Origin of the sequence: Pseudomonas sp. S3E17 (assembly GCF_024168685.1) — a bacterium.
GTDB lineage: Bacteria > Pseudomonadota > Gammaproteobacteria > Pseudomonadales > Pseudomonadaceae > Aquipseudomonas > Aquipseudomonas marginalis.
Map to the genome: position 1 here is coordinate 229,819 of NZ_JALJWE010000001.1, position 56,574 is coordinate 286,392.

51 protein-coding genes (2 of these 51 cut by a window edge) are annotated in these 56,574 nt (G+C 63.1%); 28 read left to right on the forward strand and 23 right to left on the reverse strand.

The features are described 5' to 3' along the window. The 3 genes from J3D60_RS00870 to J3D60_RS00880 all read left to right on the forward strand — a co-directional run. On the forward strand, window positions 1-387 hold the end of the coding sequence (locus tag J3D60_RS00870; protein WP_253488765.1) for a 1-aminocyclopropane-1-carboxylate deaminase. The gene continues 630 nt to the left of window position 1, outside the view; 387 of the gene's 1,017 nt are visible here — the last part of the coding sequence; its start codon lies off the left edge, out of view; its stop codon occupies window positions 385-387. Between the two features lie 126 nt (window positions 388-513). Continuing rightward, entirely contained in the window at window positions 514-978 is a 465-nt protein-coding gene (locus tag J3D60_RS00875; protein ID WP_065939598.1) for a transketolase, read from the forward strand. 47 nt (window positions 979-1,025) lie between these two features. Next, entirely contained in the window at window positions 1,026-1,448 is a 423-nt protein-coding gene (locus J3D60_RS00880) for a hypothetical protein (RefSeq protein ID WP_253488768.1), read from the forward strand. Window positions 1,449-1,482: 34 nt separating this feature from the next. Here J3D60_RS00880 and J3D60_RS00885 read toward each other — a convergent pair whose 3' ends face one another. From J3D60_RS00885 to J3D60_RS00915, 7 genes are all read right to left on the reverse strand, one after another. After that, the gene (locus J3D60_RS00885) at window positions 1,483-2,637 is read right to left on the reverse strand and encodes a M20 family metallopeptidase (protein WP_253488771.1); all 1,155 of its coding nucleotides are present in this window, start codon (window positions 2,635-2,637) and stop codon (window positions 1,483-1,485) included. After that, window positions 2,634-4,058 (reverse strand): M20 family metallopeptidase, encoded by a 1,425-nt coding sequence (locus J3D60_RS00890; protein ID WP_065939601.1) that lies wholly within the window; start codon window positions 4,056-4,058, stop codon window positions 2,634-2,636. The genes J3D60_RS00885 and J3D60_RS00890 overlap by 4 nt, the downstream gene beginning before the upstream one ends. Beyond that, complete coding sequence (locus J3D60_RS00895) at window positions 4,055-5,044, reverse strand: ABC transporter ATP-binding protein (protein ID WP_027603426.1); 990 nt, start codon at window positions 5,042-5,044, stop codon at window positions 4,055-4,057. The genes J3D60_RS00890 and J3D60_RS00895 overlap by 4 nt, the downstream gene beginning before the upstream one ends. Continuing rightward, window positions 5,041-6,057, reverse strand: coding sequence for an ABC transporter ATP-binding protein (locus J3D60_RS00900; RefSeq protein ID WP_027603427.1), 1,017 nt, complete (start codon window positions 6,055-6,057; stop codon window positions 5,041-5,043). The genes J3D60_RS00895 and J3D60_RS00900 overlap by 4 nt, the downstream gene beginning before the upstream one ends. 32 nt (window positions 6,058-6,089) lie before the next feature. Continuing rightward, window positions 6,090-6,992, reverse strand: coding sequence for an ABC transporter permease (locus tag J3D60_RS00905; protein WP_253488774.1), 903 nt, complete (start codon window positions 6,990-6,992; stop codon window positions 6,090-6,092). A gap of 9 nt (window positions 6,993-7,001) precedes the next feature. Continuing rightward, window positions 7,002-7,919, reverse strand: coding sequence for an ABC transporter permease (locus J3D60_RS00910; protein ID WP_027603429.1), 918 nt, complete (start codon window positions 7,917-7,919; stop codon window positions 7,002-7,004). Window positions 7,920-8,000: 81 nt separating this feature from the next. Continuing rightward, a complete protein-coding gene (locus tag J3D60_RS00915; RefSeq protein WP_027603430.1) occupies window positions 8,001-9,521 on the reverse strand; it encodes an ABC transporter substrate-binding protein in 1,521 nt (506 codons plus the stop codon). 187 nt (window positions 9,522-9,708) lie between these two features. Between J3D60_RS00915 and J3D60_RS00920 the strand changes: the two genes are divergently transcribed. After that, window positions 9,709-10,626, forward strand: coding sequence for a LysR substrate-binding domain-containing protein (locus J3D60_RS00920; protein WP_027603431.1), 918 nt, complete (start codon window positions 9,709-9,711; stop codon window positions 10,624-10,626). Between the two features lie 10 nt (window positions 10,627-10,636). Here J3D60_RS00920 and gspJ read toward each other — a convergent pair whose 3' ends face one another. Beyond that, complete coding sequence (gene gspJ, locus J3D60_RS00925; protein ID WP_253488777.1) at window positions 10,637-11,242, reverse strand: type II secretion system minor pseudopilin GspJ; 606 nt, start codon at window positions 11,240-11,242, stop codon at window positions 10,637-10,639. After that, entirely contained in the window at window positions 11,239-11,700 is a 462-nt protein-coding gene (gspH, locus tag J3D60_RS00930) for a type II secretion system minor pseudopilin GspH (protein ID WP_253488779.1), read from the reverse strand. The genes gspJ and gspH overlap by 4 nt, the downstream gene beginning before the upstream one ends. Before the next feature lie 68 nt (window positions 11,701-11,768). Here gspH and J3D60_RS00935 point away from each other — a divergent pair, with 68 nt between their 5' ends. Further along, complete coding sequence (locus tag J3D60_RS00935; RefSeq protein WP_253488781.1) at window positions 11,769-12,200, forward strand: type II secretion system protein N; 432 nt, start codon at window positions 11,769-11,771, stop codon at window positions 12,198-12,200. Between the two features lie 4 nt (window positions 12,201-12,204). Here J3D60_RS00935 and gspI read toward each other — a convergent pair whose 3' ends face one another. Then, the gene (gene gspI, locus J3D60_RS00940) at window positions 12,205-12,591 is read right to left on the reverse strand and encodes a type II secretion system minor pseudopilin GspI (protein ID WP_065939614.1); all 387 of its coding nucleotides are present in this window, start codon (window positions 12,589-12,591) and stop codon (window positions 12,205-12,207) included. A gap of 137 nt (window positions 12,592-12,728) precedes the next feature. Between gspI and gspG the strand changes: the two genes are divergently transcribed. Genes gspG through gspF form a run of 7 tightly spaced genes read left to right on the forward strand, consistent with a single transcriptional unit; the run spans window position 12,729 to window position 20,751 of the window. Next, window positions 12,729-13,178: a type II secretion system major pseudopilin GspG gene (gene gspG, locus J3D60_RS00945; protein WP_027603442.1), complete on the forward strand. Its 450-nt coding sequence runs from the start codon at window positions 12,729-12,731 to the stop codon at window positions 13,176-13,178. Window positions 13,179-13,186: 8 nt separating this feature from the next. After that, the gene (gspK, locus tag J3D60_RS00950; RefSeq protein ID WP_065939615.1) at window positions 13,187-14,110 is read left to right on the forward strand and encodes a type II secretion system minor pseudopilin GspK; all 924 of its coding nucleotides are present in this window, start codon (window positions 13,187-13,189) and stop codon (window positions 14,108-14,110) included. Then, window positions 14,107-15,246 (forward strand): type II secretion system protein GspL, encoded by a 1,140-nt coding sequence (gspL, locus tag J3D60_RS00955; protein WP_253488784.1) that lies wholly within the window; start codon window positions 14,107-14,109, stop codon window positions 15,244-15,246. The genes gspK and gspL overlap by 4 nt, the downstream gene beginning before the upstream one ends. Beyond that, entirely contained in the window at window positions 15,239-15,748 is a 510-nt protein-coding gene (gene gspM, locus J3D60_RS00960; RefSeq protein ID WP_253488788.1) for a type II secretion system protein GspM, read from the forward strand. Before gspL ends, gspM begins: the two co-directional genes overlap by 8 nt. After that, window positions 15,745-18,075 carry a type II secretion system secretin GspD gene (gene gspD / locus J3D60_RS00965; RefSeq protein ID WP_253488792.1) on the forward strand — a complete coding sequence of 777 codons (2,331 nt, stop codon included), beginning with the start codon at window positions 15,745-15,747 and terminating at the stop codon, window positions 18,073-18,075. Before gspM ends, gspD begins: the two co-directional genes overlap by 4 nt. Before the next feature lie 46 nt (window positions 18,076-18,121). Beyond that, window positions 18,122-19,540, forward strand: a complete 1,419-nt coding sequence (gspE, locus tag J3D60_RS00970; protein ID WP_253488799.1) for a type II secretion system ATPase GspE — start codon at window positions 18,122-18,124, stop codon at window positions 19,538-19,540. Next, a complete protein-coding gene (gspF, locus tag J3D60_RS00975) occupies window positions 19,540-20,751 on the forward strand; it encodes a type II secretion system inner membrane protein GspF (protein ID WP_253488801.1) in 1,212 nt (403 codons plus the stop codon). Before gspE ends, gspF begins: the two co-directional genes overlap by 1 nt. 59 nt (window positions 20,752-20,810) lie before the next feature. Here gspF and J3D60_RS00980 read toward each other — a convergent pair whose 3' ends face one another. Continuing rightward, complete coding sequence (locus J3D60_RS00980) at window positions 20,811-21,953, reverse strand: polysaccharide lyase family 1 protein (protein WP_253488804.1); 1,143 nt, start codon at window positions 21,951-21,953, stop codon at window positions 20,811-20,813. A gap of 252 nt (window positions 21,954-22,205) precedes the next feature. Here J3D60_RS00980 and J3D60_RS00985 point away from each other — a divergent pair, with 252 nt between their 5' ends. The 3 genes from J3D60_RS00985 to J3D60_RS00995 all read left to right on the forward strand — a co-directional run bounded on the left by J3D60_RS00985 (window position 22,206) and on the right by J3D60_RS00995 (window position 26,066). Next, window positions 22,206-23,468, forward strand: a complete 1,263-nt coding sequence (locus J3D60_RS00985) for a serine hydrolase (RefSeq protein WP_253488821.1) — start codon at window positions 22,206-22,208, stop codon at window positions 23,466-23,468. A 116-nt stretch (window positions 23,469-23,584) separates the two neighbouring features. Then, window positions 23,585-24,922, forward strand: a complete 1,338-nt coding sequence (locus J3D60_RS00990) for an alginate export family protein (protein ID WP_253488824.1) — start codon at window positions 23,585-23,587, stop codon at window positions 24,920-24,922. 40 nt (window positions 24,923-24,962) lie between these two features. After that, window positions 24,963-26,066, forward strand: a complete 1,104-nt coding sequence (locus J3D60_RS00995; RefSeq protein WP_253488826.1) for a polyamine ABC transporter substrate-binding protein — start codon at window positions 24,963-24,965, stop codon at window positions 26,064-26,066. A 26-nt stretch (window positions 26,067-26,092) separates the two neighbouring features. On the opposite strand, the gene J3D60_RS01000 is transcribed toward J3D60_RS00995, so the two are convergent. Together J3D60_RS01000 and J3D60_RS01005 are read right to left on the reverse strand one after the other, a co-directional pair. Further along, the gene (locus tag J3D60_RS01000) at window positions 26,093-26,704 is read right to left on the reverse strand and encodes a TetR/AcrR family transcriptional regulator (RefSeq protein ID WP_253488828.1); all 612 of its coding nucleotides are present in this window, start codon (window positions 26,702-26,704) and stop codon (window positions 26,093-26,095) included. 98 nt (window positions 26,705-26,802) lie between these two features. Beyond that, window positions 26,803-28,557: a sigma-54-dependent Fis family transcriptional regulator gene (locus J3D60_RS01005; protein WP_253488839.1), complete on the reverse strand. Its 1,755-nt coding sequence runs from the start codon at window positions 28,555-28,557 to the stop codon at window positions 26,803-26,805. A 270-nt stretch (window positions 28,558-28,827) separates the two neighbouring features. Here J3D60_RS01005 and J3D60_RS01010 point away from each other — a divergent pair, with 270 nt between their 5' ends. From J3D60_RS01010 to J3D60_RS01020, 3 genes are all read left to right on the forward strand, one after another. Next, a complete protein-coding gene (locus J3D60_RS01010; RefSeq protein WP_027603456.1) occupies window positions 28,828-30,303 on the forward strand; it encodes a benzaldehyde dehydrogenase in 1,476 nt (491 codons plus the stop codon). A gap of 37 nt (window positions 30,304-30,340) precedes the next feature. Then, a complete protein-coding gene (locus tag J3D60_RS01015) occupies window positions 30,341-31,108 on the forward strand; it encodes a coniferyl-alcohol dehydrogenase (protein ID WP_253488842.1) in 768 nt (255 codons plus the stop codon). An 81-nt stretch (window positions 31,109-31,189) separates the two neighbouring features. Next, on the forward strand, window positions 31,190-32,137 hold the full coding sequence (locus tag J3D60_RS01020) for a transporter (protein ID WP_253488845.1): 948 nt from the start codon (window positions 31,190-31,192) through the stop codon (window positions 32,135-32,137). Here J3D60_RS01020 and mhpT read toward each other — a convergent pair. Beyond that, a complete protein-coding gene (mhpT, locus tag J3D60_RS01025) occupies window positions 32,115-33,323 on the reverse strand; it encodes a 3-(3-hydroxy-phenyl)propionate transporter MhpT (RefSeq protein WP_027603459.1) in 1,209 nt (402 codons plus the stop codon). The two genes, J3D60_RS01020 and mhpT, sit on opposite strands and share 23 nt — an antisense overlap. A gap of 308 nt (window positions 33,324-33,631) precedes the next feature. On the opposite strand from mhpT, the gene J3D60_RS01030 reads away from it, so the two are divergent. After that, window positions 33,632-34,957, forward strand: coding sequence for an OprD family porin (locus J3D60_RS01030; protein WP_253488848.1), 1,326 nt, complete (start codon window positions 33,632-33,634; stop codon window positions 34,955-34,957). A 5-nt stretch (window positions 34,958-34,962) separates the two neighbouring features. Here the strand turns inward: J3D60_RS01030 and J3D60_RS01035 are convergent, their stop codons facing one another. Continuing rightward, a complete protein-coding gene (locus J3D60_RS01035; protein ID WP_065939631.1) occupies window positions 34,963-35,451 on the reverse strand; it encodes a MarR family winged helix-turn-helix transcriptional regulator in 489 nt (162 codons plus the stop codon). Between the two features lie 213 nt (window positions 35,452-35,664). On the opposite strand from J3D60_RS01035, the gene J3D60_RS01040 reads away from it, so the two are divergent. The 6 genes from J3D60_RS01040 (at window position 35,665) to J3D60_RS01065 (ending at window position 43,754) form a co-directional block, all read left to right on the forward strand. After that, a complete protein-coding gene (locus J3D60_RS01040) occupies window positions 35,665-36,495 on the forward strand; it encodes a p-hydroxycinnamoyl CoA hydratase/lyase (RefSeq protein WP_010567568.1) in 831 nt (276 codons plus the stop codon). A 76-nt stretch (window positions 36,496-36,571) separates the two neighbouring features. Beyond that, entirely contained in the window at window positions 36,572-38,020 is a 1,449-nt protein-coding gene (locus J3D60_RS01045; RefSeq protein WP_253488851.1) for an aldehyde dehydrogenase, read from the forward strand. Between the two features lie 62 nt (window positions 38,021-38,082). Continuing rightward, window positions 38,083-39,957 carry a feruloyl-CoA synthase gene (locus tag J3D60_RS01050; protein ID WP_253488854.1) on the forward strand — a complete coding sequence of 625 codons (1,875 nt, stop codon included), beginning with the start codon at window positions 38,083-38,085 and terminating at the stop codon, window positions 39,955-39,957. Next, on the forward strand, window positions 39,954-41,195 hold the full coding sequence (locus J3D60_RS01055) for a thiolase family protein (RefSeq protein ID WP_253488858.1): 1,242 nt from the start codon (window positions 39,954-39,956) through the stop codon (window positions 41,193-41,195). The genes J3D60_RS01050 and J3D60_RS01055 overlap by 4 nt, the downstream gene beginning before the upstream one ends. Before the next feature lie 35 nt (window positions 41,196-41,230). Continuing rightward, the gene (locus J3D60_RS01060) at window positions 41,231-42,973 is read left to right on the forward strand and encodes an acyl-CoA dehydrogenase (protein ID WP_253488861.1); all 1,743 of its coding nucleotides are present in this window, start codon (window positions 41,231-41,233) and stop codon (window positions 42,971-42,973) included. Between the two features lie 67 nt (window positions 42,974-43,040). Then, window positions 43,041-43,754: a GntR family transcriptional regulator gene (locus J3D60_RS01065; protein ID WP_065923936.1), complete on the forward strand. Its 714-nt coding sequence runs from the start codon at window positions 43,041-43,043 to the stop codon at window positions 43,752-43,754. Window positions 43,755-43,760: 6 nt separating this feature from the next. On the opposite strand, the gene J3D60_RS01070 is transcribed toward J3D60_RS01065, so the two are convergent. The 3 genes from J3D60_RS01070 to J3D60_RS01080 all read right to left on the reverse strand — a co-directional run bounded on the left by J3D60_RS01070 (window position 43,761) and on the right by J3D60_RS01080 (window position 47,427). Further along, window positions 43,761-44,711, reverse strand: a complete 951-nt coding sequence (locus J3D60_RS01070) for a PDR/VanB family oxidoreductase (protein WP_253488865.1) — start codon at window positions 44,709-44,711, stop codon at window positions 43,761-43,763. A gap of 29 nt (window positions 44,712-44,740) precedes the next feature. Further along, complete coding sequence (locus tag J3D60_RS01075; protein ID WP_027603468.1) at window positions 44,741-45,802, reverse strand: aromatic ring-hydroxylating dioxygenase subunit alpha; 1,062 nt, start codon at window positions 45,800-45,802, stop codon at window positions 44,741-44,743. A gap of 137 nt (window positions 45,803-45,939) precedes the next feature. Beyond that, window positions 45,940-47,427: an aldehyde dehydrogenase family protein gene (locus tag J3D60_RS01080; protein WP_253488868.1), complete on the reverse strand. Its 1,488-nt coding sequence runs from the start codon at window positions 47,425-47,427 to the stop codon at window positions 45,940-45,942. 263 nt (window positions 47,428-47,690) lie between these two features. Between J3D60_RS01080 and J3D60_RS01085 the strand changes: the two genes are divergently transcribed. Both J3D60_RS01085 and J3D60_RS01090 read left to right on the forward strand, forming a co-directional pair. Beyond that, entirely contained in the window at window positions 47,691-48,860 is a 1,170-nt protein-coding gene (locus J3D60_RS01085; RefSeq protein ID WP_253488871.1) for a p-hydroxyphenylacetate 3-hydroxylase oxygenase component, read from the forward strand. Between the two features lie 56 nt (window positions 48,861-48,916). Continuing rightward, entirely contained in the window at window positions 48,917-49,849 is a 933-nt protein-coding gene (locus tag J3D60_RS01090) for a p-hydroxyphenylacetate 3-hydroxylase reductase component (protein WP_065939640.1), read from the forward strand. A gap of 50 nt (window positions 49,850-49,899) precedes the next feature. On the opposite strand, the gene J3D60_RS01095 is transcribed toward J3D60_RS01090, so the two are convergent. From J3D60_RS01095 to J3D60_RS01110, 4 genes are all read right to left on the reverse strand, one after another. Continuing rightward, a complete protein-coding gene (locus J3D60_RS01095; RefSeq protein WP_253488874.1) occupies window positions 49,900-51,006 on the reverse strand; it encodes a class II histone deacetylase in 1,107 nt (368 codons plus the stop codon). Window positions 51,007-51,040: 34 nt separating this feature from the next. Continuing rightward, window positions 51,041-52,204 carry a nitrate/nitrite transporter gene (locus J3D60_RS01100; RefSeq protein WP_169899637.1) on the reverse strand — a complete coding sequence of 388 codons (1,164 nt, stop codon included), beginning with the start codon at window positions 52,202-52,204 and terminating at the stop codon, window positions 51,041-51,043. Window positions 52,205-52,226: 22 nt separating this feature from the next. Then, on the reverse strand, window positions 52,227-53,108 hold the full coding sequence (locus J3D60_RS01105; RefSeq protein ID WP_141696544.1) for a transporter: 882 nt from the start codon (window positions 53,106-53,108) through the stop codon (window positions 52,227-52,229). Between the two features lie 132 nt (window positions 53,109-53,240). Next, window positions 53,241-54,218: a helix-turn-helix transcriptional regulator gene (locus tag J3D60_RS01110; protein WP_065939643.1), complete on the reverse strand. Its 978-nt coding sequence runs from the start codon at window positions 54,216-54,218 to the stop codon at window positions 53,241-53,243. 264 nt (window positions 54,219-54,482) lie between these two features. Here J3D60_RS01110 and J3D60_RS31225 point away from each other — a divergent pair, with 264 nt between their 5' ends. Then, window positions 54,483-55,454, forward strand: a complete 972-nt coding sequence (locus J3D60_RS31225) for a methyl-accepting chemotaxis protein (RefSeq protein ID WP_301294436.1) — start codon at window positions 54,483-54,485, stop codon at window positions 55,452-55,454. Window positions 55,455-55,488: 34 nt separating this feature from the next. Here the strand turns inward: J3D60_RS31225 and J3D60_RS01125 are convergent, their stop codons facing one another. After that, window positions 55,489-56,574, reverse strand: the 3' portion of a protein-coding gene (locus tag J3D60_RS01125; protein WP_253488877.1) for an alginate export family protein. The gene runs 243 nt beyond the window's last position; only the last 1,086 of its 1,329 coding nucleotides appear in the window; its start codon lies beyond the right edge, outside the window; its stop codon occupies window positions 55,489-55,491.

The following is a 56,574-nucleotide window of genomic DNA, read 5'->3' on the forward strand; positions in this document are numbered from 1 at the left end:
GCCGCGGACGGCCGTTCGAAGAACGTTATCGGCATTGATGCCTCGGCCAAGCCGGAGCAAACCAAGGCGCAGATCCTGCGTATCGCCCGGCACACCGCAGAGTTGGTGGAACTGGGCCGTGAGATCACCGAAGACGACGTGGTGCTCGATACACGTTTTGCCTACCCGGAATACGGTTTGCCCAACGAAGGCACGCTGGAAGCCATTCGTTTGTGCGGGAGCCTGGAAGGTGTGCTGACCGATCCGGTGTACGAGGGCAAATCCATGCACGGGATGATTGAAATGGTCCGCCGTGGTGAGTTCCCCGAAGGCTCCAAAGTGCTGTATGCGCACTTGGGTGGGGTGCCTGCGCTGAATGCCTACAGCTTCCTGTTTCGCAACGGTTGATTAACGCCAAAACCAGGGAGCTCACGAAGCGATGGGTGAGTCGGCATCAATATTGAATGTCACGATCCCATCGTCGAATCGTCACCCGGAGCACGTTGCTCCTATCCAACCGCCGGGAGTACCGCCATGCATGCGATAACGCAATCCGCAGTCTGGATCAAGGAGCCTTCGGCGGATGCCGGAGTGGTGATCGTTACCAGCGCCGCGTTGCCCCCGTACATGATCGACAAGCTGCATGTGGCGATAGATGAGTGGGACCAGGTGGCTTATCTAGCCATCAAACAGTCCGAGGCGTTGAGGCTCGATTGGTTGCAGGTCGGGTCCAGCCCGGAGCCGTCCGACGGGGCCTACGCGTGCCATGCCAGTCAACTGTTGCGCGGCGTCTCCCACGGCAGCTTTTTACTGGATGTCGAAACTGGCACGGATTCCGGCATGACGTGGCTGGGGTCCGTCTTTGGTCATCCGCTGCGCGTGGTCGAGCTTGGAAAAGCAGCCTCCACCACTGCACAGATGGATCAACAGGTGGAGGCGGTGTTAGCGGCGACCCGAAGCCTGGCGAAAAGCGTGTTGCAGGCACGCGGCGTCATTTAACCAATGACCTGGTCCATTCGCCGGTTGGAACCATAAAGGCATCGCTTATGAGCCAAACTGTCGATTGTCGTCCCAACGCAATGAGGTGGATGCGCGAGCCATCAAGTTGCACGCGCATCGTGGTCATCGTGTGCGGACTTGATAGCGCTCATATTGACTTGATTCATCAAGGGTTCAGCTGTTTTGACAATGTTGCGCTGCTCCATGTCGATGATGTGGACACCGTGCCTGGCAAGCGCGTTGATGTGCAAGTGACCAGGAGTGACTGTTCTTTTGTCGTGCTCGGTGAACTGGATGAACGTGTATTGCATAGCCTTTCCATGGGTAAGCGATGCCTTTACTCCATAGCGCCAGACGGGTCGGCCGAATGTTCGGTGATTGCAGCAGTAGAACAGGTCAAAAACTTCGCCCGAGTGAGCCATTCCCGTCACCTTGAAACGATACCCGACAGCGCCAGGCGCTGCCTGTGAACCTGTCGGAGACCTCACGTAGAAAACCATGACCTCAAACGCTGTCGCCGACCGCCAGAATGGTCGCCACCAGGGCCAGGGCGCGAGGCACCAGGGTGTCCAGCTCCAGGTATTCACGATCGGTGTGGACCTTGCCGCCCACCGGGCCGAGCCCGCACAGGGTTGGAACGCCCAGGCTGGCGGTAAAGCCGGAGTCGGCGCAACCGCCGGTGAATTCGCCTTCGACGCTGAAACCCAATGCCAGTGCTTTTTGTTGGTAGAGGTGCAGCAGTCGTTCGCTGTGGAGTGCTTCCATCGGTAGAAAGGTCGTCGCTTCCTTGAGGACGGCGCGGGTGCCGATCAGTTCTTCTTCGGCGACGATGGCCTGGATTGCGCTGAAGATCCGATCCCAGTGCTTGAGTTCGATGAAGCGCACGTCCAGCCGCGCGCAGGCGCTGGGCGCGACGGTGTTGCTCGACGTACCACCGGATATCAGCCCAACGTTAGTGGTGATGCCGGCCGGGTAATCGGTCAAGGCATGCAGCTTGACGATCTTGCGTGCCAGGGCCTCGATGGCGCTGGCCCCGTCGGCATGGTTGACCCCGGCATGCGCCGCGCGGCCGCTGACTTCGATGATCAGCGTAGCCCCGCCTTTGCGTGCGCTGACCACGTTGCCGCTGGCCCGGCCAGGTTCGGTGTTGAGCACGGCGCGGGCGGCACGGGCGGCGTTTTCGATATGGGGCCTGGCGCTGCCGGAGCCGATTTCTTCGTCGCCGGTGTACAGGACCTGCACCGGATAGGGCAACCGGCCGGCGCGCTTGAGTGCTTTGAGCGCGAAGCAATTGAGCACCAGGCCGCCTTTCATGTCGGCGACGCCGGGGCCGTAGGCGAGGTTGGCGTCGCGGCTGTAGCCGCGAGTCGTGGTGGTGCCCCTGGGGAAGACCGTGTCGCGATGGCCCAGCAGCAACACCGGCTTTCCAGAATCGCCTGGCACTTCGGCGAGCAGCACGTCACCAAAACCCTCGACCGGTATGCGCTTGAGCAGGATGCCGTCGGCCTCCAGTTCAGCCGCGAGCAGGGCGCCCACGGCGTCGACACCCGCCTTGTCATAGCTGTTGGAGTCGGTGTCGACGATGCGCCGCAGCAACGCTTCCATGGCTTGGCGCTGGTCGGCAAGCCAGTCCAGGGCCTGTTGTGGCGTGGCGCTCATTGCGCCTGCTCCCGTAACTGATGTTCCCGGGTCAGGCGTGCCGCGTCGTTGCCCAGGTCCCAGAACAGCCCGGCCATGATTTGCAGGCTTTCCTTGACCACCGGCGCCAGCAAGTGCTCGTTCGGCGCATGTTGTGAACAGGCCGGGTACGAGTGCGGCACCCACAATGTCGGCAGGCCGAGCACGTCCGCGAACACGTCGTTGGGCAGCGAACCACCGAGGTTTGGCAGCAGCGCAGGTTTTTTGCCGGTGGTCTGTGCCAGGGAGCCGAGCGCCCAATCGACCCAAGGGCTCTGCGGGTCCAGCCGAGTGGCATGCATCACATCGATGCGGCTTTGCTTGACCTCGACATTGCTGAAGCCATGCGCATCCAGGTGGGTACGTACCGCCGGGATAAAGGTCGTGTAGTCGCTGTCGACCACGAAACGGATATGGCAGTGGGCGTTAGCCTTGCCAGGAATCGCATGCACCGGGGCGTCTGGGTTGCCGGTCTTGAAGGCGATGACGTCGAGGGTGTTCCAGCCGAACACCTTTTCGCTCAGCGAAAGCGCCGGGTTACCCCAGTTGGCGTCGATGTCCGGATCGCCCGGTCCGCCACCCACGGCAATATCGGCCAGCGCCTGCCGAACCGGCTCCGGCAGTGTCTCGGGCATCAGGCCCGCCACTTTCACCCGACCGTGTTCATCGACCATGCTCGCGATGGCATTGGCCAGGATGATGCCGGGATTGGCCAGCAACCCGCCCCAGTTGCCGGAGTGGTGGGCGCCTTCACGTAAATTGACCACCAGCTCGAAGTTGAAGACCCCGCGCGAGCCGAGAAAAATCGTCGGGCGTGATGCCGCCAGGCGCGGGCCGTCCGAGGCGATGAAGATATCCGCCGCAAGCTCTTTACTGTGGGCGGCACAGAATGCGTTCAAGCCCGGCGAGCCTTCTTCTTCGCCCATTTCCAGTAGCAGCTTGACGTTGAAACCCAGTTGGCCATCGCGCGCCTTGAGCGTTTGTTCCAGGGCGGTCAGGTTGATCAGGTGCTGGCCTTTGTTATCCGCCGTGCCGCGGCCGTACCAGCGATCGCCTTCGGCAATGACGTGCCACGGCGACAGGCCTTCGCGCCATTGCGCCTCATAGCCGCGCACCACATCACCGTGGCCGTAGCTGAGCACGGTCGGCAGGTCCGGGTGTTCAATGCGCGTGGCGATCATGAAGGGGCCGCGCTCGGCCACCGGGTTGTCATAGATCTTGACGCTGAAACCCATCGCCTCGACATGCGGGGTGATGAACTCATTGAGGTAGCGATACAGCTCGGGCTGGCTGTCCGCTGCCTGGCTTTCGGTGTGCAGGGCGACGCTGCGTTGGAGCAGATTGAAGAATTCGCCGTTGTCGAATTGCGCTGTGGTGTTGCTGATAGCCAGTGAACGACTCATGAGTGGACAAGCTCCAGTGTTTGGGCAGAAGTATCGTGAAGGTGGCAACGCACGTTGCCGCCGATAAGCGGACCATTGGCCGGGTAGGCCGTTTTGCAGGGGGCGAAGCAGCTCGGGCAGCGCGGATGGAAAGCGCAGCCGGACGGCGGTGACATGGGGTTGGGGAAGGTGCCGTGCAGGCCGATCTCGGGAATGCCCAGGCGCGGATCGGGCGTGAGCACCGAATCCAGCAAGGCGCGGGTATATGGGTGACCGGGTTGAGCGAACAACGATTCGCGCGTGCGTTCTTCGACGATGCGCCCCAGGTACATCACGGCGACCCGGTCGGCGAGGTGTTCGATGACCGCCAGGTTATGGCTGATCAGCAGATAGGTCAGGCCGAATTCACGCTTGAGGTCCTGCAGCAGATTGAGAATCTGCGCCTGCACCGACACATCCAGCGCTGAGGTGGGCTCGTCGCAGATCAACACGTCAGGGCGCATGATCAGCGCCCGGGCAATCGCCACCCGCTGGCGTTGCCCGCCGGACAGCTGGCTCGGGTAGCTGTCGATTACCCGCTTGGGGAGGCCGACCACATCAAGCATTGCTTCGGTCTTCCTGCGTCGTTCTGCGGTGCTGCCGATGTCATGCACGATCAGCGGCAGGGTAACGATTTCGCGCAGGGTCTTGCGTGGATTCAGCGAGGAATACGGGTCCTGGAAAATCGGCTGGATATGCCGGGACATTTCCTTGCGATCAGTCGCCGCCAGGTGTTTGCCATTGACCAACACGTCGCCGCTGGTGGGCGGCAACAGACCGAGCAGCATCTTGGCCAGGGTACTTTTGCCGCAACCGGACTCGCCCACCAGACCGAGGGTCTCGCCACGCATCAGGCGCAGGGAAACGCCATCCACGGCCTTCAGGGTGGCGGCGGGTTTGAAAAAGCCCTGGTTGATCCGAAACTCACGGCGGATGTCACACAGCTCCAAAGCGATGTCTTTTTTCATGACCTTGCCCGCTCCTGAAGGCGAATCGGTGCCGGTGCCGGGGCAGCGAACAGGCAGCGCGCCATGTGCCCGTCCTGTTCGACTTCGGGGATGTGTTGCGCGCAGGCCGGGATCGCCTGACCGCAACGATTGCGGAACGCACACCCTTGCTGTTCGCCGACCAGACTCGGCACCAGGCCTGGAATCGAACCCAGCGCCTCACCCGGTTTGGTCCGGCCAGGGATTGGAATACTCGCCAGCAGCCCCCGTGTGTACGGATGCTGCGGATTCTCGAACAGTTGCAGGGCAGGGGCGGTTTCGACGATTTCCCCGGCATACATCACGGCGACCCGGTCGGCGATCCGTGCCACCAGCCCAAGGTCGTGGGTGATGAAGATCACCGCCAGGCCGAGTTCTTTCTGGATGTCGCGGATCAAGCGCAGGATCTGCGCTTGAATGGTCACGTCCAGGGCCGTGGTGGGCTCATCAGCGATGATCAGGTCCGGTTCGCACATCAAGGCCATGGCGATGATCACCCGCTGGCGCAGCCCGCCGGAAAGTTGATGCGGATACTGGCGCAAGCGCTCGGTGGCATTGCTGATCCCGACCTTTTCCAGCATCTGCGCGGCGCGCCCCAGGGCCTCCTTGCGTGAGACCTTGCGATGCTGGGTCAGTACCTCGCTGAGTTGATCGCCAATGCTGTAGGCGGGGTTCAGCGAGGTCATCGGCTCCTGGAAGATCATCGCCAGGCGGTTGCCGCGCAGGTCGCACATGCGCCGCTCGCTCTGGCCGAGCATGTCGATGCCGTCCAGCGTCAGCCGGGACGCGGTGCGTTTGGCCTTGCGTGGCAACAGGTCCATCAACGCCAGCGAGGTCAGGGATTTGCCGCAGCCGGATTCCCCGACGATGCACAGCATTTCACCGCGCTCGACTTCAAAACTCAGGCCGCGTACGGCATGCAGCATGTCATCCGGCGTCGGGCTGTTGCCCATGGGGATGTCCACGCGCAGGTTTTCTACGTGGAGTAGTGCCATGTTCGGTTCCCTCTATCAGTTACGGCGGTCTCTCAGTTACGGCCGTCGGGCAGGATCAGATCGCGCAAGCCATCGCCGACGAGGTTGATGCCCAGCACCAGAATCATCAGGGCGACGCCGGGAATGGCGATGACCCACGGGGAAAAGAACATGTAGGGCTTGCCTTCCGCGATCATCAGGCCCCAGGACGGCGTCGGTGGCTGCACGCCAACCCCGAGGAACGAGAGGGCCGACTCCAGCAGGATCGCGTGGGCCATTTCCAGCGTCGCGACAACGATCAGTGCGCCGACCAGATTGGGCAGGATTTCACTGACCAGAATGCGTAGGGTCGAGCAGCCGAGCGCCTGGGCCGACGCCACATATTCAGCATCGCGAATCTGTTGCACCGAGGCCCTGACCACCACCGCGAAGCGATCCCATAACAGGCAGCCGAGCAGCACGATCACCACTTTCAGTGAGCCGCCCATCAGCGAGGCCGAGGCCAGCGCGACCATCACCACCGGCATCGCCAGCCGGGTGGTGATCAGGTAGCTGATAAACCCATCGACCTTGCCGCCGTAGTAGCCCGCCAACAGCCCCATGAGCGTGCCGATAAAGCCGGAAATCAGCGCCGCTGCAATGCCGATGAACAGCGAAATACGTGCGCCGTAGAGCAGCCTCGACAGGTAGTCACGGCCCAGCTTGTCGGTGCCGAGCACGTATTCCCAGGTGCCGTTGGCCATCCATACCGGTGGTTTCATGCGCAGCATCACGTCTTGCGCATAAGGGTCGTAAGGTGCCAGCCACGGCGCGAACAGTGCACCCGCGAAGATAATCAGCAACAACACTGCGCCGATGGCGAAACCCCGGTGCCGCAAGCTCTTGCCAAGCACTCGGCTCAGGCTGCTCGGTGGTGGCAGGTAGTCATTGATCACGAGGGTAGTGGGGGTGCTCATGTAGGCCTCCTAGCGCACGCGAATACGCGGGTCGAGCAGTGCGTTGAGCACATCGGCCAGCAACGTGAGGATGATGTAGATCACCGCAATCAACAGGACCACGGCCTGTACCACCGGAAAGTCATCACGGGCGATGGCGTCCCAGGCAAGTTGCCCGATGCCCTGCAGGGAGAACACGGTTTCGATCACCACCGAGCCGCCGAGCATGAAGCCGAACTCCACCGCCGCCAGCGCGACGACCGGAATCAGCGCGTTGCGCAGTGCATGCTTGAACAACACGCGGGCAGGGCGCAGGCCTTTGGCGCGGGCGGTGCGGATGTAATCGGAACTGAGCACATCAAGCATGCCGGCGCGGGTCAGGCGCATGATTGCCGGCGTCGCGTAGTAGCCCAGGGCAATGGCCGGCATGACGAAGTGCAGCAGGGTCGCGTTGCCGGACACCGGCAGCCACTTGAGCGTCACCGCGAACACCACGATCAGCATCAGCGCAAACCAGAAACTTGGCATCGCCTGACCCAGCACCGCGATGCTCAAGGCCAGCCGGTCAACCCAGGTGTCGCGTTTGACCGCGGCCAGCACGCCCAGTGGAATGGCCACCAGCAAGGCGATCCCCAGCGCCATGGCACCTAGCCCCAGGGTAATCGGCAAGCGGCTGGCGACGAGGTTGTAGACCGATTCCTGAAAGAAAAACGAGTTGCCCAGGTCCAGCCGCAGCAAATCGCCCAGCCAGTTGAAGTACTGGGTCGGCAGCGGTTTGTTCAAGCCGTACTGCACGCGAATCTGTTCGATCTGTTCGCTGGTGGCTTCCGGTCCGCCAATGGCAGTGGCGAGGTCGCCGGACAGGTGCAAAAGAGAAAAGCTGATCACCGACACGGTAATGGCAACGCAAATGGCGATGCCCAGGCGGCGCAGAAGGAATCCAAGCATGGCAAGTTTCCTCATATCCAATGGATGACAAGTGTGAGGACGTGTCCGTGGCGCACGAGAGTCCGTGCGCCCGGTTACGTATTACTTCCACGTGGACTCGACGAAACGCGGCAGCTCATCCGGGTACGGTGTGAACGCGAGTTCCGAGGTGTAGGCGTAGTTCATCGAGTAGTTGAACAGCGGCGCCCAGTAGGCCTGTTCGCTGATGCGCTGCAAGGCCTTGCGGTAGTTGTCCTTGCGCACTTGCGGGTCGAGGGCATTGTCGGCGGTCTGCAACCAGCCCTGGACTTGTGGGTCCTTGATGTTGTCGTCCGGATTGCCCTTGAACCAGGTACCGGCCGACGCCGAGGTGTCGAGGATCGAGAACGAGCCCCAGGCCTGAAACGACATGGGCACCTTGCCGCCACGTTGCTGATCGCGCAGGGCGGCGTACTTCAAGTAGCGCAGCTTGGCGTTGATGCCCACTGCGCGCAGGTTGCCGATGATGGCTTCGACGTAATCACGGTCGCGATAAGCGAAGATTTCTGTCTCGAAGCCATTTGGGTAACCGGCTTCGGCGAGCAGCGCCTTGGCCTTGGCGGGGTCATAGTCGTAGACCGTGGCCGCAGTGGTATCGCAACCGAACTGGCCGGGATAACAGGCAACCTGCAAGGGCTTGGCTTCGCCCCCCACCAATTGCGTGGCCAGCGCATTGCGGTTGATCGCATGGTTGATGGCCTGGCGCACCTTGAGGTTCTTCATCGGTGAGTTTTCAGTGGAGGTGCCCCGTGCATCAAGAATCAGGAAACCGATGCGCATGGTTTCGCCACTGGTCACGGTCAGGTTCGGCATACCCTTGAGGTCGACCGCCTGATCCGAGGTCACACGCCAGGTCCAGTCGACACCGTCGGTCATCAACTCGGCCAGACGGGTTTCTGCATCCGGGATCACGCGGAACTTGAGGTGGCTGATATGGGGCTTGCCTTGTGGGCTGTCCGGGAAGTAGTCCTTGTTGATCTCCATGGTCACGCCTTCGCCGGCCACCACCGACACGGCTTTATACGGCCCGGTGCCAATGGGCTTGCGACTGAATTCGGCCAGGCCGACCTTCTCGAAGTACTGCTTGGGAAACATCGGAACGGCGTTGGACAGGTATTCCAGTGCCGGCGGGAAAGGCTTCTTCAAATACAGGCGGACGCTGTAGTCGCCGGTTTTTTCGGCGCCCTTGATCCAGTCTACGTTTTGCACGGTAACGACTTTCGCTTCGGGCGACACCACGTAGTTGAGGGTGAACACCACGTCGTCGGCGGTGAAGGCGTCGCCGTTGTGAAATTTGACGCCTTTGCGCAGCTCAAAGTCGAGGGTGGTGTCGTCGACCTGCTTCCAGCTGGTGGCCAGCATGGGTTTGTATTCGCCGCTTTTGGGGTCGCGGTAGATCAGGTTGTCCCAGATCAGCCGGCCGAGAATCACGCCTTCGCGTAAATCGTTGTGATAGGGGCTGATGTTTTCAGGCTCGCTGTCGGAAGCGTAAACCAGGGTGTCGTTGGCTTTGCCGGCATGTGCCGGAAAGCTGCTGATAAGGCCCATCAGCGCGATACTGCAGGCGAAACCTTTGATGCCCATGCCGTCGTCTCCGTTGGCGAGAGTGGTTGAATCAAAGGGCAGCGAATCGCAAATGCGTAGAAGGAGGAGGAAAAGGTCGGGCGCTGTTTTTTTTGGTCTGGACACGAATGTAGGGAAGGGCTATCAATGCCGCAAGCACAATATTTCGATACTTCCTTTGCCAAAAAGGCAATCCTTGGGGGCTCCGATGCAGCTGTATGGCGTGCAGTCCACGGCACTGCGCTATTTTCTTGAGGTCGCGCGATGCGGATCGATCAGCGAGGCCTCAATGCGGCTGAATGTGGCGGCATCAGCGGTGAGCCGGCAAATTTCCAAGCTTGAGTTGGCCCTGGATGCCAGCCTGTTTGAGCGTCGTGCCCGCGGCATGGTGCTCAGCGAGGCGGGGGCGCGACTGGCGGCTTATGCGCGCAAGTCGCAGCTTGAGGCCGAGCAGGTGGTGCTGGAAATTACCGAGTTGCATGGCTTGCAACGCGGCCATGTGCATGTTGCTTGTTCGGAAGGATTTGCCTTGGAATACATGCCCAGGAGCATCAGCGCGTTCAGGCGTGAGTATCAGGGCATTCATTTTACGCTGGAGGTCTGTGCGCCCGCTGAAGCGACCGAGAAGGTTCGCTCCGGTGAAGCCGATCTGGCAATGACGTTCAGCCTGACGCCGCAAAAGGAAATCAAGGTCGAACATGTCCTGAGCGGGGCGATTTTTGCCGTGGTCTCCAATGCCCATCCCTTGGCCGGGCGGGAGTCTGTCAACCTCGCCGAGTTGCAACCCTGGCCCATTGCGTTACCCAAGGCCGACACTACGATACGGCAACTGTTCGACATCTGTTGCGGCGTCCAGGGGTTGTTGTTCGACCCGGTATTGACCACCAATTACGTTGCCGCGCTCTACAGTTTCGTCCGTGAAGAGGGAGGCATCAGCCTGGCCAGCGAAATGACCTTGCACCAACAGGTGGCGGACAAGCAGTTGCAATGCTTGCCGATCCTTGATGAAGGCATGCAGGCGCGGCGCATCGAACTGCAAAGCATGGCTGGGCGCAATCTACCGGCGGCGGTTTCGGCGTTCAGGGATTTTCTGATCGCTGAGCTGGCGAAGGCGAAGCGGCTTTGAAAAGATGAGGTTATTGCAGCGGCCCCACCACTTGCCGATAGCGTTCTTCCCCCTGCGGCGTCTGGCGGGTCAGGCTGATTTCCAGGCCGATGGGATCGGCCTTACGGTTGCCGGCCAGCTGACGCCAGCCCTGGCCCGCTTCCCAGATGCGCACCTGCAGGTCACTGATGCCGGACAAGACAGCCACCGCTTTTTTTGGGGGCGGCAACGGGTATCGATCACTGGCCGCTGATGTGGCGCGGTACAGCGTGTCACCCTCCAGCCACCAGCGCACCCGTTGCAGACCGTTTTCGGGAAGGGCTGCGTTACGAATCACGTTCAGTTGAAAATCATGCTGGTCGGAGCTGCGAACGCTGATTGCGGCGAGCCCGTCGGGCTGTTCGTCATCGTTCAAGGCTGGCGTTCTCAGTTCAACGCTGGCGCGCAGGGCCAGGTCGCGGTCCAACTGGTTGAGTGTGCGCAATAACGCTTCGGTTTGCTCGGTGCTGGCCTGCAGATGGCTGTCGGCACGGCTCACGCTGTCGAGGCCGCGCCAGGCAATCAGGCTGACAATGGCCATCAGCATGATTGCTACCATGACTTCAATGAGGGTAAAACCGTGCTGGTCTGTTTTCATGGTTGGTTCGCCACGCGTATTTGTCCTGTCGCGGTGCGTTGAATGTCGAGGCGGTGCTGGCCATCCGAAAGCTGCAGTTGCAAGGGCGAGGCAAACCATTCGGCATTCAGTACCACCGGTTGCCTGGGGGTTACACGAACGCTCATCGAGGGTGTTTCCCAGGCACGGGGACGCAGTTGCGGATCGCTCATGAAGTGATCCCAACCCTGGCCAGGCGCGTTGCGCCGACTGAAGCGAAACCCTTTAGTGTCGGCCTGCCACGTGATGGGGCGGCCGTCGGCCCGGGCTTCGGCCTGGGCGATCTGCAGCATCTGGACCACGCGGTTGGCGTCCTTGCGCAGCAATTGCAACGGGTCGGGTTTGATGCTCAGGCTGATCGCCGCCGAGGCGATGCCGATGATCACCAGCACCACCATTAATTCGATCAGGGTGAAGCCTTGCTGATTGGCCTTGGTCATGACACAACGCTCCTTCGTCGTGGGTCTCTCCTGTAGACTGCCCGGCAGGACAACAAGGAGGTTTTGTCTTGGTCGCTATTCTTCGTTTGACCGCGCCGCGAGTGGTGGAGGCAGTGGCATTGGCCACGGCGCTCGCGGGTGTGCTGGTCTGGTCTTCCGTGTTGCTGACATCGGCCGAGTCCCAGGTGCCGCCGGTCGAGCCGCCGGTTTTGGCCGCGCGCCCGGATACACCGGCGTTGCATTGGTTTTCCAACCAGCCGGCAGTGGTGGACATCAAGGTCTCTGGCCTGATGGCCGGCGCGCGCGGGGCGGTGGCGATCCTGAGCCTGAACGAGGGGCCGCCGCGCAGTTTTCGGGTGGGCGAGTCATTGGCCCAAGGGGTGCGCCTGGCGGCGATCGAGGGCGATGCAGTAGTGATTGAGCGGGGCACGCAGCACACCCGCATTAAGGTCAGCACGCTGCCGGACTCGGTGGTGCTACCGCGATTGACCCGACCCTGAACGCTCATTGGGGCGTTGTCTTCGGCGGGTTGAGCAGCGTTTCCACCCGCGCCAGCGGCGGCGCCTCGCGCTTGCGCTCCGACACCAGCAGGGTGACGCGCATCAGGCGTCCATCGGCGCTCGGTGCGATGCTCTGCTCGCAACGCAACTGCAAACGCCCCTGATCACAGTCAAACGCTTTGTGCCCTCTGGGCAGGCGTCCCTCCAGGCGCAGTTCGGCGAGCCTGCCCTGGGCCGACAGCAGCGCCATCGAGCGGTCGCGCAGCAACCCATTGCTCTGGGTCATCAAGCCTGCAACGCGGACCGCCGCCGCCATCGCCACGGCAATGATCGCCAAGGCCACGAGCACCTCGATCAATGTAAAACCCTGCTCCTTGCGCGACAGCTCCATGGGTCACTCTTGGCGTAAAAACACGCCGTAGAGTAGCACTCAGAGAGCCGTGGGCAGCGGCCAATTATTTTTGCTATCCAGATAGTTAGTTTTGTTACACTGCGCGCCGAATTAGGATCGAGCCAAGGATGGTGGATATGGATTTCGCGCGCATCAAATATGGGCCTCGCGCCCGCCACGCTCAGCAAGGGTTCACGCTGATCGAGATCATGGTGGTGGTGGTCATCCTCGGCATTCTGGCGGCGATTGTCGTGCCTAAAGTGCTGGACCGTCCGGACCAGGCCAGGGCGATTGCGGCCAAGCAGGACGTCGCCGGCCTGATGCAGGCGCTCAAGCTTTATCGCCTCGACCATGGCACCTATCCCAACATGAACCAGGGCCTCAAGGTATTGGTCGAGCGCCCGGCAGATGCAAAAAATACCAACTGGCGTTCTTATCTGGAGCGCCTGCCCAACGACCCCTGGGGCCGTCCTTACCATTACTTGAATCCCGGCGCGAACGGCGAAGTCGACATCTTCTCCCTCGGTGCCGACGGACAGCCTGATGGCGACGGTGTGAATGCCGATATCGGATCCTGGCAGCTCTAAGCGCGGCCATGAAATCACACTCGCCCACAGGGGCGAAACAGCGCGGCATGGCGATTATCAGCGCGATGCTGATCGCGGCAGTGGTCGCCGTGCTCGCCGCCGGCATGCTCACCCGCCAGAGCGTTTTTACCCGTTCGCTTGAGGCCGAGCAGGCGCGAGTGCAGGGCAGTGCATCACTGCTGGGCGGCCTGGAAGTCAGCCGACGATTGCTCCGGGACGCCCGCGAGCAGGATGTGCTGACGCGGCTTGACCAGCCATGGGCCCGGCCGATCAACACCGCTCAGGACGGCGAATTCGAAGGCCGCCTTGAGGACCTGCAAGGCAAGTTCAACCTGCGCAATTTAATCGCCCAAGAGTCTGTTGATCTCGGGCAGATGCGCAGCTTTGAGCGGTTGTGCGAGATGATCGGTGTCGAGGCCCGCCTGGCGCAGCGCATCAGCCAACGCGTGATTGCGGCCTACCCACACAGGCCGGTTGCCTCAACAGTGGGGCAGCCGCCCCCGCCATTACCCGCCACCCAGCCGATGCTGCGCAGTCTTGATCAATTACGCGGTATCGAAGGCCTCAATGAGCGGGTCCTGGCGCGGCTCGAGCGCTACGTCAGCATTCTTCCGGTCAACACCTGGGTCAACGGCAATACGGCCAGCGCCGAGGTGCTGGCCGCGGTGGTGCCGGGTTTGTCCTGGGCGCAGGCCAAGGCGTTGGTCGCCGAGCGCGATCGCGGCCAGTGGTTTATCAATCGCGGCGACTTCGTTAACCGTGCGCGATTGCCCAACTTGAACGTGGATCACCTCAACGTCGGGATCACCAGTGAGTGGTTCCTGCTCCAGGGGCAGGCCCGTCGCAACCAGCGCCGTGTTCACCTGGCTGCGCTGCTGCATCGTCCGGAAGACGCAATGCCCAGGGTGATCTGGTCGAGGCTGGGCGTATGACGCGCCTGCGCCTTGCCTTGCCGCCGCTGGAGTCCTTGACGTCGGACACCGAGCTTGAGTTCGCGCAACTGGACCGCAAGGGGCACGTCAGCCATACCGGCATCAGCACCCTTGGCCAGCTGGGACAACAGGCCAAGTCTCAGGCCGTCGAGTGTTTCCTTCACCCCATGGACACGGTACTTACGCGCATTGAACTTCCGCCTCTGTCAGCGTCCCGTATCGATGCGGCCGTTACCTGCGCTGCGCAGGCCTTGATCCTGGGGCCCTGCGAGCAGATGCATGTGGCGCACAGCGCTCGAGATGCCGATGGACAGGTGCACCTGAGCTGGCTGCCCAAGGCTTTACTGGATCGCCTCGGTCAGTTGCTTGACCTGCACCGATTGAAGCTGAGCGGCCTGTATCCAGCGCCTTACCGCTTAGCCGTGCCAGCGGCCGGGCAGGTCAATGGGTGTGTGGTTGAGGGCCAGTTGCTGCTGCGTTTCAGCCTCTCCCATGGGGCGATGGAACCGTTGGTTGAGGACCGTCTGGAAGCGCTCGCCGCCACCGGCGAAAGTGTGCTGTGGCCCGTGGGCCATCAGCGCTGGAACGGCGCTGCCCCTGGCTGGGGATTGCACGCCGGGGTCGGCCGGCGCACTGCACCGGCGGCCGGTTGGGGGCGGGCGTTGGGCTGTTGTGCGTTGGCCGTGGGTGTCTGGGTGGCCGGGCTCAACCTTTACGCCGCCCGCGAGGTTGCGCAAGGGCAGCAGCTCAAGCAGCAGATGAGCCAGCGCGTGAAGCACGCATTTCCCGAGCTGCCGGTGATTCTCAACCCTCTGCAACAGGCCCGCCAGCAGTTGGCGATCCGGCAAGGGGGCGGGCCCGCGCAGCTCAATCACGACTTTGCTTACCTGGTGCAGCAAGCCGCCATGGCGCTGCCGTTCATGGCTGGCAGCGTCCAGCAGCTGACCTTCAGCGAGCGCCAGTTGCAGCTGCAGATGACCGCCGAAGCCACTCCCGCTGCCGACGGCGCTGTACAGGCTGCGCTGAGCCAGGCGGGACTTTCCGCCCACCGCAACGAGCGCATCTGGACGCTGAGTGCGATGGCCGAACCCGCGTCGGGAGAGGGTGATTCCAGCGTGGAAAACGACGATGAATAATCCGAGGTTGATGGCATTCAGAGGACGCTGGAAAGCGCTGGCCCCGCGGGAAAAAACCATGCTCAGCGGTGCGGCGGTGTTTCTTGCCAGCCTGTTGGTCTGGCTGTCGCTGATCCAGCCGGCGCTCAAGAGCATTGACTATTGGCAAGCCGAAACCCCGAAGCTGCGCGCCCAGAGCCAGGCACTGGCGCTGTTGCTTCGCGAGGTCACCACGCCTGTCGGGCTGGACCTTGAACACTCCTTGCGGCAATCCCTCGACGCTGCCGGACTGGCGGGGCACTACCGGTTACAGGCCCAGGATGCGTCCTGGCAACTGACACTGGACTCGGCCCCCGCCGATGCGGTGCTCGGCTGGTTATTGAGTGACCCGAGGCAATTTTCGCTGGACGTGGTGGAGGCCCGTTTGCAACGCGCCAGCGAAGCCTCGGCCGACAACACGGCAGGCACTCTCACAGGAACCGTCCGTATGGATCGGATGCACGGCGCTAAGGAAGCATCATGAAGTGGTCAGGTTCCCATTATGTACGCACGGCTGCGCCGTTTCTGTTGCTCGCACTGAGTGCGTGCAGCGCGCAGCCCACTGCGGATTTACCCCAGGACAGTGAGCTCGGGCTGCCCCTGGCCACCACCCAGCGCAGCGGCGATGCCCTGGTAGACCGGCAGCGTGCGCAAGTGCAGATCGAACGGCAGTCGCGGCCCTTGCACAAGGTTACCAACCCCGGACGTGGCGGCGGTGCCGGTCACAGCGGCGTGGCGCCGAACAAACCCTTGGGCGATCAACCGGTCACGCTGAATTTCGTCGAGGCCGACATTCAAGCCGTGGTGCGGGCGTTGTCCCGTGCGACGGGGCAGCAGTTCCTGGTCGACCCGCGTGTCAAGGGCTCCCTCACGCTGGTTTCCGAAGGGCAGGTGCCGGCGCATCAGGCCTACGATATGCTGCTGGCGGCATTGCGCATGCAGGGCTTCAGCGTGGTGGATGTGGGCGGTATCGCGCACGTGGTGCCCGAGGCCGATGCCAAGCTGCTCGGCGGGCCGATCTACAGTGCCGACAAGCCGGGCGGCAGCGGCATGCTCACCCGCACCTTCCGCCTGCAATACGAAAATGCGGTGAACCTGATCCCGGTGCTGCGCCCGATCGTTTCGCCGAACAACCCGATCAACGCCTACCCGGGCAACAACACCATCGTTGTCACCGACTACGCCGAGAACCTGGCGCGGGTGGCGCAGCTTATCGACGGTATCGATACCCCGAGCGCCATCGATACCGACGTGGTGCAGGTTCAAAACGGGATCGCCGTGGATATCGCCGAAATGGTCTCGCAACTGCTGGAGCAGCCGGGCAGCGATCCGACGCAGAAAATCACGGTGGTGGGCGACCCGCGCTCCAACGCGATCGTGATTCGTGCCGGCAGCCCGGAGCGGACCGAGTTGGCGCGTAACTTGATCTACAAGCTGGATAACGCCCAAGCCAACCCAAGCAATTTGCACGTGGTGTACCTGCGCAACGCCCAGGCCGCGAAACTGGCGCAGTCGTTACGCGGTTTGCTGACCGGTGAAAGCGACAGCGGTGGCGGTGACAATGCGCGGTCGGCCCTCAGCACAATGGGTGCCAATATCTCCGGCAGCCAGACCGGGCAGGGCAGTGGCCAAGGCAGTACCACCAGCGCCAATGAGTCGGCGCAGACGACCGGCAGCTCGAGCAGCCAGCCCGGCGGGCAAACGAATGAGCAAAACGTTGCCTTCACCGCCGGTGGCGTGACCCTCCAGGCCGACTCGACCACCAACACCTTGCTGATTTCTGCCCCGGAGCCGCTGTACCGCAACCTGCGTGAAGTCATCGACATGCTCGACCAGCGCCGCGCCCAAGTGGTGATTGAAAGCCTTATCGTTGAAGTCGGCGAGGACGATGCCAATGAGTTCGGCGTGCAGTGGCAGAGCGGCGACCTGGCCGGCAAAGGCGTGATCGGCGGGACTAACCTGGGCGGCGCGGGGTTCAATCTGAATGGCAAGACCAGCGTTGACGTGCTGCCCGGCGGACTCAGCCTCGGCTTCATCAACGGTACCGTGGATGTGCCCGGCATTGGCAAGGTCATGGACCTCAAGGTGTTGGCCCGCGCGCTTAAAAGCAAAGGCGGCAGCAACGTCCTGTCGACGCCGAACCTGCTGACCCTGGATAACGAGGCGGCCAGTATTTTTGTGGGCCAGACTATTCCGTTTGTCAGTGGCAGCTACGTGACCGGTGGCGGCGGTACCAGCAATAATCCGTTCCAGACGGTCACCCGTGAAGAGGTCGGCTTGAAGCTGAATGTACGCCCACAAATCTCTGAGGGTGGCACGGTCAAACTCGATATCTACCAGGAAGTCAGCAGCATCGATGAGCGCGCGTCCAGCAGCGCCGCGTCGGCCGGCATCGTTACCAACAAGCGCGCGATCGACACCAGTATTTTGCTCGACGACGGGCAGATCATGGTCCTCGGTGGCCTGCTCCAGGACGGTTACAGCCAGAGCAATGAAGCCGTGCCGTGGCTGTCGAGCATTCCGGGGCTGGGTGTGCTGTTTCGCAATGAGCGCCGGGCGGTCACCAAGACCAACCTGATGGTGTTCCTGCGCCCGTATATCATCCGCGACAGTGGTGCCGGGCGCGCGATCACCCTGAACCGCTATGACTACATGCGCCGTGCCCAGGGCCATTCCCAGCCGGAACACAGCTGGGCGATGCCGGATGTGCAGGCGCCGCAATTGCCGTCGGTGGAGAAGGCGATTCCGGGCGGGCAGCAGCAGGGGCCGAGGGCGGTGATTCGGGCGGTGCCTGTAGGTGCACGACCGTGAGCCTGTTGTACGCAGGACCAAATGTGTATTCCTGTGGGAGAGGGGTATGAGCCTGCTGCCCTACGCCTGGGCCAAATCCCAACGCATCCTCCTGCGTCCCGGTGACGACGGCATGCTGCTGACCGTCTGCCCCTCCACCCCCGGCTGGTCGATCAGCGAAGTGCGGCGCCAGTTCGGCCAGTCGCGGGTTGAGCAGGTACGCGATGACGAGCTCGACGGCCTCCTGGCCAGTGCCTACGCCGACACCGGCAGCGCCGCCGCCGTGGTGGGTGCAGCGGAAAACGAGGTCGACCTCGACCGCCTGATGCAGGACATGCCCGAGATCACCGACCTGCTCGACACCCAGGACGGCGCGCCGGTGATCCGCATGATCAACGCCTTGCTCACTCAGGCCGCGCGGGACGAGGCCAGTGATATCCATATCGAGCCCTATGAAAGCCATTCGGTGGTGCGCTACCGCGTCGACGGCACGTTGCGGGATGTGGTGTCGCCGCGCAAGGCGCTGCATGGCGCGCTGGTGTCGCGGATCAAGATCATGGCCCAGCTCGACATCGCCGAAAAACGCCTGCCCCAGGACGGCCGTATCGCCTTGCGCGTGGCGGGTCGGCCGATTGATATTCGTGTGTCGACCGTGCCCACCGGGCATGGCGAGCGCGTGGTGATGCGCTTGCTCGACAAGCAGGCCGGGCGTTTGCAACTGGAGACCCTGGGCATGGAGCCGCAGCTGCTGGCGCGCCTCGACACCTTGATCCGCCAGCCCCACGGCATCGTGCTGGTCACCGGGCCTACGGGCAGCGGTAAGACCACCAGCCTGTACGCGGCGCTGGCTCGGTTGGATGCGAGCACCAGCAATATCCTTACCGTGGAAGACCCGGTGGAATACGACCTGCCGGGCATCAGCCAGATCCAGGTCAATGCCAAGATCGACATGACCTTCGCACTGGCGCTGCGAGCGATCCTGCGCCAGGACCCGGACGTCATCATGATCGGTGAAATCCGCGACCTGGAGACCGCGCAAATCGCGGTGCAGGCCTCGCTCACGGGGCATTTGGTACTCGCTACGTTGCACACCAACGACGCGGTCTCCGCCGTCAACCGCCTGCTGGACATGGGCGTCGAGCCGTTTTTGCTGGCGTCTTCAATGCTTGGGGTTCTGGCGCAACGCCTCGTGCGTCGTCTCTGCCCGCAATGCAAGGAAGAAGACCCGGCCAGCCCGGGCACCTGGCGTCCACTGGGGTGTTTGGCGTGTAACCACACCGGCTATAGCGGTCGCACCGGCATTCATGAACTGTTCTGCATTGACGACGCGATTCGCGCGCTGATTCACCAGGGCGCCGGTGAGCAGGCGCTCAGGGCCGCAGCCCGCAGCGCCGGTATGTGCAGCATGCGTGAGGATGGCGAACGCTGGGTCAACAGCGGCGTGACGGCACCCGAAGAAGTGCTCCGCGTGACACGGGACGCCTGATGAATCGCTACCGTTTTGAAGCCGCCGACGCCATGGGCAAGATCGAGAGTGGACACCTGGAAGCCGACAGTCAGCGCGAGGCGTTCGGGATTCTGCGCCGGCGTGGCTTGACAGCCTTGTCGGTGCACTTTGAGCAAAATACGGCCTCGGGGGCTGGCGCGGGCCTGTTCAGCGCCAAGCTGTCGGACAACGACCTGGCCTGGGCCACGCGGCAACTGGCCAGCCTGCTCAGCGCCAGCCTGCCGCTGGAGGCCGCGTTGAGTGCCACGGTGGAGCAGGCCGAGCGTAAACACATCGTCCAGGCCCTGAGTGCGGTGCGTGCCGATGTACGCAGCGGCATGCGCCTGGCGGATGCCTTGGCTGCACGGCCACGGGACTTTCCGGAGATCTACCGCGCGCTGATTGCGGCGGGGGAGGAGTCCGGCGACCTCGCCCAGGTGATGGAGCGGTTGGCCGACTACATCGAAGAACGCAATAACCTGCGCAGTAAAATCCTCACCGCGTTTATCTATCCTGGGGTGGTAGGGCTGGTCTCGATCGCCATCGTGATCTTCCTGCTCAGCTACGTGGTGCCCCAGGTGGTCAGTGCGTTTTCCCAGGCGCGCCAGGACTTGCCCGGGCTGACATTGGCGATGCTCAATGCCAGTGATTTCATTCGCGGTTGGGGTTGGCTGTGCCTCAGTGCTTTGATCGCGGGTTTCTGGGGCTGGCGTGTGTACCTGCGCAACCCGCTGGCGCGTCTGGGTTGGCATCGTCGCGTGTTGCGCCTGCCGCTGATCGGGCGTTTTGTACTCGGGCTCAATACCGCACGGTTTGCCTCGACCCTGGCGATTCTCGGCGGCGCCGGGGTGCCGCTGTTGCGTGCACTGGAAGCGGCACGCCAGACCTTGTCCAACGACTGCCTGAGCCAAAGCGTCAGCGACGCCACCGCCAAGGTACGCGAAGGCGTCAGCCTGGCCACGGCGCTGGCGGCGGAGAAAGTATTTCCGCCCCTGCTGATCCACCTGATAGCCAGCGGCGAAAAGACCGGCTCGCTGCCGCCGATGCTCGATCGCGCCGCGCAGACACTGTCCCGCGATATCGAGCGCCGGGCGATGGGCATGACCGCACTGCTGGAGCCACTGATGATCGTGGTGATGGGCGCGGTGGTGCTGGTGATCGTGATGGCGGTGCTGTTGCCGATCATCGAGATCAACCAACTGGTGCAATAGCTGCACAAAAAAGCCCTCGTCACCGAGGGCTTTTCATTTCACGAAGGTGACACCGCTGCTTAGAGCTTACCGGCGCCGGCCTTGGCCTTGACGTCGGCGGCGACCTTATCGGCAGCCAGCGGAGTGTAGCTGTACGGCGGGGTCCAGCCGATGCTCGAACTCCACGAGCAGCTCAATGCGCTGCCGTTGAGGGTCGAGCCGGTGTCGCGGTAGACGCTGCCACCGTAGTCGCCGGCGATCTTGTCGCAACCGCTGATACCGGCGATTTCGAAGGCGTTACGCTCGGAGAAGATCTTCGAGTTCTTGCCCACACCGTGAGCGTACGAGAACGGGTACACCTTATGGCTGGTGCTGCCCACATGGTAGTTGTTGTACAGATGCACCTGGCCGAAACGCACGCGCGGCGCACGGGCAGAGATATTCTCAAACAGGCTGTTGTGGATGGTGACCTTGAGCTTGCCGTCGTCGGTGGTGCGGCTGTCGCTGGAACCGATCAGGTTGTTCTTCTCGTGCGACTTGAATGCCGAGTACGAGATGGTCACGTAGTTGGCGCCGTTTTTAACATCCAGCGCGCCGTCGTGATGCTGCTTCGGACGGCCGTTGGCGCTGCCGTTCTGGTCATCGGTACGGCGGCCATCGGTAAAGGTCACGTGATCGACCCACACGTTATTGGCGCCCTCGATGGTCAGGCCATCGTATTCCGAGTTCCAGTTGCCGGCGCTGCCGTCCGTGGGGTCCCACTTCGGCTCGGGATCCCAAGGGTTTTCGATGGTGATGTTGCGGATGATGACGTCGTTTTCCTTGGCATAGAAGAAACCCTCACGGATCTCGGCATTGCTGGTGGTACCGACGATGGTGGTTTTGCCAGGAATATCCAGGCGACCGCGTACCTTCATATCAGCAGTCGTCGTATAAGCCTTGCCTTCGCTGATATCGATGATGCCGGTGATTTTGATGATGCGACCATTGGTGCCCACCGACGCGCTCAGTGCGGTTTTCAGCTCAGCCGCGTTTTTTGCCGTGTAGATATTATTCGCCGCAGCTCGCGAGCCGCCCTTGGTGCCGCCGTTCTGAGTGGCCCAGCCGGTGGTGGCCGAATCCAGCCAGATGTCCGCGGCATGCGCAGGGACGCTGGAAAACAGCAGGGCACCGATAACGGCACTGGCCAGTGTTGAGGCAGTGAAGGTTGAGGGGGTTGTCATGAGTAATCAGATCCTTGATTAACTTGAGTGTTTAAACGCGCACAGGCATGCGCGTTTCTCGAGCGGACGTCCTTGCCACTGGTGCAGCGAATCGAACGTCCGCTGCATGAGAAATCCTATCATATGGAATTGCGTTGTCGTACAACTGATTTCTAGGTTAATGAGTAAAAAGTTTTATTGACTAAAATAAAATATCGGATAATTATTCCTGTGCATCTGCTCCCATGCAGAGTCATTTTCAGGGTTATCCCGATGAGTGTTAAAACCCCGTCTGTACTGGCGACTCTTTACGTCGAGGCCAATGAGTCGTGCTTTGCAACCCCCGTGGCACCTGCGCTGATGCAGGGCTTCCCGGCCGAGCCGAAACACCGGGTAACGTGGCACAACTGGATGCGCGCGCCCTTCAGCCAGTGGGGGTTCCGTCATCTGGCGCGGCTGCGTCCCACCATTGATGTGGCGGCGGGTTCAAGGCCTGCCGGGCAGCTCAAGGAAGCGCCCACAGCGCTGGACCCGCTGTGTTTCGACAGCGAATGCGGGCTCAGCATCAGCGTGATCGAACACCTTGTGGCCAGCCAGACCGACGCTTTTTTAGTGATGCAGGGCGACACGGTGTTGTTCGAGCGCTACTTCAACGGCCAGCGCGCGGATGACCGGCACATCATGTTCTCGGTGACCAAGTCGCTGATCGGCACCCTCGGCGAACAACTGGTTTCCAACGGCATGCTCAAGCCCGAGCTGTCTGCCGCGTACTACGTGCCTGAACTGGTGGGCAGTGCGTTTGGCGATGCTACGGTGCGCCAGTTGTTCGATATGGCCGTGGGCATCGACTACAACGAGGTGTATGACGATCCCGCCTCCGAGAGTTCGCAGTACGGTTATGCCTGCGGTTTCCAGCCGGCACCGGCGCAATATGCCCAGTTTGAATCGCTGTACCAATACCTGCCGTCACTGAAAAAACGTGGCGCACACGGCGGCTTTTTCCATTACGTGACCGCCACCACCGAAGTCCTGGCATGGGTCATGGAACGTGCCTCGGGCCAGGCGTGCAGTCAGATGCTGGAACAGATCTGGGGGCGCTTGGGCTGCGAGCGCGACGGTTATTTCATGGCCGATCCCTGGGGCCGTAACGTTGCCGGGGCGGGCTTCAGTGCCACCTTGAGAGACATGGCGCGCTTCGGTCGCCTGCTCGCCAATGACGGTCGCCAGGACGGGGTCGAGCTGCTGTCGCCCGAGACCGTAGCGCGTATCGCCGCCGGTTCTGATCCGGCGATCTACGCGCAAAATGCCGAGTTCTCCAGCTGGACGCCGGGTGCGTCCTATCGCAGCCAGTGGTACGTGTTCAACGACCACAGCCAAGCCCTGATGGCCGGAGGGATCCACGGCCAATACCTGTTCATCGACAAACCGTCCGGCGTGGTGATCGTCAAGCAATCGTCGCTCACCGATGCGGTCAGCCCGTTCGATAACGACAGCGTGCGCATGCTGCGTGCAATCGCCGCCCACCTGAGTCGTTGATCCACGCCAAACAATAAGAGTCTTGCGTTCTATTCACCTGGCTTGCCCAGGTGTTGGCGGCGCCCTGCGTCGCCATTGACTGCCCTGTAACAACAATAATTCCACAGGAGCTTCTTATGGTTTTCACCAAGCGTTTCTCTCGAGCGCTGTTAGCGCTCGGCTTACCCTTGACCACCCACGTCGCGCTGGCGGGCTACACCTTTGAGGACGGCGATCTCAAGGGTGAAGTCAATCTCACCGTGGGCGGGGCGACGCTGTTTACCCGTGGCGTCAACTTCGGCAGCGGCCAGGTCGATGCACGCAACGGTAAAAACGGCGGCGCCCGCATCAACTGGCAAGAGGTCTACGTAAAGCCGGGGGTCAAGCTCGAGTATGCGTTGCAAGCGGATTTCAGCCTGCTGGCCGGCGGTTCCCTGGTGGCGGCGAGCACCTTCGGCGATGGCGATGCGGGAGGCTTCAGCCGCAGCTCCGACGGCAAGGTCGCAGCCGAAGAACTCTACGGCGGTTTTCGCGCCGGCGAATGGAAATTCACCGCCGGCCGCCAGAACTACATGATCGGTACGGGGTTCATCGTCATGGACGGTAACCTCGACCAGTACAAGGACGGCGCCTACTGGCTCGGACCGCGAACCGCCTTCAAGGATTCAGCGATCCTGACCTGGGATCATGGCGCGCTGAAGTCCCAGGTATTCACCCTGCGCACAGATGATGACCTGGGCGATTTCCGCATGACCGGCGTCAACCTCGACTACAACTTCGATGACCAGGTGACGCTCGGTGCCATGGCCATGAAGGTCAATGCCCTCGGCCCCAGGGGCAGCACGCTGCCACGCCGTCGGGACGGGATGCAGGTGTACAACGTCAGGGCGCTCAACGCCAAGGTGCCCGGCGTCCAGGCGCTGACCCTGAATGCCGAGTACGCGCTGGAGCGCGGCAGCGGCGAGGGTGTCGACTACGATGCCAACGCCTGGTATGCCCAGGCCGACTATGCCTTCGCTACCTTGCCGCTGACGCCGATCATTGGCTACCGCTACGCGAGCTTTTCCGGCGACGACAACCTCACCGACAACCGCCAGAAAGCCTGGGATCCACTGAGCAAAGGCTTTGTCGACTGGAGCACGTGGCTGGTCGGGGATGTGGTCGGCAACTACCTGCTGTTCAACAGCAACGAAAACGTCCAGCAGTTCTCCCTCAAGACCCACCTCAACGACACCCTGACCCTCGGCGCGATTCACTACCAGTTCTGGCTGGACGAGAAAAACTACATGGGCGCGCCGGTCAGCGATCGGCGCTTTGCTGACGAAAGTGTGGTTTTCGTCGACTGGACGCCCACGCCGTCGTTCTATACGTCGCTGTCCTACAACTGGGTCAAGCCGCTGGCCGCCGCCAAACAGGTGTTCGGTAACGACCAGATGTTCAGTGCGCTGGAACTGTATTTCACCTACCGCTATTAAGTGCTGCGAGCCATCGCGGCCGCGCTGGAGTGTTTTGATCATGAACAGATTTTTGCGTAACACCGTGCTGGGCACTATCGCCTCGTTGCTCATCAGTGGTTTTTGCCTGGCTGAAGAACGCACCGTACGGATCTACAACTGGATCGAATACCTGCCACCCGAAGTGCTCAAGACTTTCCAGGAAGAAACCGGCATTCGCCCGATTTACGATGTGTTCGACAGTGCCGAAACCATGGAGTCCAAGCTGCTGACGGGCAACTCCGGGTATGACGTGGTGTTCCCCGGCACCGCCAACCTGGGGCACTTGATCACGGCCGGAGCCGTGCAGCCGCTGGACCGCCAGCAGTTGCCGAACTGGCAGCACCTGGACCCGCAGTTCATGCAATCCCTGGAAGCCGTGGGTGACACCGGCAACCGCTACGCCGTGCCTTACCTATGGGGCACCACATTGATCGGCTACAACGTCGACAAGGTGCGCAAGGCCCTGGGGCCCGACGTGCAGATGAACAGCTGGGACATCATCTTCAAGGAAGAAAACCTCGCCAAGCTCGCCAGTTGTGGCGTGGGTTTCCTCGACGCCGGCAACGAGATCCTGCCGATTGCCCTGCACTACAAGGGCCTCGACCCCAATAGCCAGAAGCGTGAGGACTATGTGCAAGCCCAGGCCGTGATGATGAAGATTCGCCCTTACGTCACTTACTTCAACTCGTCGCGCTACGGCATGGACCTGGCCAACGGTGATATCTGTGTGGGCGTGGGCTGGTCCGGCGGTGTCGCATTGGCCACGCGACTGGCGGATGCCGCCGGCAAGGGGGTCAAGGTCGAGATGGCACTGCCCAAGGAAGGCGCGCCGATGTGGGCGGACGTGATGATGATCCCGGCCAAGGCACCCGATCTGGCGGAGGCCCATGCGTTCATCAATTACATCCTGCGCCCGGACGTGATTGCGCGCATCAGCAACAAGATCGGCTACCCCAACCCGAACAAGGACGCCACTGCGCTGGTGGACGCCAGCATCCGCAACGACCCCAACATGTATGTGCCGCAGGAAGCGCGCAAGACCCTGTTCGCCCTGGAGCCGATTCCGGCCGCCGTGGAGCGCATCCGTACCCGCACCTGGACGGCCATCAAGAGCAACCGCTGATCAGTGTGGCCTGACCCTGCAACGGGTCAGGCCTGCATGCCGTAAAACAGCAGCTCGGTGATGCGCCTGACCTGGGTCGAGTGCGCGTCGATATCCGGCTGTTCCTGGTTCACCAGCCTGAACAGTTGCAGGTGCGAATAGTCGTTCAACAGGAACGCGGCCAACTCCACATCGAGTTGCGGGCGCAGCTTGCCGGCCCGTTGCAGTTCCCGCAGCAGTTCGCTGATTTCCGCCCTGAGCGCATCGTTCATGGCGCGATAACCGGCCGGCAGTTCATTGTTGCCGCCGAACAGGATCAGCGGCAGCAGTTCACGCCACAGGCTGGGGTGCATGACTTCCAGGGCATAGCCGGTGAGCAGGCTTTCCAGGTGGCACAGCGCTTCGACCGGATCGTCCATTGTGTGGATCTCGCGGCGGGTGTCGCTGATTGCGCGCTGATCGGCGTGATGCAGGATTTCCAGGATGATTTCCTGCTTGTTGCCGAAGTACTTGAACACCGTCGGCGGCGACACCCCGGCCTGGCTGGCGATCTGCTCGATGGTGGTGTTCTGGAAACCCTGGCGCTCAAACAGCTCGATCGCGGCCTGGCTGATAGCTTGCCGGCGTTCGGCTTTCTGACGTTCACGCAGTCCGCTCACAGGAGATCCTTGTCACGAGTAAAAAGAGGGGCGCTTATCGCCCCGGTATCCCTGCAAAATACTTAATTGGGTAAAGCTTTTAAAGCACTAATTGCCCGTCAAGGGTTTTGCCGCTGATGCTTCTTCAACCGGTAGGCAAATTGAGCGCGGCTGAGCCCCACAAGCCTGGCGGCGGCGGCCAGGTTGCCGGCGTTGCGTTGCAGGGCTTCGTTGAGCAGGCGCGACTCAAGGCCTTCGATGGAAAACCCCGGTTCCAGTTGGCCAAGGGTGTCGAACAGTGCCAGGCACGGCGGCGGTGCGCTGTTGGACAGGCTGCCGTGGTCGTCGAGGCCGTAGGGATCGGCCGGCATCGGTTCGTTGCGAAACAGGTGCACCAGGTCAATGGGTTGGCCTTCGTCGCTGGCGATCAGGCCGCGTTCGATCAGGTTTTGCAGCTCGCGCACATTGCCCGCGAAGTCATAGCGCAGCAACACCTTCAGGGCGCGCATGGTCAGGCCCGCCGGTGTTCGCGCGTATTCCTGGCAGAAGCGCGTGAGGAACGCATTGATCAACAGCGGGATGTCGTCCCGGCGTTCGCGCAGCGGGGGCAGGGCGATGGGGTAGACATTCAGGCGGTAGAACAGGTCTTCACGAAAGCTGCCGTCAGCCACGGCTTTACGCAGGTCGATATTGGTGGCGGCCACCACGCGCACATCCACCTTGATCCCGCGCACCCCGCCGACCCTTTCGATTTCCCGTTCCTGCAAGGCCCGCAGCAACTTGCTTTGCCCGGCCAGGCTGAGGCTGGTGATTTCATCCAGAAACAGCGTGCCGCCCTGGGCCCGTTCGAAACGTCCAGGCCGCGAGTGCGTGGCGCCGGTATAGGCGCCGCGTTCGACACCGAACAGTTCGGCCTCGATCAGGTTGTCCGGAATGGCGGCGCAATTGAGTGCCACGAACGGGCTGTCCTGGCGGCGGCTGAGCTGGTGCAACTGGCGCGCAAACATCTCCTTGCCGACCCCGGACTCGCCGCTGATCAGCACGGTCGCGGGCGTCAATGCGACCCGTTGCAAAGCTTGCATCGCGGCGTTGAAGGCTGCGCTGGCGCCCACCAACGGTTGCGGCTGAGTGACTCCGCCATTGCTGCGCAGCGGGCTGGCGGGCGTGGGGGCGACAGGGCCGGCGACGGCCTGGGACACATTCAGGTAACGCAGGTCCTGCTCGACGTCACCCCATTGCTCCGCGGTCTTGCCGATCACCCGGCAACAGCGGTGGCCCATGCCCCGGCATTCCACCTCGCGGAAAATCACCATTTGCCCGAACAGGCCACTGACAAAACCGATGGCATAGCCGGTTTCAGTCCAGCACACCGGGTCCTGGCCGATGCCGTAGGCACCCACGTGTTCATCGGCCTCGCAGGAGTGGTGCCAGAGGAACTCGCCTTCATAGAACCCCGAGTCGGCATCGAACTTGAAGTGCAGCGGTTCAACCTTGGTCATGCCTTCCAGGGTGTGCAGGTGGGTCCCGGCGCGAAACACGGCGGCGGCATCGGCCTGTGGCCAGCGCTCGCGGATCAACCGCGCGTCCCGCGCGCCGGAGACATAACCGGTGCGGGTGAACAGGCCACGCGCCTGCTCCAGCCCCAGGCGTTCGATGACCTCCGCGCGCAGGGCACCGAACGACGAACCGTGCAGCAACACCATGCGTTGATCGTTGAGCCAGATACGCCCGTCTTCGGGCGAGAAGAACAGGCAATCGGTCAGTTCCGCCGGGGTGGGCGAACTGCTGTCACTGAGTTGGCGGCTGTCGCCGCGCGGATGGTAGGGCGCGCTGGCCACCCGGTCGTCGGGCAGCGCGCTGTGGGGATTAGTCATTGTTATGCCCCTGCAAAGCGAGTGATCGATATGAGTAACTGCTCAGATAGTTATTAAACATAACCTTATCAATTGAACAAGTGGCGGTGCCGCGGTTTTTGCAGCCGATGGGGCGGTGAGGCGTGGGCGCCCCGTGGCAGGCCTCGTCCCAGAGCCCTCGGTCCTTTATGTCTGCGTCGTTGGGTGCAAGCGGCACAGCCTTTGCTCAAGGCTTGATGCGGCGTTTGCACCCTGTGCAGGCGATGACAATTACAAGAACCGGGAGTTGCCATGTCAGTACCTGAAACCACCCACTTGCTACAGCGGGCCATTGCGTCCGAATGCCTGTTCAACGGCGATTGGATACCCGCCTCGGGGTCCGTGATCGCGGTGATCGAACCCGCCACCGGCGAACCCCTGATGCGCTGCGCCATGGCCAACCCGGCCGACATCGCCGTGGCCTGCCGCAGCGCGGCCCTGGCGCAGCCGGCCTGGGCAGCACTCGGCCCACGGGAGCGCGCCGAGGTGTTTCGCAAGGCGGCGGACCTGGCCCAGCAGTCCTTTGCCGAACTGGCGCTGTACGTCGCGCGGGAAACCGGCGGCGCGTTGTTCAAGGGCGAGCACGAAGTGCGCGAGGCGATTGTGCTGCTGCATCAGGCGGCGGGGCTGTTGTCCCAACCTCACGGGCTGGTGCTGCCCAGTGCGGCAGGTCGCCTGTCCTATGCCCGGCGTCAGCCCCATGGCGTGGTCGGGGTGATTTCACCGTTCAATTTTCCGCTGGTGCTCTCACTGCGCTCGGTGGCCCCGGCCCTGGCGGCGGGCAATGCGGTGGTGCTCAAGCCCGACCCGCAGACCCCGGTCAGCGGTGGTTTTCTGATCGCCCGGTTGTTCGAGGAGGCGGGCTTGCCCAAGGGCCTGCTGCAGGTGTTGCCCGGCGCCGCACCGGCGGGTGAGGCGCTGTGCCGCGATCCGAATGTGCAGATGATTGCGTTCACCGGGTCGACGGCGGCAGGGCGCAAAGTCGCCGAAGTGGCCGGACGCCACCTGAAAAAAGTCGCGCTGGAACTGGGCGGCAAGAACCCGCTGATCATTCTCGAAGACGCCGACCTCGACCTGGCCGCGAGCAATGCCGCCTGGGGCGCCTGGCTGCACCAGGGGCAAATCTGCATGGCCACCGGCTTGATTCTCGCCCATGAATCCATCGCCGAACGCCTCACGCGCAAGTTGGTGGACAAGGCCCGGGCGCTCACCGTGGGCAATGCCGCCCGCGGTGAAGCCGCGCTCGGCCCATTGATCAACCAACGGCAATTGCAGCGCGTGCACGAGATCGTCAGCGACAGCCTGCAAGCGGGCGCACGGTTGGAGGCGGGTGGCGAATACGACCAATTGTTCTACCAGCCCACCGTGCTCAGCGGTGTGCGGCCTGGGATGCGCGCGTTTGAGGATGAAATCTTCGGCCCGGTGGCCACGGTGGTCAGTTTTGCCACGGACGAGGAGGCCATCGAACTGGCCAACCGCACCGAGTACGGCCTCTCGGCCGCGATCATCTCGCCTTCGGTCGGGCGTGCCATGGCCATCGGCGAGCGGCTTGACTGCGGCCTGCTGCACATCAATGACCAGACCGTCGCCGACGAATGCATCAACCCCTTTGGTGGGCGCGGCGCTTCCGGTAATGGCGGCAGCGTAGGCGGGCCGGCCGACTGGGACGAGTACAGCCAGTGGCAATGGGTCACGGTGAAGAACACTGCGCCTGCCTATCCGTTTTGATCCACCTATGCCTATACAAAAACAAGAGGGCTTGAACATGAACCTGCACAACAAAACCCTGGTCGTCACCGGCGTCGCCTCCGGCATTGGCGCCGAGCTGGCGCGGCTCGCGCGCTTCCAGGGCGCCACGGTGATCGGCGTTGATCGCCATGCACCGCAACTGACCCTGGATGGCTTCTTCCAGGCTGACCTGGGCGACCCGGCCAGCATCGATGCCCTGGTGGCACGCCTGCCGGCGCGGGTCGACGGGCTGTGCAACATTGCCGGCGTGCCCGGTACCGCGCCCGTGCAAGCGGTGGCCACGGTCAACTACCTGGGGTTGCGGCACCTGACTCAAGCGCTGCTGCCACGCATGGCGGCGGGCGGCAGCATCGTCAATGTCGCTTCGGTGCTCGGTGCGCAGTGGCCGCAACGCCTGGAGCTGCACAAGGCCCTGGCCGCGACGCACAGCTTCGAGGCCGGGCAGCAGTGGCTGGCGGCCAATCCGGTGGAGCAGGCCAGCTGTTATCAGTACTTCAAGGAAGCGCTGATCGTGTGGAGCTTCCAGCAATCCCAGGCCTGGTTTCGCGATCACTCGGTGCGTATCAACTGCGTGGCGCCGGGGCCGGTGTTTACCCCGATTCTCGACGATTTTGTCAGCATGCTCGGGCCTGAGCGGGTGGCGGCGGACAGCCAGCGCATGACCCGTCCGGCCCTGGCCGATGAGGTGGCGGCGGTGATCGCCTTCCTGTGCTCCGACGCCGCGCGCTGGGTCAACGGGGTCAATCTGCCGGTGGACGGTGGGTTGGCCGCCACCTACGTGTAGGGGTTGCAACAGCGGTAAGCCCCGGTGCGGATCCACCGTGCCGGGGGTCTTGAACAACAACAAAAATACAGGACATACAAGATGCTCAAGCCTATCTTGCGGGCGGCTGCGGCCGGGACCTTTATCGCACTGTCATCGACTGCACATGCTTACGACTTGCCCGGCCTCAACCTGGGCAGTACCAGTTTCTACGACGGCTCACCGGCACCCGCCGGCCCTGGTTGGTACCTGGAGGAATACCTGACGTATTCCCGGGCCAACCGTTTCAATGATGCCAACGGCCACAAGCTGGCACTGCCCAACCAGGACGTGGAAGTGGTGGCGCCCACCACGCAGATCATCTACCTCGGCCAACCCTTGGCGAATGGCGCGATGCCCGGATTCACCCTGATCAACACCTCCCTGGCCCATGTGGATGTCGACGACGGGTTGAACAATGCGGCCCTGAGTTCTCGCGCCGGTTTTGGTGATGTGATTGTGGGGCCCTTCCTGCAACTGCCGACCCTGAGCCGTGCCGATGGCAGCCCGCTGTTGACCCAGCGTATCGAAGCCGATATCTCGGTGCCGGTGGGCGCCTATGACCGCAAGCGCTCGATCAACCCAGGCAGTAATTTCTGGTCATTCAACCCGTATTACGCGGCGACTTACTGGTTCAGCCCGAAGTGGTCGACGAGCGGGCGGTTCATGTACCTGTGGAATGGCAAGAACGATGATCCGCAGGCAGGTTTTGGAGATGTTTCCGATACCCAGGCCGGCCAGGCGTTGCATGCCAACCTGACCCTGCAATATGCCGTGAGCCAGCAACTGAGCGTGGGGGTTAACGGCTACTGGTTGAAGCAGATCACCGACACCCAGGTCGATGGGCACGCCGTGAGCGGGCGTCGGGAGAAGGTCTGGGCCATCGGCCCAGGCCTGGTCTACGGGTTCAGCAAGGAAGACGTGCTATCGGTAAATGCCTACTTCGAGCAGCAGGCGGAGAACCGCACGCAGGGCAACAAACTGGTGCTCAATTGGCTGCATAAGTTCTAGTGGGCGCCGTACGCACCATCACGCTGATGATGGTCAGTGCGGCAATCACCACCCCGGGGGAGGTCGCCAGCAGTACCCCGGCGGTGCCGGCGCCGGCGGCGAGCAGTTGCCCGGCCGCCAGCGGCCCGGCCACCGAACCCAGGCGGCCGACGGCCACCGCAGCACCGACACCGGTGGCGCGCACCGAGGTCGGGTAGGAGGGCGGTGCCGATGCATACAGCACCAACTGCGCGGCCATCACGAACAGGCCGGCGGCAAAACCGGCAATGGCCATGGGCACGATGCCTACCGACAACCCGACTCCGGCCAATGCCGCCAGCAATCCGGCATACACACCCAGGACCACTTTGACGGCATTGCAGCGATCCAGCAGCACGCCGCCGAGCAGCGAGCCGAGGGCGCCGCCGATATTGAAGAGCATCTGCACCATGCCCGCCTGGGGTTTGCTGAAACCCTGCTCCAGCAACAGCGACGGCAGCCAGTTAAGCAGCATGTACATCACGGTCAGGGTGAAGAAGTAGCTGAGCCACAAGGCCAGTGTGGTGCGGGCGCGACCTTCGCCGAACAGCGCCTGGCCGGTAGAAGGGCGGGCGCCGTGCGTAGTGTCGCGCTGTTGGCGAAAGGCGCTGGACTCCGGCAGCAGCAGGATCATCAACGGCACGGCGAGCAACGGCGCCAGGCCACCGATGATAAAGGTGGTCTGCCAGTGCTCACTGGAAAACATCGCCACCACCGCGGCCAATGCGCCACCCAGCGGCACCCCGCAGTACATCACGCTGATGGCCGTGCCCCGGTTGCGTTCGCTCACCGCTTCGGCGCACAGCGCGATCAGGTTGGGCAGTGCGGCGCCCAGGCCCAGGCCGGTGAGAAAGCGCACCAGCAACAGGCTGGCGTAGCTGTCGACAAACGCGGTGCTCAGGGAAAACAGCCCGAACAGCAGCACGGCGCCCACCAGGATTTTCTTGCGTCCGATGCGGTCGGCGACCCAGCCGCCGAAGAACGCCCCCGGCAGCAGGCCGATGATGCCTACGCTGAACACCCAGCCGAGCATCTTCGGATCCAGGGCGAACGTTTGACGTAACCCGGCGGCGGCAGTGCCGGCGGCCTGCAGATCGAACCCTTCGATCAGCGCAACGATAAAGCACAACGCAATAGTCAGCGTCGAACGACGCGATGGACTGTCCATGGGCAAACCTCATTGTTGTTTTTGTTGTAGTGACGAGCGCGAGTGGCTGCTGGTGATTAAGATAACAAAGATAACTAAAAAATGAATCGTGGATTAATCCGCCCATAAAACATGAATAAATCCATGTAATTCATTGGCTTGCTATGTTGATCCATATGCAACTAAAAAATAGATAGCTTTATTAATGTTCGATTATCGCTCAGTTGCGGTTGACGGGCACCGCCGGCTGTTTCCATTCTTGGCTCGCGAAGCCGACCGGGCCGAGCGTGTGCCACCCCAAAAACAACAACAAAAAATGGACATCGAACATGCCAGAACTCCCTATGGAGCACGCCGTTGCAGCGGCGCCCGTCGCCTGTGTGTCGAACAATACCCCACGCCTGCTCATGGCATGCCTGGCCTTGAGCGTGCTGCCCACTTCGCTGTGGGCCGCCGGTTTTATCGATGACAGCCACGGCACCTTGACCTTGCGCAATTACTACCTGGACCGCGACTACAAGGACGACGGGGCGAAGACCGCCGCGCGGGAGTGGGCCCAGGCGTTCATCCTCAACCTGGAATCGGGCTACACCCCGGGCCCGGTGGGCTTCGGCCTGGATGTGCGCGGGTTGATGGGGGTCAAGCTCGACTCGTCGCCGGACCGCAGCGGCACCGAGTTGCTGCCGGTGTCGGCCAGCGACAAGCGCGCCGCCGATGAGTACTCGCGCCTGGCCCCGACTGCCAAGCTGCGGTTTGCGCAAACGACAGTGAAGGCCGGCGATGTGTCGATCTTCCTGCCGTTCGCCTTTGCCAGCCCGTCGCGCCTGTTGCCGCAAACCTTTCGCGGCACCACCTTGAGCTCCAAGGACATCGAGGGCCTGACCTTCAACACCGGCTACATCGACCGCATCAACAAGCGCGACTCCACCGACTACCAGGCCATGACCATCGCCTCGCCCAACCGGCGTTTCAACGCCACCGCCACCACGTCGCACCTGGCGTATGTGGGCGGTGACTATCAGGTCAACAAAGACCTCAGCCTGCGCCTCTATCACTCCCAGGTCGCCGACCTCTACCAGCAGGACACCCTGGCGCTGCTGCACAACCTGCCGCTGGGCGAGGGTGTGTTCACCAGCGACCTGCGCAGTTTTTTCAGCCGCGAGGATGGCAGTGCCAAGGCGGGCAAGGTGGATAACCGCAACCTCTCGGCGCTGTTCGGCTACCGCCTCGGCGGTCATCGCGTAAGCCTTGGCTATATGCACTCAAGCGGGGAGACGGCCACACCCTATATCTCCGGCACCGAGTTGATGGGCATGAGCGAACTGACCATGAGCTCGGACTTTCTCAACGCCAAGGAGCGCACCTGGCAGGCCATCTACGACTATGACTTCGCTGCGGCGGGTGTGCCGGGGTTGAAGACTCGGCTGCGCTATGTGCGCGGCGACAACATCGAACTGGCCGCTTTCAATGCCGAGGACCGCAAGGAGCGCGAGTTCCAGATGGAGTTGGGGTATGTGATCCAGGACGGCCCGCTGAAGAACGTAGGGTTCATGGCGCGCAAGTCGATCTACCGCAATGACTTCCCCGGCGGCGCGGCCTTTCGCGATGAAAACCAGACCCGTTTCCTGGTGCTCTACACCGTGGCGCTCTGGTAAGCCGCTCAGTCCTGGTAGACCTTCTTCAGCAGGCGCAGCAGCTCTTCGCGTTCCTGGGCGTCAAGGGCGGCCGTGGCGTCCAGGTCACTCTGGGCGGCGATGGCCTTGAGTTCCTTGAGCAGGGTTTCGCCGCTCTTGCTGAGGAAAATCCCATAGGAGCGCTTGTCCGGTTTGCAGCGCACCCGCACGGCGAGGGCGCGGCTTTCCAGCTTGTTCAGCAACGGCACTACTTGGGGCGGCTCGATGGCCAGGGCGCGGGCCAGATCGGCCTGCATCAGCCCGGGGTTCTGCTCGATGATTGCCAGGGCGGAGAACTGTGCGGGGCGCAGGTCGTGGTCCGACAGCCGGCCGATCAGGTTCTGGAACAACTTGAGCTGGGCGCGGCGCATGGCGTAGCCGATCAGGTCGTCCAGGGCTGAATCCAGCGGCGGCCGTACCTCGTCGTTGTCGGGCAAGGCCTGGCTGGCGGCGGCGATGGTGGAAGGCTTGGCCATTGGCAGTGCAATCCTCAGAAGGTGGAGGTTAAGAAGGCTATCTAGTTTGCCGGGGTTGGCGCGCCATGGCTATGCCGGCTTTTCACAACGCCTGGAAAACGCAGGTTTCATCGCGTAAAAATATTGGTTATCCGGATTAATAGTTAATTGACATAACTATATTTGCGGTTTAATTTCGAATCATCTTCAAACCCAGAACAAGAGCGTACCGCCATGAGCAATTACGAAGGCCGTTGGACCACCGTCAAGGTTGAGATCGAAGAAGGCATCGCCTGGGTCATTCTCAATCGTCCGGAAAAACGCAACGCCATGAGCCCGACCCTGAACCGGGAAATGATCGACGTCCTCGAAACCCTCGAGCAGGACCCTGCCGCCGGCGTGCTGGTGCTGACCGGCGCCGGCGAAGCCTGGACCGCCGGCATGGACCTCAAGGAATACTTCCGCGAGGTGGACGCCGGCCCGGAAATCCTCCAGGAAAAAATCCGCCGCGAAGCCTCGCAATGGCAATGGAAACTGCTGCGCATGTACGCCAAGCCGACCATCGCCATGGTCAATGGCTGGTGCTTCGGCGGTGGTTTCAGCCCATTGGTGGCCTGCGACCTGGCGATCTGTGCGGACGAAGCGACCTTCGGCCTCTCGGAAATCAACTGGGGCATCCCGCCGGGCAACCTGGTGAGCAAGGCCATGGCCGACACCGTGGGCCATCGCCAATCGCTGTACTACATCATGACCGGCAAGACCTTTGGCGGGCAGAAAGCCGCCGAAATGGGCCTGGTCAACGAAAGCGTGCCGCTGGCTCAACTGCGCGAGGTGACCATCGAACTGGCGCGCAACCTGCTGGAGAAAAACCCGGTGGTGCTGCGTGCCGCCAAGCATGGCTTCAAGCGCTGCCGCGAATTGACCTGGGAGCAGAACGAGGATTACCTCTACGCCAAGCTCGATCAGTCGCGCCTGCTCGACACCGAAGGCGGTCGCGAGCAGGGCATGAAACAGTTCCTCGACGACAAGAGCATCAAGCCTGGCCTGCAGGCGTATAAACGCTGAAGGGCGCGGCCGCCTGGCCGCGCCGTTGTACCCTGCTTGAACGTATTCCCGATAAAGACAATAAAGAGGAATCACCATGCTGGACGTGCCCCTGTTGATCGGCGGCCAGTCGTGCCCCGCCCGTGACGGTCGAACCTTCGAACGTCGCAACCCGGTGACCGGTGAAGTGGTCTCGCGGGTGGCCGCCGCCGCCCTGGAAGATGCCGACGCCGCCGTAGCGGCCGCCCACGCCGCGTTCCCCGCATGGGCGGCGCTGGCGCCCAACGAACGCCGTACCCGCTTGCTCAAGGCTGCCGAGCAATTGCAGGCGCGCAGCGCCGAATTCATTGCCGCCGCCGGCGAGACCGGCGCCATGGCCAACTGGTATGGCTTCAACGTGCGCCTGGCGGCCAATATGCTGCGCGAAGCGGCGTCGATGACCACCCAGATCACCGGTGAAGTGATCCCCTCCGATGTTCCCGGCAGTTTCGCCATGGCCTTGCGTCAGCCTTGCGGCGTGGTACTGGGCATCGCGCCGTGGAATGCCCCGGTGATCCTCGCCACCCGCGCCATCGCCATGCCGCTGGCCTGCGGCAATACCGTGGTGCTCAAGGCCTCGGAGTTGAGCCCGGCGGTGCACCGCCTGATTGGCCAGGTGTTGCAGGACACCGGCCTGGGCGATGGCGTGGTCAATGTCATCAGCAATGCCCCGGCGGATGCCGCTGCGATTGTCGAGCGCCTGATCGCCAACCCGGCCGTGCGCCGGGTCAACTTCACCGGCTCGACCCATGTGGGGCGGATTGTCGGCGAGCTCTCGGCGCGTCACCTCAAGCCGGCCTTGCTGGAACTGGGCGGCAAGGCGCCGTTGCTGGTGCTCGACGACGCCGACCTCGACGCGGCGGTGGCAGCGGCGGCCTTTGGCGCCTATTTCAACCAGGGCCAGATTTGCATGTCCACCGAGCGCCTGATTGTCGATGCCAAGGTCGCCGATGCCTTCACCGCCAAGCTGGCGGCCAAGGTCGCGACCCTGCGCGCGGGCGATCCCGTGGCGGCGGATTCGGTCCTGGGCTCCCTGGTGGACGCCGGCGCCGGCACACGCATCAAGGCCCTGATCGACGATGCCCTCGCCAAGGGCGCGCGGCTGGTGGTGGGTGGCCAACTGGACGGCAGCATCCTGCAGCCTACCCTGATCGATGGCGTCACCGAGCACATGCGTTTGTACCGCGAAGAGTCCTTCGGCCCGGTGGCGGTGCTGCTGCGCGGTGACGGGGATGAAGCCTTGTTGCGCCTGGCCAACGACTCCGAGTTCGGCCTCTCGGCGGCGATCTTCAGCCGTGACACCGGGCGTGCACTGGCCCTGGCCCAGCGGGTCGAGTCGGGCATTTGCCATATCAACGGCCCGACCGTGCATGACGAGGCGCAGATGCCGTTTGGCGGGGTCAAGTCCAGCGGCTACGGCAGCTTCGGCGGCAAGGCCTCGATCGAGCACTTCACGCAATTGCGCTGGGTGACCTTGCAGAACGGGCCACGGCATTACCCGATCTGATCAGGCGTCGCGACATAACAATAACAAGGCGGCGTTGATCCGCCTTGCTGGAGGACACCCTTGTGAGTTCCGAATTCAGACCGCAACCCCAGCCCGCACCGCGATACCGCGAGGTCTCCATTGGCCACGCAGCGGTGGCGGTCACTGAAGAACACGGCGTGCTGCATATGCGCTCCCTGGAGCCCCTGGCCGAGTTGCCGGCGCGCCTGCTCGATCGCCTGGTGCATTGGGCCCGGGTGCGGCCCGAGCAGACGTTTATCGCGGCACGCCAGGCCGGCGGTGATTGGCGCCGGGTCAGCTACCGCGAGATGCTCGACAGCGTGCGTGCGATTGCCCAGGGCCTGTTGCGTTACGGGTTGTCGGCGGATAAGCCGCTGGCCTTGCTGTCGGGCAACGACATCGAGCATTTGCAGGTCGCCCTCGGCGCGATGTACGCCGGTATTCCTTACTGCCCGGTATCGCCGGCGTATTCGTTGTTGTCCCAGGATTTCGCCAAGCTGCGGCATGTGTGCGACCTGCTGCAACCGGGGCTGGTGTTCGTCAGCGATGCGGCGGCTTACCAGCGCGCCATCGACGCCGTCCTGCCGGCCGAAACTCCGCTGCTCAGCGTACGCGGCCATGTGCCTGGGCGCACTCAGGCCAGCTTCGCCAGCCTGCTGCAAACGCCGGGCGGCGCCGAGGCCGACGCGGCGTTCCAGGCCACCGGCCCCGACAGCATCGCCAAGTTTCTGTTCACCTCGGGTTCGACCAAGTTGCCCAAGGCGGTGATCACCACCCAGCGCATGCTCTGTGCCAACCAGCAAATGCTGTTGCAGACGTTCCCGGTGTTCGGTGAGGAACCGCCGGTGCTGGTGGACTGGCTGCCGTGGAACCACACCTTCGGTGGCAGCCATAACGTCGGCATCGTGCTCTACAACGGCGGCACCTTTTACCTCGACGACGGCAAGCCCACGGCCCAGGGCTTTGCCGAGACCCTGCGCAACCTCAAGGAGGTTTCGCCCACGGCCTATTTGACGGTGCCCAAGGGATGGGAAGAATTGGTCAACGCCCTGGAACAGGACGCCGCGTTGCGTGAACGCTTTTTTGCGCGGATGAAACTGTTCTTCTTCGCCGCCGCCGGCCTGTCGCAAAGTATCTGGGATCGCCTCGACCGCGTGGCCGAACAGCACTGCGGTGAACGCATCCGCATGATGGCCGGGCTGGGCATGACCGAAGCCGCGCCGTCCTGCACCTTCACCACCGGGCCGTTGTCCATGGCCGGCTATATCGGCTTGCCTGCGCCGGGTTGCGAGGTGCGCCTGGTGCCGTTGGACGGCAAGTTCGAAGGGCGCTTTCGCGGGCCGCACATCATGCCGGGGTACTGGCGGGCGCCCGAGCAAACCGCCGAGGTGTTCGACGACCAGGGTTTCTACTGTTCAGGTGACGCGATCAAGCTCGCCGACCCGCACCAGCCGCAACTGGGGCTGATGTTCGACGGGCGGATTGCCGAGGATTTCAAGTTGTCTTCCGGGGTGTTTGTCAGTGTCGGCCCGTTGCGCAATCGCGCCGTGCTCGACGGCGCGCCCTATGTGCAAGACCTGGTGATTGCTGCGCCGGACCGCGAATGCCTGGGCGCCCTGGTATTCCCCCGGCTCTACGAGTGCCGTCGGCTGGCCGGCTTGAGCGCCGACGCCAGCGACGCCGAGGTGCTGGCCAGCGCGCCGGTACGCCAGTGGTTCGCCGACTGGTTGCAGCGCCTCAACCGCGAGGCCACCGGCAATGCCAGTCGCCTGGAATGGATTGCCCTGCTCGACGAGCCAGCGTCCATCGATCGCGGGGAAATCACCGACAAGGGTTCGATCAACCAGCGCGCCGTGCTGCAATGGCGCGCGGCCAGGGTCGAGGCGCTGTATCGCGGTGAAGACCCTGCGATCCTGCGCGCCGGGCCCAAGCCTTGAACAGCATCGGGCAGTACTCGGCGTTTGCCGATGCGGCGATTTTCGCGGCGGTGCGCACGCCGTGGGTCGACCTTGGCGGTGCACTGTCCCAGGTGTCGCCTATCGATTTGGGGATCAAGGTCGGCCGCGAAGTGCTGGCCCGGGCCGGCATCGAGCCACAGGCCGTGGACAGCGTGCTGGCCGGCTCCATGGCCCAGGCCAGTTTCGATGCCTACTTGCTGCCCCGGCATATCGGCCTGTACAGCGGGGTGGCGCAAACAGTCCCGGCACTGGGGGTGCAGCGCATCTGCGCCACCGGTTTCGAGCTGCTGCGCCAGGCCGCTGAACAACTGCGCGACGAGGTGCAACTGGCGCTGTGCGTGGCCAGTGAATCCATGTCGCGCAACCCGATTGCGGCCTACACCCATCGGGATGGGTTTCGCCTCGGCGGCGAGGTGCAATTCAAGGATTTTCTCTGGGAGGCCCTGTACGACCCGGCCCCCGGCCTGGACATGATCGCCACCGCCGACAATCTGGCGCGCCGTTATGGCCTGAGCCGCAAGGCCGTGGACCGCTACGCCTGCGACAGCCATCAGCGTGCCTTGCAGGCGCAACGTGAGGGCGCGTGGGCGGAAGAAATCGTCACGGTCGATAACCAGGTGTTCGAGCTTGAAGGGTACCAGCCCAGGGGCATCAGCCTGGCGCGTCGGGCGAGTGCCGTCAGCGCCGACAGCCACCCACGTCCTACCGACCTTGAAGCCCTGACGCGCTTGCGCGCCGTGCATCCAGGCGGCGTGCAAACCGCCGGCAACAGTTGTGCGGTGGTCGATGGCGCGGCGGCGGCTTTGGTGGGGCGTGCCTCGGCCTGCACGCGTCCGGCCCTGGCGCGGCTGCTGGCCAGCGCGGTGGTTGGTGTGGCCCCCGAGTTCATGGGCATCGGCCCGGCACCGGCGATTCGCCTGCTGCTGCAACGCAGCGGCTTGGACCTGGGCGACATCGGCCGCTTCGAGATCAACGAAGCCCAGGCCGCTCAAGTGTTGGCGGTGGCCCAGGAACTGGAACTGGACAGCACCCGCCTCAACGTCCAGGGCGGCTCCCTTGCCCTGGGGCATCCCCTGGCCGCCACCGGCCTGCGTCTGGTGATGACCCTGGCCCGACAACTGCGTCAGCACAACCTGCGCTACGGGATTGCCGCGGCGTGCGTGGGTGGCGGGCAGGGCATGGCGTTGCTGATCGAGAACCCTGCCTACCGGGCTTGAAGCGCACGATTCTTTTTTGTCGATGAGGTGTTCCGATGTGGAGCTATGAGGCGCCCCTGGGCGATATGCAATTTGTCCTGGAACACTGGTTGCAGGCGCCCGACACCTGGCAGCGCCAACCGGCGTTCGCGGCCCTGGACCTGCCGCTGGCGCTACAGGTGCTGGAGGAGGCGGCACGCTTCAGTCAGGGCGTGCTGGCGCCGTTGAATAGCAGCGGTGATCGCCAGGGCTGCCGCTGGCAGGCGGGCCGGGTCAGCACCCCGGACGGCTTCGTCGAGGCCTATCGCGCCTATGTCGAAGGGGGCTGGCCGGCGCTGGCGTGTGCCGAGGAGCAGGGCGGGCAGGGCTTGCCGCAACTGCTCGATGCGGCGCTGCAAGAGATGCTTTACGCCAGTAACCACGCCTGGGCCATGTACACCGGGATCGCCCACGGCGCCTACCTGTGCCTCAAGACCCACGCCGCCCCTTGGTTGCAGGCACGCTACCTGCCCGACATCGTCAGTGGCCAGGCCTTGCCCACCATGTGCCTGACCGAGTCCCAGGCCGGCAGCGATGTCGGCTTGCTGCGTTGTCGCGCGCAGCCCCAGGCGGATGGCAGTTATCGCCTCAGCGGCAGCAAGCTGTTTATCTCCGGCGGCGAGCACGACCTCACGGCGAATATCCTGCACCTGGTGCTGGCGCGCCTGCCCGATGCGCCGCCGGGCAGCCGTGGCATTTCACTGTTCCTGGTGCCCAAGCAACTGGACGATGGCCAGGCCAATGGCGTGCACTGCGACGGCATCGAGCACAAGATGGGCATCAAGGGCAGCGCCACCTGCTCCCTGGTGTTCGACGCCGCCCAGGGCTGGCTGGTCGGCGAGCCCAATCGCGGCCTGGCGGCGATGTTTGTGATGATGAATTCGGCGCGCCTGCATGTAGGCCTGCAAGGCCTGGGGCATGTCGAGGCGGCCTGGCAGAACGCCCGCCAGCACGCCGCCGAGCGCTTGCAGATGCGTGCGCCGTCAAGGCCGGAAGAGGTGGTGGCCCAGGCGGCTGACCCGATCCGTTATCACCCGGCCATGCGCCGCGTGTTGCTGGAGCTGCGCACCACCAGCGAGGGCATGCGCGCCATCGGCTATTGGGCGGCGCACCTGCTTGATCAGGCCGAGCATGACCAGGACTCGTCGGCCGCCCGCTTGGCGCCGTTGCTGACGCCCATCATCAAGGCGTTTTTCACCGAACAGGGCTTTCGCCAGGCCAGCCATGGGCTGCAGGTGTTCGGCGGTTATGGCTACGTCACCGAGTTCGCCATCGAGCAAACCCTGCGGGACAGTCGTATCGCGATGATCTACGAGGGCAGTAACGAGATCCAGGCCAATGACCTGTTGCTGCGCAAGGTGCTGGGGGATGACGGCCGAGCCTTTGGCCTGCTGCTGGTTGAGTTGCGCGCCGAGGCCGGGCAGGGCGCGCAGTATGAGGAATGCGCAGGCTTTTCCGGCGCGTTGTCCAACCTCTGCGACGCGTTGGCCAGTGTGGTGCACGCCATTCGTGAACGCGCGCACGAAGACAGTGAATACCCCTATCGGGCGGCGCCGGATTTCCTCCAGCTCTGTGGCGTGGCGTTGCTGGCCTTTGCCTGGGCGCGGGCCGCGCGGGTCTCCAGGGCCCTGCGCGAAGACGATCCGCTGCGTGCCGCCAAGCTGCAAAGCGCCGGTTTCTTTTTCGATTACCTGCCCTCGCGGCTGGCGCAGCACCTGGGCGCCATAGACGGGGCACGGGCAGCGCTGGCGTTCATCTGACGCGGCCAGGTGCTTGCGGTACTACTTGCGGTACCATGGCGGCTCACGTTTTCTGGAAGTTGCCTGGATGAGTAAACCCGGTCAATTGGTGCTGGTTGCACTGCGCAAGATGATTGCCAGCGGGGAGTTGGCGGCGGGCGAGCGGCTGATGGAGATTCCCACGGCGCAGCTGTTCGGCGTGTCGCGCATGCCGGTGCGCATGGCCTTTCGTACCCTTGAGCAGGAAGGACTGCTGGTGCCGTTTGGCGGGCGCGGCTATCAGGTGCGCTCGGTCAGCCCCAGCGACATTGCCGGCGCCGTCGAAGTGCGCGGTGTCCTGGAAGGCCTGGCGGCACGGCAAGCCGCCGAGCAGGGCTTGTCCACTGCGGCGCGTGCGGCGCTGGAGCGCTGCCTGGTGGAAGGCGATCAACTGTTCGAAAAGGGCTACGTGACCGAGGATGACCTTGAGGTCTATCACGACCTGAACATGCGCTTTCACCAGGTCATCGTCGAAGGCAGCCACAACCCGGCGATCGCCGACGCGCTGGCCCGCAATGATCACCTGCCGTTCGCCTCGGTGACCGCGCTGGCGGTGGATCGCGAGGACATGGCCCGCGAGTACCGACGCTTCAACTATGCCCACATGCAGCATCATTCGGTTTTCGATGCCCTGGTCAATCGCCAGGGCGCGCGGGCCGAAGCCATCATGCGCGAACACGCCAATGCGACGTTGCGCTATGCCGAGATCTTCAGCTCAGCCACCGCCGCCGCGCGCATGAAGGTGATTTTGCCCGCGTCGTGAACCCTGTCAGATATCGAGTACCAGCAGCGGGGTTTTCGAGCGCGAGCAGCAGGGGGTGAACTGGTCATTCAGGGCCTGTTCCTGTTCGGTGAGGAACAGGTCGCGGTGCTCCGGTATGCCCTCCAGCACACGGGTCAGGCAGGTGCCGCAAATCCCCTGTTCGCAGGACACGGCAATCTCTATGCCGTGGCTTTCCAGGACCTGGACCACGGTCTTGTCGGCGGGAATTTCAAAGACCTGGCCGCTGCTGCCGAGCTTCACCGAAAAGCCGCCGTCGCGGCTGCTGTCCACCGGTGCCGCGCTGAAGTATTCGCGGTGCAGGCAGTCTTCCTGCCAGCCCTGTGCGCGTGCGCTGTCGAGCACATGCCGCATGAACCCGCCGGGGCCGCAGACATACAGGTGCACGTCATCGGCGGGCGCTGCCAGCACTTCGGCGATGTTCAGCGCGGTGTGGGGCTGCTCGTCGAAATGCAGGAACACCCGCGCGGCAAACGGCGACGCCTCGAGCCGCTGCACAAACGCCGCACGCTCACGGGCGCGGGCGCAGTAATGCAGCTCGAAGTCGGCACCCGCATGGGCCAGGCGCTCGGCCATGCACAGGATCGGGGTGATGCCGATGCCGCCGGCAAACAGCAGGCTGCGTCGCGCGTTGTCGGCCAGGGGAAACAGGTTGCGCGGTGCGCTGATGGTCAGGCGGGCGCCCTCGTGAACCTGCTCGTGCAGGCTGCGCGAGCCACCCCGGGACGCCGGGTCCTTGAGCACGCCGATCAGGTAGCGATGACGTTCCTCGGGGTGATTGCACAGGGAATATTGCCGGATCACCCCATCGGGCAGCTGCACGTCAATATGCGCGCCGGCACTGAAGGCCGGCAGCGGCTGGCCATCGACACTGGCCAGTTCATAGCTGCAAATGTCCTGGGCTTCGTTGTTACGGGATACCACCACCACATCGATCATGTTCAGTCCTCGCAAAGTTGTCGCGCTGTTCAGGCGGTGGTGGTGGCGATCAGTTGCGGTTCGAGGGCGCGTTCCTTGGCAATCAGTCGCTCCAGGATCTTGCGCGATTGCACGCCACCCGCGTCGATATTCAACTTGAGCAGGTTGCGCTGCGGATGGGCCAGCAGGTTCTGTTGCTGGCGTTCGAGCATCTCCAGGTCCTCGCTGAAAATCTTGCCCTGGCCCTCGCGAATGCTTGCGGTCAGTGCCTCATCATGGGGGTTGAAGTTGCGCGCCATGCCCCAGAAGTACCAGATCGAGGTCTCGGTTTGCGGGGTGATGAAGTCGACCACGATGCTCGCAGCCTTGTGTTCGGGGGCGGCGTTATAGCCACCTTTGCCGGCGTGGGCCACGCCGACTTCGATCAATACATGGCTGGGCGGGGTGAAGCGGCAGATCTGCCAGCGGTCCACCGGCACGTCATCGGCAAGGTTATTGCCGCGCAGGGCCATGCGCCAGAACGGTGGGGCCATGATGTTTTCCATGTGCCGGGCAGTGACCACTTCATCGCCGTCTACCGTGGTCACGGGCGGTGCCTCGTCGATTTCTTTCTGGCCGATGCTGGAGGCGTGCACGTAGGTTTCGTGGGTCAGGTCCATCAGGTTGTCGATCATCAGGCGGTAGTCGCACTGGATATCGAACAGCCCGCCGCCATAGGCCCACTGGTCACTCACGGCCCATTCCAGGTGGTGGATCAGCGCCGGGTCGGCCTGGGCCTGATCGCCGGGCCATACCCAGATGAAGCCGTAGCGTTCAACGGCGGCAAAGGTCTTGTTGCAGGGAAAACCACGTACCCGCTGGCCGGGCATTTCCACGGTCTTGCCGTCGCCGCCCATGACCAGGCCGTGGTAGCCGCAGACCAGGTTGCCGTTCTCGACATACCCCAGTGAAAGCGGCGCGCCGCGATGGGGGCAGAAGTCCTCGACCGCCACCACGGCGCCTTCCTGGCCACGATAAAACACCATCTTTTCGCCGCAGATCTGTCGACCCAGGGGCTTGTGTGCGATTTCATCGGGGGTGCAGGCGACATACCAGGTGTTCTTGGGGTACATGATGACTCTCCAGGCGGCGGATTGTTTTTATTTAATGGATCCATTAAATGACTGGCCTGATGGAGAGTCAATCTGGTTCGGCTGTTTTATTGGGCGATTATCGAACGATTACATATCAATGGATCCACTGGTTGGGTTCAGTAGCGAATCATCACCGACTTCAACTCGGTGTAGTCCTCGATGAAGGCGCTGCCGAACTCCCGGCCTATCCCCGAGGACTTGTTGCCGCCAAACGGCACCGCCGGGTCCAGCATCGTGTGCATGTTCACCCACACCGTGCCGGCCTCGATGGCGGGCACCATGCGCAGGGCCTTGCCCAGGTCGTTGGTCCACAGGCTGGCGCTCAAGCCGTAGGGGGTGTTGTTCATCAAGGCCAGCAGTTCTTCTTCGCTGTCGTACGGCAAGAACGTGGCAATGGGGCCGAAGGTCTCTTCGTTGAGCAAGGTGTCGTTGACGCTGTTGGCGAGGATGATCGTCGGCTCGACGTAACAGCCCGGCCGGTCGATCAGGTTGCCACCGTGAATGATGCGGTTGTTTTCGGCACGGGCCTTGGCGAAGAATTCGCCGAGTTTGAGCTGGTGCTGGCGGTTGGTGACCGGGCCGAATTCGGTGCGCTCGTCCAGGGGCGAGCCGATGTTCAGCGTGCTCAGGCGCTGGGCCAGTTTGCCCATCACCGTTTCGATCTGCGAACGATGCACAAAGAAGCGTTCGGCGGCGGCGCAGATTTGCCCGGAGTGCAAAAAGCCCGCTTCGATGATGCCGTTGACGGCCTTGTCCAGGTCCACATCGGGCAGGAACCCGGCCGAGTTTTTCCCGCCCAGTTCAAGGGTGGCCCGGGTCAGCCCGGCGCCCATGGCACTCTGGCCCACCGCAATCCCGGTCGGCACGGAGCCGGTGAACGACACCTTGTCGGTACCGGGGTGTTCGATCAGGCCTTTGCCGACGCTGCCGCCGCCGGTCAAGACGTTCAGCGCACCGGCGGGAAGGCCGGCGGTAATCGCCAGTTCGGCGATGCGCAGGATGGTCAGCGGCGTGAACTCGCTGGGCTTGATGATGATGCTGCAACCGGTCACCAGCGCCGAGGCGAGTTTCCAGATGGCGATCATGGTCGAGAAATTCCACGGCACGATGCCGACCACCACTCCGACCGGCTCGCGCAGGGTGAACGCGGTGTAGCGCTCGCCGGCGAAGGAGGGCAACGATGGGGTGATGGTCTGGCCGCTGATCTTGGTGGCCCAGCCGGCGTAGTAACGCAGGAAGTGCGCGGCCTGGTCGACTTCGAAGGCGCGGGAAATCTGGATGATCTTGCCTGACTGGCAGGTTTCGATCTGTGCCAGTTCTTCGCGGTGTTGCTCCAGCAGGTCGGCCAGTTTGAACAGCACGTTGCCGCGCACCGCCGGTGCGACCTGCGACCACTGTTTGAAGCCGCGGCTCGCGGACGCCACGGCCGCGGCAATGTCGGCCGGGTCGGCGTCGGCGACATCGGCGATGACCTGGCCGGTGGCCGGGTTGATCACCTCCAACCGCTGGCTGGAATGGCTCTCGACGTAGCCACCGTCAATGAACAACCCATGGGTTCGACGGAGGAAGGCTTCAACCTGGGGCAGCAGTGGAATATCGCTCATGGGGTTTTTCCTGGTGGCAGAGATTGAAAAGCCCGAGGTTAATCCCAGTGGCCGGAACGGGCTTGACTGTGGCTGCCCAGTGGCATGTCTGTGGCTGCCAGCGCCTGTACACGGCGGATCAGCCTGAGCCTTTGAAAAGTACAATCTTGACTCTGGAAGGTGCATGTCCTGCCAGGAAGGCACGCTCCATACTGGCCCTGCATCCGGCGCCGCGCCTTGATTTCTGGCGCTGCCCGGACATCCAATAATAAGCAGGGCCATCCATGAAAAAGCCAAACCCGCTTCTTGAAGACCTCAAGTCCATCCTGCCGACCATCGCCGCCAATGCCTTCGTGGCCGAGCAGGACCGCCAAGTGCCCGCCGAGAATATTGCGCTGCTCAAGAGCATCGGCATGCACCGTGTGTTTCAGCCGAAAGTGTTCGGCGGCATGGAGTTGTCGCTGCCGCAGTTTGCCGACTGCATCGCCTTGCTCGCCGGGGCCTGCGCCAGCACGGCCTGGGCCATGAGCCTGTTGTGTACCCACAGCCATCAATTGGCACTGTTCTCGGCCCAACTGCAGCAGGAGGTCTGGGGCACTGACCCGGATGCCACTGCGAGCAGCAGCATCGCGCCGTTCGGGCGCACCGAGGAAGTCGAGGGCGGCGTGCTGTTCAGCGGGGAAATGGGCTGGAGCAGCGGCTGTGATCACGCCGAGTGGGCGATCGTGGGGTTCCGCCGCAACAACTCCCAGGGCTCCCAGGATTACTGCTTCGCGGTGCTGCCGCGCAGTGACTACCAGATTCGCGATGACTGGTTTGCCGCCGGCATGAAGGGCAGCGGCACCAAGACCCTGATCATCGACAAGGCCTGGGTGCCGGAACACCGCATCCAGAAAGCCAAGGACATGATGGAAGGCAAGTCCGCCGGCTTTGGGCTGTACCCCGACAGCAAGATTTTCTATTCGCCGTACCGGCCGTATTTTGCCAGTGGTTTTTCCACCGTCAGCCTGGGCGTCGCCGAGCGGATGCTGGAGGTGTTCCGCGAAAAGACCAGGACCCGCGTGCGCGCCTACACCGGGGCGGCAGTCGGTGCCGCGACCCCGGCGTTGATGCGCCTGGCCGAGTCGACGCACCAGGTGGCCGCCGCGCGCGCCTTCCTCGAGAAAACCTGGGACGAACACGCCGAACACAGTGAGCAGCAGCGCTACCCCAGCCGCGAGACCCTGGCGTTCTGGCGCACCAACCAGGCCTACGCGACCAAGATGTGCATCCAGGCGGTAGACCGTCTGTTCGAAGCCGCCGGCGGCAACGCCTGGTTCGAGCACAACGAGATGCAGCGCCTGTTCCGCGACTCGCACATGACCGGCGCCCATGCCTACACCGACTACGACGTCTGTGCACAGATCCTCGGCCGCGAGTTGATGGGCCTGGAGCCCGATCCGAGCATGATCTGAACGCGTTTTTGAAAACAACAATCAGGGCTGCGCCTGACGCAGCCCGGGAGTCTTGCATGTCTGAATCGACCTTCGACCCACGCGCCTTTCGCCGGGCCCTGGGCAACTTTGCCACGGGCGTGACCGTGGTCACCGCCGCCGACGCCTCCGGCCGCAAGGTGGGCGTTACCGCCAACAGCTTCAACTCGGTGTCCCTGGACCCACCGCTGGTGCTGTGGAGCATCGACAAACGCTCCAGCAGCCACGGGGTGTTCGAGGAGGCCAGCCACTTCGCGGTCAACGTGCTGGCGGCGGACCAGATCGACCTGTCGAACAATTTTGCCCGGCCCAAGGACGACCGCTTCGCCGAGATCGCCTATGCACCGGGGGAGGGCGGGGCGCCGGTGTTCGCCGATTGTGCGGCACGTTTTCACTGCGAGAAATACCAGCAGGTGGATGGCGGCGATCACTGGATCATGATCGGCAAGGTGGTGGCCTTCGACGATTTCGGACGCTCGCCGCTGCTCTACCACCAGGGCGCCTACTCCATGGTCCTGCCCCATACGCGCATGACCAGGCGCGACGAAAGCCAACCGCCGAGCAGCCACTTCCAGGGGCGCCTGAGCCATAACCTGTATTACCTGATGACCCAGGCGGTTCGCGCCTACCAGTCCAGCTACCAGCCCCGGCAACTGTCCACCGGCCTGCGTACCAACGAGGCGCGGATGCTGATGGTGCTGGAGAACGACGCTCGCCTCAGTACCAGCGACCTGCTGCGTGAAGTGGCGATGCCGGTGCGGGAAATCGACGACGCCGTTGCCAACCTCAAGCGCAAGGGGCTGGTCGATGACGACGAGCACGGCGTGCGCCTGACCGCGGCGGGTATCGAACAGACCGAAGACCTCTGGGCCATTGCACGGGAACAGCAGGACAAGGTGTTCGCCGAGTTCAGCCAGGACCAGATCGACACCTTCAAGACGGTGTTGCAGCGACTGATCAGCCACTGCTGACTGGCCAAGATCCGATGCCGGCAACGGCATCGGATTTTTTTGCGTCACGCTCAGCGGGCTTCGGCCAACTCATCAATCAAGCGCAACTGAAACGCCGCCAGCGCCGCGTTCGGTTGCTGCAACTGCACAAACTCCAGCATCGGGTCGCCGACCTGTGTCCTCACACCCACCAATTCCTCAATGGTCGCCAGCCCGCAAAACGGTACATAGGCTTCGGAGTAGCCGCCTTCGTGCACCAGCACCAGACGGCCCTGGCACAGGCGTTCGGCTGCTTGGCGTACAAGACGGGTCATGTGCCGGAACGAGTCACTGTGCAACAGCATTCGCGCCAGTGGGTCGACGGCGTTGGCGTCGTAGCCGCAGGCAACAATGATCAATTCCGGCTCGAAGCGCTCCAGCGCCGGAATCACGATACGCTCCATCGCGTGCAGATACGCCTCATGACCGCTGCCGGGAGGCAGCGGGATATTGATATTCGCGCCCAGCCCCGCGCCGCGCCCGCGATCGGCTTCACCGCTGTAACCTGCCGGGAAACAGCCGTCCTGATGCAGGGAAATCGTCAGCACGTCGCCGCGCTCTTCGAAGATCGATTGGGTGCCGTTGCCATGGTGCACGTCCCAGTCGATCACCGCGACGTTGCCCAGGCCACGCCGTGCTTTTGCGGCTTCGATGGCGATGGCGATGTTGGCCAGGAAGCAGAAACCCATGGCGTTGTCGGCGAGGCAGTGGTGGCCGGGTGGGCGTGACAGAGAATAGGCATTGTCGACTTCGCCGCACAGCACCGCATCCACTGCCGCCATGGCCAGCCCGGCGGAGAGCCTGGCTATTTCATAACTGCCTGGCCCGATGGGCGCGTGGGGCCCCAATTCGCCGCCCCCGGCATCGCTCATCGCCTTGAAGCGTTGCAGGTAGTTGGGCGTGTGCACCCGCAGCAGGTCTTCAGCGGTGGCCGCGTTGGCACTGCGCACCTGTAAGTGGCGGGTCAGGCCGGAAACGTCCAGCAGGCTCTTCAAGCGACGCTTGGTTTCCGGTGACTCGGCGTGGCCGGCGGCGGCAGGCGGCTGCACCCACCCGCCCACCGGTAAGGTCAAGGCGTGCAACCCGGCGCTGTGCCAGAGGCTGAGTTCGTCGAAGAAAAATGCACTTTTTCGGCTCATCGTCTTTCCATTTTCGTTGGGGTAAAAGGGCCCGTCAGGCATTCGGGCGGCTGCTCAGCATCAACACCAGGGACAGCACGGTGACGCACGCCCCTGCGATCAGCAGTGATTGGAAGCCGCCGCTGGCTTCGATCATCCGGCCAGCCACGGTCGGGCCGATGGCCAGGCCGCCACCGATCACCAGGTTGGAGGTGTTCATCAATTTTCCGGAGCGGTCGAGGTCGGCCAGGCAGGCCAGGACCAGCGGCAGGATGAAGGTCCAGGTGAACTTGAAAAGCAGCGCCGCCAAGGCAAAACGCAGCATGTCGGGCTGGCCCAGCAGCAACAGCACGGCGCCTGCCATCAACGCGTACCCCAGCAGTAACAGCAACAGGCGTGGCAGACGGTCGCCGATCAGCGAGGTACAACCGGCCCCGACGATGCCCATCACCGTGGCGAGCGCCAGAATCTCGCCACTGGCCTCGGCAGATAGGCCGGCGTGGCTGCTGATGGAACCGATAAAGGTCCAGACACCGCTCAGGCTGACGTAGAAACTCAGCAGGCCCAGAATGCCCAGTGCGGCTTTCCACCGGGAGGCGAGGGCGATGCGCTCGGCGGCTTTTTCAGGCGCCGGGCTGCCCTGGGGAAAGTGCCGTGCCAGGGGCAGAAAGAGCGTCATCAAGGCGGCGAGGATCAGGTAGCAGGCTGACAGCCCGTAGTGCTCGAACAGTCGGGGCAGGATGCTCAGACCGATCGCCCCGACCACCAGTTGCCCCATCACCCATAACCCGTAGACACGCCCGGGATTGGCCGTGGAGGCCGCACTGGACAGGCAGATGATCATCAACGAGCCACCGGCCAGGGCGCTGCAAAAGCGCAGTGCCAGGAGTATCGGGTAGTCGTGGGCCAGCATTGAAAGCAGGTTGGCGGCGATGAACAGCAACCCGGCCAGCAAGGCGGCGCGGCGCCAGTCGACACGCTTGAGCCACCACAGTGCGGGCAGGGTGGCCAGGCTCATGGCGCCGAGTTCGGTGGAGAACAGGTCCCCGATCTGTGACGGGCTCAACTGCCATTGCGTCGCCAGTTGCGCAGCCACGGCCGGTGCGGTCATGAGAATGGTCGGTGTGATGGCAGCGAACAGCACAATGGCGGCCAGCAATGCCAATGGGGATGAGGCGTGGGCGCGTTCATCGGTCAGCGGTTGGGTCTGGGTGTTCATGGGCAAGCTCCGATGAGGGGATTCAGAACACATGGACCAGGCGCAGCAGCGCGTCGGTACCGTGATAGCCGTTGTCGGTGGCGACGTTCTGCGAGAGGCCGAACATCAACTGGTTCTGTTTATCCAGCCAGTGACCAACCTCGAAGCCCACTTGGGTGTAGCGCTTGTGGGTGTTGTCGATGCGCTGGTCATTGATCCGCAATTCGCCGCCATCGGCGTGGATCAGTCGCAGTGCGCCGTAGGTGCTGGATGTGAAGTCGTAGGAGGCAAAGGCTTGCAGGCGGTACAGCGGGTCCTGTTTCAGGTCGCTGCCGAAGTAGTTGTCGTTCTTGCCGTAGAGCTGGGCTTCGAGGTTGGCTTCCAGCACCCACTTTTCGCCGATGCCCTGGGTGTAGTTGTAGACAAAGGTGGTGCCCCAGCGATTGGCACCGGGCGATACATCGGGATTGTTACCGTGGTATTCGCCCACAGGCAGGGTGATCAGGGTCAGTAGGCCGCTGTAGGTGCGCGAGGCCGGATCGTTGATGAAAAACACCGTGCCGCCGACCTGGGGATCACCGAAACCGCTTTCTGCGCTGCGTTGGCCGGCACCCGGCAGGCGGGCGTTGATGTCGGCGAAAGGTACGATGAACTGTGGGGTGCAGAGGGTGCCGCAGAGGTCGGTGAAGAACACTTGGCGGTACGCCACGGCGTTGACCTTCAGGTCGGCCTTGCCGGTGCTGTCGGCCGGGCCGTGGAAGTCACTGGCGCGGCTTGCCGGCAGGTACAGCACGCCCAGGCTGGTGCCCGAGGGGGCGCCGAAAAAGTCCCGGGCGTTGAGGTCGGCCGCACTGGCGTGCAGGCTCGACAGGCCGCCAAGCAGGGCCAGTGTGGTGGTGCGGGTGAAGGTGTGGATCATGGGCATGGCATCTCTTCTTTGAGGTGTTGTGTGGCGAACGGCTCGCCCGTGGGTGGCAGAGGGGACAAAAAAAGCGCAAAGGTGTCCCGTGGCCGTCAAAACGACAGCGAAAAAGTCAGCGCGGGTCAGTGGTGCCGATCAATCAGGCGGGGCGTGCAGCAGGTGGGCGATTCGGGCTTTGTCCTTGACCCCGAGTTTGCTGTAGATGGCGCGGATGTGATGGCGCACGGTATTGGGCGACATGCCCAGGTCGCGGGCGACTTCCTTGTAGGTCTTGCCTTCGCCGAAACCCTGGGCCACCGCATTCTCCCGAGGGCTCAGTTGCATCAGCACCGTACGGCTGCGGGCAGCCAGCAGGAGCAGGTCGCCGACCGTCGAGGCCTCGACCTGCAGGTGCTTGCCGTCATAGCCCCCGGCGTCCATCGCGACCGGCAGGCAAGGGCCGCTCCAGTCCGGCCATTCGCTCAGCAGCAAGTCGACGAAGCCACGTTCCGCGCAGTGCAGGGTGCCGCGCTGGTCGCACACGGCAAGCGCGAGATTGCGCGGGTGGGTCAGCGCTTCGCGCATGGCCACCAGGGTACGAATCTGATTGGCCGAGACCGCCGCCACCAGGTGCCGCATGAGGTTGTTCAGCAGCAGGCAGTCCTGCTCGGTAAAGCGTGGGGCGTCGGGCGCACGGTAGAGCGCGAGGTGATCGCTGAGGTGGGTTTGCGGGTCGATGTACACCACGCACAGCAATTCACCAATCGCGTAGCACGTGCCGAGCCAGTTGAGCCCGGGCCCGTTGGCGGGATTGCGCATGTCGACGATGACCGCCTGCCCCGGCACGTCGTGGACCCTGGCGATGGTCACATCGATATGGCGAATCGATTGCCAATCGGCCAGGTAGCTGCGGGGCAGGTTGTAGAGGTACGAGCTGTGTTCTTCCGGCAGGCCGTCAATCAGCGCAGCCCGGCCCCACCAGGCGCTGTCGAAGGGCAGCAACTGGCGGATGCAGCTCAGCGCCGCTTCGTGGAAGTGTTCTATGTCTTTGTCCTGCGCCAGGCGTTGGAGCTCCAGTGTCATCGCGCTGAACGCCTCCAGGAGGCTGGCGTGACCATGATCATGACGGCTCATTCGTATGTACCTCTGTGCGACATTCTTATTGTTTTCGTCACGAAGTCATTAAGGGCCGGAACGTCGTTTGGACGTGGGCAGGGCCTGGGGACAAGTATCGACGGGTTGAAAGCCGATCACCATCCTACAGATGCACGATAGCGCCCGACGCAGGGCTTTTTTGGATGGCAGCCACGCGCAAAGGCCTTGCAGGCTCGTACAAGCAATCACGCTCGGTTTGCGATCAGATCCGGGGTTTCGACTCGATCAGAAAGGGCCAGGCCGATGTTCTTCAAGAAAAAACAGCCGATGCAGGACCTTGCCGCCGTCCTCAAGCAACTGCTCGCGGGGGAGGTGTTGGGAACCCCGGCACTGCACGCCTATCCGTCGGTGCAGGCCGACCTGGAGCAACTCGCCACACAACGTGCGCAGGCTGCGCGGCAGTTGCTGTTGCTCGAGGAATCAGCCCACGATCAGGCTGCCGAAGGGGCGCGCAGCGAACAGGCACTTGCCGTGCTTCGCCGGCAATTGGAGCAGGCCGGGCAGCGTGAACAGGCGCTGGAAGCCGAGTTGCGTGAGCATGCGCAGCGCGCCCTTGCGCATCAACACGAGACGCAGATCTGGGAGCTGCTGCTCTGCACCATGACCGAAGGCTGCTGGGACATCACCGTGGTCAACGGTGACGTGCAGGATCCCGCCAGCCGCATGCGGATTTTCAATCAGTTCCGCCTGCTCCTGGGCTACGCGCCCCATGAGCTGCCCGATGGCTGGGACGCGCAGGTCAGCATCACCCACCCCGATGACCTGCCGAAGATCATGGCGATCTTCGATCGGGAAATCCTTGCGCCCCAGGGCAGCGGTGAGTACGTGTTTGAATACCGGATGCGCCACAAGACCCGTGACTACATCTGGTGCAGGGAGCGCGGGCGAGCGCTGCGTGACGCGCAAGGTCGTTTGATGCGGGTGGTCGGCGCGGTGCGTGACATCAGCGATGAGCAGTCGGCGAAGACCACCCATCAACAGCTGCTCGCACACAATCAGGCCACCTACGGCCAGATCGCCACGGTGGTGAGTGTGATCAAGGGCATTGCCGACCAGACCAACCTGCTGGCCTTGAATGCCGCCATTGAAGCGGCCAGGGCCGGCGAGGTCGGGCGTGGGTTTTCGGTGGTGGCCGATGAGGTGCGCAAGCTGGCGGAAAGCACCCGTCAGGCGACCCATCAGATCCAGACGATGCTGCATCAGCACGAACGTTAGGACGGAGCTGCGTCGCGCAGCTCCTGAAACGGGGTCAGAAGGGCACGGCCACGGTCAGCTGGCTGTAGAGGTTGGTGCCGTTGCCACCCACCTGGTTACCACCGGTGTCGGCATCCTTCTTGGGTTGGTAGATGCCCACCAGCGGGCTGATGATCAGGTGGCTGTTGACCGCCCATTCGGCGTACAGGTCCAGCTCCCGGGCGTCGAGGTTCAGCGCGTCGTGTTTGCGCAGGGTATTGAAGTCGAAGTACAGCGCGCCGACCGTCAGGTTCTCCAGGGGCGTCGCCTTGAGGCCGACGTGATGGATGCCGGTATTGCTGTTGAACGGGCCGGCATAGTTGGAGGCGACTTCACCCTGGAACCAGGTGCCGTAGCCGGTGCTGAGCCCGGTGAACAGCGGGTCCCATTTTTGCGAGTAGCGCGTGTAGCGGTAGGTCACTTTTGGCGACCAACCGACATCGGCAAAGGTGTAGCCGGCCTCGGCGTACCAGGCTTTTTCCGGCCCCGCGTCCTTGTCTTGCCAGGCGTATTCGAAGGCGAAGCTGGCGTTGTCGATACCGGCGCTGCCTTCGCCGCGCACACTGTAAGTGTCCAGGCCCTCGCGCTGTTTCTGGAAGTCGCTGGCCCACTGGTCGGTGACGTTCATGCCGTGGACCCAGGTCAGCCCCAGCGTGCCGGCGGCGGCCGTGTAGTCGAGGGTGCCCGCCGCCAGTTCGGTTTCGGCCTGGGCGCGGTTGTCCGACTTGAGCCACAGCACCGAGCCGTGCAGGCCCTCTTGCCCGCCCAGGCGCAGCACCGCCGTGCGGTCGAACGCGTGGCGTGCCGCCAGGTAATAGGCGCCGCCACGGTTCAGCGCGCCGTCAGCCGGGCCCTTGCCGAGGTTGGGGCCGTCGTCGTTGATCAGGAAACCCCGGCCGATCTTCACCACCTGGCGCCCGACGGAAAAATCCACACCGTCCTTGCCCAGCGCCGGGAACAGGTCGGCCGAGCGCCATCCCAGGTAGGCGTCTTCGATTTTGGTGGTGCGTTCGCTGCCAGCGGTGTTGCCCGCCGCGTCGCCATCGCCCCAGGTGCCGGAGCTGACCCAATTGAGCGCGCCATACGCGGTGCCGTGCCCGGC

Excerpts from the sequence above, each read along its gene's own strand:
- J3D60_RS00875 (WP_065939598.1), top strand. The coding sequence starts at position 514 with ATGCATGCGATAACGCAATCCGCAGTCTGGATCAAGGAGCCTTCGGCG.
- J3D60_RS00880 (WP_253488768.1), top strand. The coding sequence starts at position 1,026 with ATGAGCCAAACTGTCGATTGTCGTCCCAACGCAATGAGGTGGATGCGC.
- J3D60_RS00885 (WP_253488771.1), bottom strand. The coding sequence starts at position 2,637 with ATGAGCGCCACGCCACAACAGGCCCTGGACTGGCTTGCCGACCAGCGC.
- J3D60_RS00890 (WP_065939601.1), bottom strand. The coding sequence starts at position 4,058 with ATGAGTCGTTCACTGGCTATCAGCAACACCACAGCGCAATTCGACAAC.
- J3D60_RS00895 (WP_027603426.1), bottom strand. The coding sequence starts at position 5,044 with ATGAAAAAAGACATCGCTTTGGAGCTGTGTGACATCCGCCGTGAGTTT.
- J3D60_RS00900 (WP_027603427.1), bottom strand. The coding sequence starts at position 6,057 with ATGGCACTACTCCACGTAGAAAACCTGCGCGTGGACATCCCCATGGGC.
- J3D60_RS00905 (WP_253488774.1), bottom strand. The coding sequence starts at position 6,992 with ATGAGCACCCCCACTACCCTCGTGATCAATGACTACCTGCCACCACCG.
- J3D60_RS00910 (WP_027603429.1), bottom strand. The coding sequence starts at position 7,919 with ATGCTTGGATTCCTTCTGCGCCGCCTGGGCATCGCCATTTGCGTTGCC.
- J3D60_RS00915 (WP_027603430.1), bottom strand. The coding sequence starts at position 9,521 with ATGGGCATCAAAGGTTTCGCCTGCAGTATCGCGCTGATGGGCCTTATC.
- J3D60_RS00920 (WP_027603431.1), top strand. The coding sequence starts at position 9,709 with ATGCAGCTGTATGGCGTGCAGTCCACGGCACTGCGCTATTTTCTTGAG.
- gspJ (WP_253488777.1), bottom strand. The coding sequence starts at position 11,242 with ATGAAAACAGACCAGCACGGTTTTACCCTCATTGAAGTCATGGTAGCA.
- gspH (WP_253488779.1), bottom strand. The coding sequence starts at position 11,700 with ATGACCAAGGCCAATCAGCAAGGCTTCACCCTGATCGAATTAATGGTG.
- gspI (WP_065939614.1), bottom strand. The coding sequence starts at position 12,591 with ATGGAGCTGTCGCGCAAGGAGCAGGGTTTTACATTGATCGAGGTGCTC.
- gspG (WP_027603442.1), top strand. The coding sequence starts at position 12,729 with ATGGATTTCGCGCGCATCAAATATGGGCCTCGCGCCCGCCACGCTCAG.
- gspK (WP_065939615.1), top strand. The coding sequence starts at position 13,187 with ATGAAATCACACTCGCCCACAGGGGCGAAACAGCGCGGCATGGCGATT.
- gspL (WP_253488784.1), top strand. The coding sequence starts at position 14,107 with ATGACGCGCCTGCGCCTTGCCTTGCCGCCGCTGGAGTCCTTGACGTCG.
- gspM (WP_253488788.1), top strand. The coding sequence starts at position 15,239 with ATGAATAATCCGAGGTTGATGGCATTCAGAGGACGCTGGAAAGCGCTG.
- gspD (WP_253488792.1), top strand. The coding sequence starts at position 15,745 with ATGAAGTGGTCAGGTTCCCATTATGTACGCACGGCTGCGCCGTTTCTG.
- gspE (WP_253488799.1), top strand. The coding sequence starts at position 18,122 with ATGAGCCTGCTGCCCTACGCCTGGGCCAAATCCCAACGCATCCTCCTG.
- gspF (WP_253488801.1), top strand. The coding sequence starts at position 19,540 with ATGAATCGCTACCGTTTTGAAGCCGCCGACGCCATGGGCAAGATCGAG.
- J3D60_RS00980 (WP_253488804.1), bottom strand. The coding sequence starts at position 21,953 with ATGACAACCCCCTCAACCTTCACTGCCTCAACACTGGCCAGTGCCGTT.
- J3D60_RS00985 (WP_253488821.1), top strand. The coding sequence starts at position 22,206 with ATGAGTGTTAAAACCCCGTCTGTACTGGCGACTCTTTACGTCGAGGCC.
- J3D60_RS00990 (WP_253488824.1), top strand. The coding sequence starts at position 23,585 with ATGGTTTTCACCAAGCGTTTCTCTCGAGCGCTGTTAGCGCTCGGCTTA.
- J3D60_RS00995 (WP_253488826.1), top strand. The coding sequence starts at position 24,963 with ATGAACAGATTTTTGCGTAACACCGTGCTGGGCACTATCGCCTCGTTG.
- J3D60_RS01005 (WP_253488839.1), bottom strand. The coding sequence starts at position 28,557 with ATGACTAATCCCCACAGCGCGCTGCCCGACGACCGGGTGGCCAGCGCG.
- J3D60_RS01010 (WP_027603456.1), top strand. The coding sequence starts at position 28,828 with ATGTCAGTACCTGAAACCACCCACTTGCTACAGCGGGCCATTGCGTCC.
- J3D60_RS01015 (WP_253488842.1), top strand. The coding sequence starts at position 30,341 with ATGAACCTGCACAACAAAACCCTGGTCGTCACCGGCGTCGCCTCCGGC.
- J3D60_RS01020 (WP_253488845.1), top strand. The coding sequence starts at position 31,190 with ATGCTCAAGCCTATCTTGCGGGCGGCTGCGGCCGGGACCTTTATCGCA.
- mhpT (WP_027603459.1), bottom strand. The coding sequence starts at position 33,323 with ATGGACAGTCCATCGCGTCGTTCGACGCTGACTATTGCGTTGTGCTTT.
- J3D60_RS01030 (WP_253488848.1), top strand. The coding sequence starts at position 33,632 with ATGCCAGAACTCCCTATGGAGCACGCCGTTGCAGCGGCGCCCGTCGCC.
- J3D60_RS01035 (WP_065939631.1), bottom strand. The coding sequence starts at position 35,451 with ATGGCCAAGCCTTCCACCATCGCCGCCGCCAGCCAGGCCTTGCCCGAC.
- J3D60_RS01040 (WP_010567568.1), top strand. The coding sequence starts at position 35,665 with ATGAGCAATTACGAAGGCCGTTGGACCACCGTCAAGGTTGAGATCGAA.
- J3D60_RS01045 (WP_253488851.1), top strand. The coding sequence starts at position 36,572 with ATGCTGGACGTGCCCCTGTTGATCGGCGGCCAGTCGTGCCCCGCCCGT.
- J3D60_RS01060 (WP_253488861.1), top strand. The coding sequence starts at position 41,231 with ATGTGGAGCTATGAGGCGCCCCTGGGCGATATGCAATTTGTCCTGGAA.
- J3D60_RS01065 (WP_065923936.1), top strand. The coding sequence starts at position 43,041 with ATGAGTAAACCCGGTCAATTGGTGCTGGTTGCACTGCGCAAGATGATT.
- J3D60_RS01070 (WP_253488865.1), bottom strand. The coding sequence starts at position 44,711 with ATGATCGATGTGGTGGTGGTATCCCGTAACAACGAAGCCCAGGACATT.
- J3D60_RS01075 (WP_027603468.1), bottom strand. The coding sequence starts at position 45,802 with ATGTACCCCAAGAACACCTGGTATGTCGCCTGCACCCCCGATGAAATC.
- J3D60_RS01080 (WP_253488868.1), bottom strand. The coding sequence starts at position 47,427 with ATGAGCGATATTCCACTGCTGCCCCAGGTTGAAGCCTTCCTCCGTCGA.
- J3D60_RS01085 (WP_253488871.1), top strand. The coding sequence starts at position 47,691 with ATGAAAAAGCCAAACCCGCTTCTTGAAGACCTCAAGTCCATCCTGCCG.
- J3D60_RS01090 (WP_065939640.1), top strand. The coding sequence starts at position 48,917 with ATGTCTGAATCGACCTTCGACCCACGCGCCTTTCGCCGGGCCCTGGGC.
- J3D60_RS01095 (WP_253488874.1), bottom strand. The coding sequence starts at position 51,006 with ATGAGCCGAAAAAGTGCATTTTTCTTCGACGAACTCAGCCTCTGGCAC.
- J3D60_RS01100 (WP_169899637.1), bottom strand. The coding sequence starts at position 52,204 with ATGAACACCCAGACCCAACCGCTGACCGATGAACGCGCCCACGCCTCA.
- J3D60_RS01105 (WP_141696544.1), bottom strand. The coding sequence starts at position 53,108 with ATGCCCATGATCCACACCTTCACCCGCACCACCACACTGGCCCTGCTT.
- J3D60_RS01110 (WP_065939643.1), bottom strand. The coding sequence starts at position 54,218 with ATGAGCCGTCATGATCATGGTCACGCCAGCCTCCTGGAGGCGTTCAGC.
- J3D60_RS31225 (WP_301294436.1), top strand. The coding sequence starts at position 54,483 with ATGTTCTTCAAGAAAAAACAGCCGATGCAGGACCTTGCCGCCGTCCTC.